Origin of the sequence: Pseudomonas petroselini, from assembly GCF_045037875.1 — a bacterium.
Classification (GTDB): domain Bacteria; phylum Pseudomonadota; class Gammaproteobacteria; order Pseudomonadales; family Pseudomonadaceae; genus Aquipseudomonas; species Aquipseudomonas petroselini.
The window spans coordinates 1-57671 of record NZ_CP173614.1; the positions used below are offsets into that span (position 1 = coordinate 1).

The 57671-nt window shown below is 59.4% G+C and carries 49 protein-coding genes, 2 tRNA genes and 3 rRNA genes; 25 read left to right on the forward strand and 29 right to left on the reverse strand.

Going from position 1 to position 57671, the window contains the following annotated elements; genetic code table 11:
• Nucleotides 1-60: 60 nt before the first annotated feature.
• The 6 genes from rrf to tyrS form a co-directional block, all read right to left on the reverse strand.
• A 5S ribosomal RNA gene (gene rrf, locus ACI512_RS00090) occupies nucleotides 61-176 on the reverse strand.
• Nucleotides 177-333: 157 nt separating this feature from the next.
• Nucleotides 334-3226, reverse strand: a 23S ribosomal RNA gene (locus tag ACI512_RS00095).
• 248 nt (nucleotides 3227-3474) lie between these two features.
• Nucleotides 3475-3550, reverse strand: a tRNA-Ala gene (locus tag ACI512_RS00100).
• Between the two features lie 30 nt (nucleotides 3551-3580).
• Nucleotides 3581-3657 (reverse strand) — tRNA-Ile (locus ACI512_RS00105).
• 82 nt (nucleotides 3658-3739) lie between these two features.
• A 16S ribosomal RNA gene (locus ACI512_RS00110) occupies nucleotides 3740-5276 on the reverse strand.
• The 16S, 23S and 5S rRNA genes sit together here with 2 tRNA genes alongside, the layout of an rRNA operon.
• 553 nt (nucleotides 5277-5829) lie before the next feature.
• Nucleotides 5830-7029, reverse strand: coding sequence for a tyrosine--tRNA ligase (gene tyrS, locus ACI512_RS00115; protein ID WP_064052025.1), 1200 nt, complete (start codon nucleotides 7027-7029; stop codon nucleotides 5830-5832).
• A 208-nt stretch (nucleotides 7030-7237) separates the two neighbouring features.
• On the opposite strand from tyrS, the gene ACI512_RS00120 reads away from it, so the two are divergent.
• On the forward strand, nucleotides 7238-8656 hold the full coding sequence (locus ACI512_RS00120) for a peptidoglycan DD-metalloendopeptidase family protein (protein WP_046035026.1): 1419 nt from the start codon (nucleotides 7238-7240) through the stop codon (nucleotides 8654-8656).
• Nucleotides 8657-8659: 3 nt separating this feature from the next.
• Nucleotides 8660-9751, forward strand: coding sequence for an anhydro-N-acetylmuramic acid kinase (locus ACI512_RS00125; protein ID WP_015886145.1), 1092 nt, complete (start codon nucleotides 8660-8662; stop codon nucleotides 9749-9751).
• Between the two features lie 77 nt (nucleotides 9752-9828).
• Here the strand turns inward: ACI512_RS00125 and erpA are convergent, their stop codons facing one another.
• Both erpA and argC read right to left on the reverse strand, forming a co-directional pair.
• Nucleotides 9829-10179 carry an iron-sulfur cluster insertion protein ErpA gene (gene erpA / locus ACI512_RS00130; protein ID WP_003176443.1) on the reverse strand — a complete coding sequence of 117 codons (351 nt, stop codon included), beginning with the start codon at nucleotides 10177-10179 and terminating at the stop codon, nucleotides 9829-9831.
• 165 nt (nucleotides 10180-10344) lie between these two features.
• Entirely contained in the window at nucleotides 10345-11379 is a 1035-nt protein-coding gene (gene argC, locus ACI512_RS00135) for an N-acetyl-gamma-glutamyl-phosphate reductase (protein WP_046035025.1), read from the reverse strand.
• 136 nt (nucleotides 11380-11515) lie between these two features.
• Here argC and hemJ point away from each other — a divergent pair, with 136 nt between their 5' ends.
• The 6 genes from hemJ (at nucleotide 11516) to coq7 (ending at nucleotide 15964) form a co-directional block, all read left to right on the forward strand.
• The gene (hemJ, locus tag ACI512_RS00140; RefSeq protein ID WP_015886147.1) at nucleotides 11516-11944 is read left to right on the forward strand and encodes a protoporphyrinogen oxidase HemJ; all 429 of its coding nucleotides are present in this window, start codon (nucleotides 11516-11518) and stop codon (nucleotides 11942-11944) included.
• 24 nt (nucleotides 11945-11968) lie between these two features.
• Nucleotides 11969-12931: a nitronate monooxygenase family protein gene (locus ACI512_RS00145; protein WP_015886148.1), complete on the forward strand. Its 963-nt coding sequence runs from the start codon at nucleotides 11969-11971 to the stop codon at nucleotides 12929-12931.
• A gap of 68 nt (nucleotides 12932-12999) precedes the next feature.
• Complete coding sequence (locus tag ACI512_RS00150; protein ID WP_064052027.1) at nucleotides 13000-13962, forward strand: DUF805 domain-containing protein; 963 nt, start codon at nucleotides 13000-13002, stop codon at nucleotides 13960-13962.
• Between the two features lie 63 nt (nucleotides 13963-14025).
• Nucleotides 14026-14814, forward strand: coding sequence for an SDR family oxidoreductase (locus ACI512_RS00155; RefSeq protein ID WP_015886150.1), 789 nt, complete (start codon nucleotides 14026-14028; stop codon nucleotides 14812-14814).
• Between the two features lie 46 nt (nucleotides 14815-14860).
• A complete protein-coding gene (locus ACI512_RS00160; RefSeq protein ID WP_003194682.1) occupies nucleotides 14861-15199 on the forward strand; it encodes a histidine triad nucleotide-binding protein in 339 nt (112 codons plus the stop codon).
• A 117-nt stretch (nucleotides 15200-15316) separates the two neighbouring features.
• On the forward strand, nucleotides 15317-15964 hold the full coding sequence (coq7, locus tag ACI512_RS00165; protein WP_015886151.1) for a 2-polyprenyl-3-methyl-6-methoxy-1,4-benzoquinone monooxygenase: 648 nt from the start codon (nucleotides 15317-15319) through the stop codon (nucleotides 15962-15964).
• Nucleotides 15965-16036: 72 nt separating this feature from the next.
• On the opposite strand, the gene ACI512_RS00170 is transcribed toward coq7, so the two are convergent.
• Nucleotides 16037-16459, reverse strand: a complete 423-nt coding sequence (locus ACI512_RS00170) for an OsmC family protein (RefSeq protein ID WP_236379114.1) — start codon at nucleotides 16457-16459, stop codon at nucleotides 16037-16039.
• Nucleotides 16460-16705: 246 nt separating this feature from the next.
• On the opposite strand from ACI512_RS00170, the gene crp reads away from it, so the two are divergent.
• Nucleotides 16706-17350 carry a cAMP-activated global transcriptional regulator CRP gene (gene crp, locus ACI512_RS00175; RefSeq protein ID WP_015886153.1) on the forward strand — a complete coding sequence of 215 codons (645 nt, stop codon included), beginning with the start codon at nucleotides 16706-16708 and terminating at the stop codon, nucleotides 17348-17350.
• On the opposite strand, the gene ACI512_RS00180 is transcribed toward crp, so the two are convergent.
• From ACI512_RS00180 to ACI512_RS00245, 14 genes are all read right to left on the reverse strand, one after another.
• Nucleotides 17347-18042: a lipoyl protein ligase domain-containing protein gene (locus tag ACI512_RS00180; protein ID WP_236379113.1), complete on the reverse strand. Its 696-nt coding sequence runs from the start codon at nucleotides 18040-18042 to the stop codon at nucleotides 17347-17349. The two genes, crp and ACI512_RS00180, sit on opposite strands and share 4 nt — an antisense overlap.
• 161 nt (nucleotides 18043-18203) lie before the next feature.
• A complete protein-coding gene (gene trpC / locus ACI512_RS00185; RefSeq protein WP_015886155.1) occupies nucleotides 18204-19040 on the reverse strand; it encodes an indole-3-glycerol phosphate synthase TrpC in 837 nt (278 codons plus the stop codon).
• Nucleotides 19037-20086, reverse strand: a complete 1050-nt coding sequence (gene trpD / locus ACI512_RS00190) for an anthranilate phosphoribosyltransferase (protein ID WP_015886156.1) — start codon at nucleotides 20084-20086, stop codon at nucleotides 19037-19039. The genes trpC and trpD overlap by 4 nt, the downstream gene beginning before the upstream one ends.
• A 9-nt stretch (nucleotides 20087-20095) precedes the next feature.
• Nucleotides 20096-20689 carry an aminodeoxychorismate/anthranilate synthase component II gene (locus ACI512_RS00195; RefSeq protein WP_015886157.1) on the reverse strand — a complete coding sequence of 198 codons (594 nt, stop codon included), beginning with the start codon at nucleotides 20687-20689 and terminating at the stop codon, nucleotides 20096-20098.
• Between the two features lie 10 nt (nucleotides 20690-20699).
• Nucleotides 20700-22181 (reverse strand): anthranilate synthase component I, encoded by a 1482-nt coding sequence (gene trpE, locus ACI512_RS00200; protein ID WP_015886158.1) that lies wholly within the window; start codon nucleotides 22179-22181, stop codon nucleotides 20700-20702.
• Nucleotides 22182-22251: 70 nt separating this feature from the next.
• The gene (locus tag ACI512_RS00205; protein WP_064054218.1) at nucleotides 22252-23070 is read right to left on the reverse strand and encodes a phosphoglycolate phosphatase; all 819 of its coding nucleotides are present in this window, start codon (nucleotides 23068-23070) and stop codon (nucleotides 22252-22254) included.
• Nucleotides 23067-23741 carry a ribulose-phosphate 3-epimerase gene (rpe, locus tag ACI512_RS00210; RefSeq protein WP_236379111.1) on the reverse strand — a complete coding sequence of 225 codons (675 nt, stop codon included), beginning with the start codon at nucleotides 23739-23741 and terminating at the stop codon, nucleotides 23067-23069. The genes ACI512_RS00205 and rpe overlap by 4 nt, the downstream gene beginning before the upstream one ends.
• A gap of 84 nt (nucleotides 23742-23825) precedes the next feature.
• Nucleotides 23826-24974 (reverse strand): iron-containing alcohol dehydrogenase, encoded by a 1149-nt coding sequence (locus ACI512_RS00215; RefSeq protein WP_046035019.1) that lies wholly within the window; start codon nucleotides 24972-24974, stop codon nucleotides 23826-23828.
• A 155-nt stretch (nucleotides 24975-25129) separates the two neighbouring features.
• Complete coding sequence (locus tag ACI512_RS00220; protein ID WP_015886162.1) at nucleotides 25130-25954, reverse strand: ABC transporter permease; 825 nt, start codon at nucleotides 25952-25954, stop codon at nucleotides 25130-25132.
• Between the two features lie 12 nt (nucleotides 25955-25966).
• A complete protein-coding gene (locus tag ACI512_RS00225) occupies nucleotides 25967-27214 on the reverse strand; it encodes an ABC transporter permease (RefSeq protein WP_236379101.1) in 1248 nt (415 codons plus the stop codon).
• A 131-nt stretch (nucleotides 27215-27345) separates the two neighbouring features.
• Entirely contained in the window at nucleotides 27346-28386 is a 1041-nt protein-coding gene (locus tag ACI512_RS00230) for an ABC transporter substrate-binding protein (RefSeq protein ID WP_015886164.1), read from the reverse strand.
• 43 nt (nucleotides 28387-28429) lie between these two features.
• The gene (locus ACI512_RS00235) at nucleotides 28430-29542 is read right to left on the reverse strand and encodes an ABC transporter ATP-binding protein (protein ID WP_015886165.1); all 1113 of its coding nucleotides are present in this window, start codon (nucleotides 29540-29542) and stop codon (nucleotides 28430-28432) included.
• A gap of 214 nt (nucleotides 29543-29756) precedes the next feature.
• Nucleotides 29757-30386 (reverse strand): response regulator, encoded by a 630-nt coding sequence (locus tag ACI512_RS00240; protein ID WP_405121571.1) that lies wholly within the window; start codon nucleotides 30384-30386, stop codon nucleotides 29757-29759.
• Nucleotides 30387-30404: 18 nt separating this feature from the next.
• A complete protein-coding gene (locus tag ACI512_RS00245; protein WP_236379097.1) occupies nucleotides 30405-32399 on the reverse strand; it encodes a histidine kinase in 1995 nt (664 codons plus the stop codon).
• 77 nt (nucleotides 32400-32476) lie between these two features.
• Here ACI512_RS00245 and ACI512_RS00250 point away from each other — a divergent pair, with 77 nt between their 5' ends.
• Nucleotides 32477-33451 carry an alpha/beta hydrolase family protein gene (locus tag ACI512_RS00250; protein WP_231809019.1) on the forward strand — a complete coding sequence of 325 codons (975 nt, stop codon included), beginning with the start codon at nucleotides 32477-32479 and terminating at the stop codon, nucleotides 33449-33451.
• Between the two features lie 82 nt (nucleotides 33452-33533).
• Here the strand turns inward: ACI512_RS00250 and ACI512_RS00255 are convergent, their stop codons facing one another.
• From ACI512_RS00255 to ACI512_RS00265, 3 genes are read right to left on the reverse strand one after another with little or no spacing between them, the layout of a single operon-like run.
• Entirely contained in the window at nucleotides 33534-34301 is a 768-nt protein-coding gene (locus tag ACI512_RS00255; RefSeq protein ID WP_064054222.1) for a TerB family tellurite resistance protein, read from the reverse strand.
• Nucleotide 34302: 1 nt separating this feature from the next.
• A complete protein-coding gene (gene murU, locus ACI512_RS00260; protein ID WP_064054223.1) occupies nucleotides 34303-34977 on the reverse strand; it encodes an N-acetylmuramate alpha-1-phosphate uridylyltransferase MurU in 675 nt (224 codons plus the stop codon).
• Nucleotides 34974-35999 (reverse strand): aminoglycoside phosphotransferase family protein, encoded by a 1026-nt coding sequence (locus tag ACI512_RS00265; protein WP_015886171.1) that lies wholly within the window; start codon nucleotides 35997-35999, stop codon nucleotides 34974-34976. Before ACI512_RS00265 ends, murU begins: the two co-directional genes overlap by 4 nt.
• Before the next feature lie 130 nt (nucleotides 36000-36129).
• On the opposite strand from ACI512_RS00265, the gene ACI512_RS00270 reads away from it, so the two are divergent.
• The 11 genes from ACI512_RS00270 to ACI512_RS00320 all read left to right on the forward strand — a co-directional run bounded on the left by ACI512_RS00270 (nucleotide 36130) and on the right by ACI512_RS00320 (nucleotide 50174).
• On the forward strand, nucleotides 36130-38940 hold the full coding sequence (locus ACI512_RS00270; RefSeq protein WP_015886172.1) for an LPS-assembly protein LptD: 2811 nt from the start codon (nucleotides 36130-36132) through the stop codon (nucleotides 38938-38940).
• Complete coding sequence (locus ACI512_RS00275) at nucleotides 38915-40255, forward strand: peptidylprolyl isomerase (protein ID WP_043205983.1); 1341 nt, start codon at nucleotides 38915-38917, stop codon at nucleotides 40253-40255. Before ACI512_RS00270 ends, ACI512_RS00275 begins: the two co-directional genes overlap by 26 nt.
• Entirely contained in the window at nucleotides 40252-41241 is a 990-nt protein-coding gene (gene pdxA / locus ACI512_RS00280; protein ID WP_046035017.1) for a 4-hydroxythreonine-4-phosphate dehydrogenase PdxA, read from the forward strand. The genes ACI512_RS00275 and pdxA overlap by 4 nt, the downstream gene beginning before the upstream one ends.
• Entirely contained in the window at nucleotides 41238-42050 is an 813-nt protein-coding gene (gene rsmA, locus ACI512_RS00285) for a 16S rRNA (adenine(1518)-N(6)/adenine(1519)-N(6))-dimethyltransferase RsmA (protein ID WP_015886175.1), read from the forward strand. Before pdxA ends, rsmA begins: the two co-directional genes overlap by 4 nt.
• A gap of 106 nt (nucleotides 42051-42156) precedes the next feature.
• Nucleotides 42157-42537 carry a Co2+/Mg2+ efflux protein ApaG gene (apaG, locus tag ACI512_RS00290; RefSeq protein ID WP_015886176.1) on the forward strand — a complete coding sequence of 127 codons (381 nt, stop codon included), beginning with the start codon at nucleotides 42157-42159 and terminating at the stop codon, nucleotides 42535-42537.
• Nucleotides 42537-43388, forward strand: coding sequence for a symmetrical bis(5'-nucleosyl)-tetraphosphatase (locus ACI512_RS00295; protein ID WP_236379096.1), 852 nt, complete (start codon nucleotides 42537-42539; stop codon nucleotides 43386-43388). The genes apaG and ACI512_RS00295 overlap by 1 nt, the downstream gene beginning before the upstream one ends.
• A gap of 9 nt (nucleotides 43389-43397) precedes the next feature.
• Entirely contained in the window at nucleotides 43398-43727 is a 330-nt protein-coding gene (glpE, locus tag ACI512_RS00300) for a thiosulfate sulfurtransferase GlpE (RefSeq protein WP_015886178.1), read from the forward strand.
• Between the two features lie 284 nt (nucleotides 43728-44011).
• Nucleotides 44012-45934, forward strand: a complete 1923-nt coding sequence (locus ACI512_RS00305; protein ID WP_003194732.1) for a PrkA family serine protein kinase — start codon at nucleotides 44012-44014, stop codon at nucleotides 45932-45934.
• Between the two features lie 113 nt (nucleotides 45935-46047).
• Nucleotides 46048-47319 carry a YeaH/YhbH family protein gene (locus tag ACI512_RS00310; RefSeq protein WP_015886179.1) on the forward strand — a complete coding sequence of 424 codons (1272 nt, stop codon included), beginning with the start codon at nucleotides 46048-46050 and terminating at the stop codon, nucleotides 47317-47319.
• Nucleotides 47316-48881: a SpoVR family protein gene (locus tag ACI512_RS00315; RefSeq protein ID WP_015886180.1), complete on the forward strand. Its 1566-nt coding sequence runs from the start codon at nucleotides 47316-47318 to the stop codon at nucleotides 48879-48881. The genes ACI512_RS00310 and ACI512_RS00315 overlap by 4 nt, the downstream gene beginning before the upstream one ends.
• A gap of 63 nt (nucleotides 48882-48944) precedes the next feature.
• Entirely contained in the window at nucleotides 48945-50174 is a 1230-nt protein-coding gene (locus tag ACI512_RS00320) for a multifunctional CCA addition/repair protein (RefSeq protein WP_046035014.1), read from the forward strand.
• 156 nt (nucleotides 50175-50330) lie between these two features.
• Here ACI512_RS00320 and folK read toward each other — a convergent pair whose 3' ends face one another.
• Complete coding sequence (gene folK / locus ACI512_RS00325; RefSeq protein WP_064054226.1) at nucleotides 50331-50849, reverse strand: 2-amino-4-hydroxy-6-hydroxymethyldihydropteridine diphosphokinase; 519 nt, start codon at nucleotides 50847-50849, stop codon at nucleotides 50331-50333.
• Nucleotides 50840-51193 (reverse strand): dihydroneopterin aldolase, encoded by a 354-nt coding sequence (folB, locus tag ACI512_RS00330; protein ID WP_015886183.1) that lies wholly within the window; start codon nucleotides 51191-51193, stop codon nucleotides 50840-50842. Before folB ends, folK begins: the two co-directional genes overlap by 10 nt.
• 74 nt (nucleotides 51194-51267) lie before the next feature.
• Between folB and plsY the strand changes: the two genes are divergently transcribed.
• The gene (plsY, locus tag ACI512_RS00335; RefSeq protein ID WP_015886184.1) at nucleotides 51268-51837 is read left to right on the forward strand and encodes a glycerol-3-phosphate 1-O-acyltransferase PlsY; all 570 of its coding nucleotides are present in this window, start codon (nucleotides 51268-51270) and stop codon (nucleotides 51835-51837) included.
• 33 nt (nucleotides 51838-51870) lie between these two features.
• Here plsY and tsaD read toward each other — a convergent pair whose 3' ends face one another.
• Nucleotides 51871-52896, reverse strand: coding sequence for a tRNA (adenosine(37)-N6)-threonylcarbamoyltransferase complex transferase subunit TsaD (gene tsaD / locus ACI512_RS00340; protein WP_015886185.1), 1026 nt, complete (start codon nucleotides 52894-52896; stop codon nucleotides 51871-51873).
• A gap of 202 nt (nucleotides 52897-53098) precedes the next feature.
• On the opposite strand from tsaD, the gene rpsU reads away from it, so the two are divergent.
• The 3 genes from rpsU to rpoD all read left to right on the forward strand — a co-directional run bounded on the left by rpsU (nucleotide 53099) and on the right by rpoD (nucleotide 57644).
• A complete protein-coding gene (rpsU, locus tag ACI512_RS00345) occupies nucleotides 53099-53314 on the forward strand; it encodes a 30S ribosomal protein S21 (RefSeq protein ID WP_002551877.1) in 216 nt (71 codons plus the stop codon).
• Between the two features lie 441 nt (nucleotides 53315-53755).
• Nucleotides 53756-55726 (forward strand): DNA primase, encoded by a 1971-nt coding sequence (gene dnaG, locus ACI512_RS00350; protein WP_236379094.1) that lies wholly within the window; start codon nucleotides 53756-53758, stop codon nucleotides 55724-55726.
• 67 nt (nucleotides 55727-55793) lie between these two features.
• Nucleotides 55794-57644 carry an RNA polymerase sigma factor RpoD gene (rpoD, locus tag ACI512_RS00355; RefSeq protein WP_250947512.1) on the forward strand — a complete coding sequence of 617 codons (1851 nt, stop codon included), beginning with the start codon at nucleotides 55794-55796 and terminating at the stop codon, nucleotides 57642-57644.
• The last annotated feature ends 27 nt before the right edge of the window (nucleotides 57645-57671 follow it).

A 57671-nucleotide genomic window follows, 5' to 3' on the forward strand; every position in this document is an offset into this window, starting at 1 on the left:
ATTTTCGACCGCCCAAAACAAAACCCCATCTGCTTTCGCAAATGGGGTTTCGGAATTTAATCTTGACGATGACCTACTCTCACATGGGGAAACCCCACACTACCATCGGCGATGCATCGTTTCACTACTGAGTTCGGGATGGGATCAGGTGGTTCCAATGCTCTATGGTCGTCAAGAAATTCGGGTACTGAGTCGCGGCCAGCTGGCCTCGCTTCAGCAAATTGGGTATGTGATAGCTTTCGGTGCTTTGTGAGCGTCGAACTTTCGGTTCATTTCGTCTTCACACACCGCAATCTGATGCTCGTTAGAGTAGTCAAATTGCTTGGGTGTTATATGGTCAAGCCTCACGGGCAATTAGTATTGGTTAGCTCAACGCCTCACAGCGCTTACACACCCAACCTATCAACGTCGTAGTCTTCGACGGCCCTTCAGGGAACTCAAGGTTCCAGTGAGATCTCATCTTGAGGCTAGTTTCCCGCTTAGATGCTTTCAGCGGTTATCTATTCCGAACATAGCTACCCGGCAATGCCACTGGCGTGACAACCGGAACACCAGAGGTTCGTCCACTCCGGTCCTCTCGTACTAGGAGCAGCCCCTCTCAAATCTCAAACGTCCACGGCAGATAGGGACCGAACTGTCTCACGACGTTCTAAACCCAGCTCGCGTACCACTTTAAATGGCGAACAGCCATACCCTTGGGACCGGCTTCAGCCCCAGGATGTGATGAGCCGACATCGAGGTGCCAAACACCGCCGTCGATATGAACTCTTGGGCGGTATCAGCCTGTTATCCCCGGAGTACCTTTTATCCGTTGAGCGATGGCCCTTCCATACAGAACCACCGGATCACTAAGACCTACTTTCGTACCTGCTCGACGTGTCTGTCTCGCAGTCAAGCGCGCTTTTGCCTTTATACTCTACGACCGATTTCCGACCGGTCTGAGCGCACCTTCGTACTCCTCCGTTACTCTTTAGGAGGAGACCGCCCCAGTCAAACTACCCACCATACACTGTCCTCGATCCGGATAACGGACCTGAGTTAGAACCTCAAAGTTGCCAGGGTGGTATTTCAAGGTTGGCTCCACGCAGACTGGCGTCCACGCTTCAAAGCCTCCCACCTATCCTACACAAGCAAATTCAAAGTCCAGTGCAAAGCTATAGTAAAGGTTCACGGGGTCTTTCCGTCTAGCCGCGGATACACTGCATCTTCACAGCGATTTCAATTTCACTGAGTCTCGGGTGGAGACAGCGCCGCCATCGTTACGCCATTCGTGCAGGTCGGAACTTACCCGACAAGGAATTTCGCTACCTTAGGACCGTTATAGTTACGGCCGCCGTTTACCGGGGCTTCGATCAAGAGCTTCGCGTTAGCTAACCCCATCAATTAACCTTCCGGCACCGGGCAGGCGTCACACCCTATACGTCCACTTTCGTGTTTGCAGAGTGCTGTGTTTTTAATAAACAGTCGCAGCGGCCTGGTATCTTCGACCGGCATGAGCTTACGGAGCAAGTCCTTCACCCTCACCGGCGCACCTTCTCCCGAAGTTACGGTGCCATTTTGCCTAGTTCCTTCACCCGAGTTCTCTCAAGCGCCTTGGTATTCTCTACCCAACCACCTGTGTCGGTTTGGGGTACGGTTCCTGGTTACCTGAAGCTTAGAAGCTTTTCTTGGAAGCATGGCATCAACCACTTCGTTACCTAAAAGGTAACTCGTCATCAGCTCTCGGCCTTAAGATCCCGGATTTACCTAAGATCTCAGCCTACCACCTTAAACTTGGACAACCAACGCCAAGCTGGCCTAGCCTTCTCCGTCCCTCCTTCGCAATAACCAGAAGTACAGGAATATTAACCTGTTTTCCATCGACTACGCTTTTCAGCCTCGCCTTAGGGACCGACTAACCCTGCGTCGATTAACGTTGCGCAGGAAACCTTGGTCTTTCGGCGTGGGTGTTTTTCACACCCATTGTCGTTACTCATGTCAGCATTCGCACTTCTGATACCTCCAGCAAGCTTCTCAACTCACCTTCGACAGGCTTACAGAACGCTCCTCTACCGCATCACTTACGTGATACCCGTAGCTTCGGTGTATGGTTTGAGCCCCGTTACATCTTCCGCGCAGGCCGACTCGACTAGTGAGCTATTACGCTTTCTTTAAAGGGTGGCTGCTTCTAAGCCAACCTCCTAGCTGTCTAAGCCTTCCCACATCGTTTCCCACTTAACCATAACTTTGGGACCTTAGCTGACGGTCTGGGTTGTTTCCCTTTTCACGACGGACGTTAGCACCCGCCGTGTGTCTCCCATGCTCGGCACTTGTAGGTATTCGGAGTTTGCATCGGTTTGGTAAGTCGGGATGACCCCCTAGCCGAAACAGTGCTCTACCCCCTACAGTGATACATGAGGCGCTACCTAAATAGCTTTCGAGGAGAACCAGCTATCTCCGAGCTTGATTAGCCTTTCACTCCGATCCACAGGTCATCCGCTAACTTTTCAACGGTAGTCGGTTCGGTCCTCCAGTTAGTGTTACCCAACCTTCAACCTGCCCATGGATAGATCGCCCGGTTTCGGGTCTATTCCCAGCGACTAGACGCCCTATTAAGACTCGCTTTCGCTACGCCTCCCCTATTCGGTTAAGCTCGCCACTGAAAATAAGTCGCTGACCCATTATACAAAAGGTACGCAGTCACCCAACAAAGTGGGCTCCCACTGCTTGTACGCATACGGTTTCAGGATCTATTTCACTCCCCTCTCCGGGGTTCTTTTCGCCTTTCCCTCACGGTACTAGTTCACTATCGGTCAGTCAGTAGTATTTAGCCTTGGAGGATGGTCCCCCCATATTCAGACAAAGTTTCTCGTGCTCCGTCCTACTCGATTTCATGACTAAGAGATTTTCGCGTACAGGGCTATCACCCACTATGGCCGCACTTTCCAGAGCGTTCCGCTAATCTCAAAGCCACTTAAGGGCTAGTCCCCGTTCGCTCGCCACTACTAAGGGAATCTCGGTTGATTTCTTTTCCTCAGGGTACTTAGATGTTTCAGTTCCCCTGGTTCGCCTCTTAAGCCTATGTATTCAGCTTAAGATAACCATCTTATGATGGCTGGGTTCCCCCATTCAGACATCTCCGGATCAAAGTCTGTTTGCCGACTCCCCGAAGCTTTTCGCAGGCTACCACGTCTTTCATCGCCTCTGACTGCCAAGGCATCCACCGTATGCGCTTCTTCACTTGACCATATAACCCCAAGCAATCTGGTTATACTGTGAAGACAACATTCGCCGAAAATTTGAATTTCTCAACTAAGAGAACTCACAAATTTTACCTTAGCCTGAGCCGTTACCAGTGAAAGTAACGTTCAGTCTATCTTTCTATCACATACCCAAATTTTTAAAGAACGATCTAATCAAAGACTAGAAATCAACATTCATCACCGTCTGGGTGGAATGCTCATTTCTAAGCTTTCAAAACTTCAGAAGCAGTAGTGGTGGAGCCAAACGGGATCGAACCGTTGACCTCCTGCGTGCAAGGCAGGCGCTCTCCCAGCTGAGCTATGGCCCCGTATTTCTACAGGCGTTTCCCACACAAAATTGGTGGGTCTGGGCAGATTCGAACTGCCGACCTCACCCTTATCAGGGGTGCGCTCTAACCAACTGAGCTACAGACCCAATTTCGGGCTGCTTCTTATCGTCTTCTTCAATGAATCAAGCAATTCGTGTGGGAACTTATGGAGCAGCTGATGTCGTCGATTAAGGAGGTGATCCAGCCGCAGGTTCCCCTACGGCTACCTTGTTACGACTTCACCCCAGTCATGAATCACACCGTGGTAACCGTCCTCCCGAAGGTTAGACTAGCTACTTCTGGTGCAACCCACTCCCATGGTGTGACGGGCGGTGTGTACAAGGCCCGGGAACGTATTCACCGCGACATTCTGATTCGCGATTACTAGCGATTCCGACTTCACGCAGTCGAGTTGCAGACTGCGATCCGGACTACGATCGGTTTTGTGGGATTAGCTCCACCTCGCGGCTTGGCAACCCTCTGTACCGACCATTGTAGCACGTGTGTAGCCCAGGCCGTAAGGGCCATGATGACTTGACGTCATCCCCACCTTCCTCCGGTTTGTCACCGGCAGTCTCCTTAGAGTGCCCACCATTACGTGCTGGTAACTAAGGACAAGGGTTGCGCTCGTTACGGGACTTAACCCAACATCTCACGACACGAGCTGACGACAGCCATGCAGCACCTGTCTCAATGTTCCCGAAGGCACCAATCTATCTCTAGAAAGTTCATTGGATGTCAAGGCCTGGTAAGGTTCTTCGCGTTGCTTCGAATTAAACCACATGCTCCACCGCTTGTGCGGGCCCCCGTCAATTCATTTGAGTTTTAACCTTGCGGCCGTACTCCCCAGGCGGTCAACTTAATGCGTTAGCTGCGCCACTAAGAGCTCAAGGCTCCCAACGGCTAGTTGACATCGTTTACGGCGTGGACTACCAGGGTATCTAATCCTGTTTGCTCCCCACGCTTTCGCACCTCAGTGTCAGTATCAGTCCAGGTGGTCGCCTTCGCCACTGGTGTTCCTTCCTATATCTACGCATTTCACCGCTACACAGGAAATTCCACCACCCTCTACCATACTCTAGTCAGTCAGTTTTGAATGCAGTTCCCAGGTTGAGCCCGGGGATTTCACATCCAACTTAACAAACCACCTACGCGCGCTTTACGCCCAGTAATTCCGATTAACGCTTGCACCCTCTGTATTACCGCGGCTGCTGGCACAGAGTTAGCCGGTGCTTATTCTGTCGGTAACGTCAAAACAATCACGTATTAGGTAACTGCCCTTCCTCCCAACTTAAAGTGCTTTACAATCCGAAGACCTTCTTCACACACGCGGCATGGCTGGATCAGGCTTTCGCCCATTGTCCAATATTCCCCACTGCTGCCTCCCGTAGGAGTCTGGACCGTGTCTCAGTTCCAGTGTGACTGATCATCCTCTCAGACCAGTTACGGATCGTCGCCTTGGTGAGCCATTACCTCACCAACTAGCTAATCCGACCTAGGCTCATCTGATAGCGCAAGGCCCGAAGGTCCCCTGCTTTCTCCCGTAGGACGTATGCGGTATTAGCGTCCGTTTCCGAACGTTATCCCCCACTACCAGGCAGATTCCTAGGCATTACTCACCCGTCCGCCGCTCTCAAGAGAAGCAAGCTTCTCTCTACCGCTCGACTTGCATGTGTTAGGCCTGCCGCCAGCGTTCAATCTGAGCCATGATCAAACTCTTCAGTTCAAACATCTTTGGGTTTTTAAGAAACCCTAAACTTGGCTCAGCAATCGTTGGTTACATCTTTGATTTCTCGCGGAGTAACTTGTGATGCTGATAATCTTGCTGACTATCAGTCTGACTCCACAAGCACCCACACGAATTGCTTGATTCAGTTGTTAAAGAGCGGTTGGTTAAGATCTTTCGTCTCAACCGAGGCGCGCATTCTACAGCAACCTCATTTGCTGTCAAGTGATTATTTTCAGAAGTTTTCGAAGATTTCTTAAACAACTTCAACCACTTGCGCTTCCGATCTCTCGTTAGCGGGAGGCGAATTCTACAGCGTTACACGCTGCTGTCAACACCTCTTTTTCTCCGCTTTCGACCGAGAGGATCGAAACGTTAATAGAGCCAAACAACACCGCTCTACCAACTCCTTCTGGGCTTCGGTGAACTGAAGCAACTCGCTGTCGAATCCTGTTTAACTCTTTGTTTACCAAGGAGTTTTCCGTTTCGACTGCGCCGGAAGTGGGGCGAATTATAGACAGATATAATTCGCCGTCAACACTTAATTTCAGGTTTATTCGGATTTGAGCGTAATACGCGCAAATGCCTTCTTCCCCGCCTGGTATACGTGGGTGCTACCCAGCTCGCATATAAAGGTACGATCTACGACCTCACCATCTACACGCACACCACCCGAACCCAACAGGTCACGCGCTACCGCCGAGTTTTTCACCAAACCTGCTTTATTAAGGACGGCAGCGATTGGCATCGCTTCGGCAGCAGACAGCTCGATCTCCGGCAGATCATCCGGCAGCTCGCCGTCCTTCATGCGATTGCCCGCAGCACGGTGAGCATTAGCCGCTGCTTCTTCACCATGGAAGCGCGCAACAATCTCTTCCGCCAGCTTGATCTTCACGTCACGCGGATTGGCGCCTGCCTCTACATCAGCACGCAGCGCATTGATCTCATCCATCGAGCGGAAGCTCAGCAACTCGAAGTAACGCCACATCAGCGCATCAGGAATCGAAACCAGCTTGCCGTACATGACGCCCGGGGCTTCCTGGATACCAACATAGTTACCCAGAGACTTGGACATCTTCTTGACGCCATCCAACCCCTCCAGCAATGGCATAGTCAGAATGCACTGGGCCTCCTGTCCATACGCACGCTGCAGCTCACGCCCCATCAGCAGGTTGAACTTCTGATCGGTGCCGCCGAGCTCAACATCCGCACGCAACGCCACCGAGTCGTAACCCTGAACCAGCGGATAGAGGAACTCATGAATGGCGATCGGCTGATTGGTGGAGTAGCGCTTGTCGAAGTCATCACGCTCAAGCATGCGTGCGACGGTGTACTGGGAGGTCAGGCGAATGAAATCCGCCGGCCCCATCTGATCCATCCAAGTGGAGTTGAACGCCACCTCGGTCTTGGCCGGATCAAGGATCTTGAATACCTGCGTCTTGTAGGTCTCGGCGTTATCGAGAACCTGCTCGCGAGTCAGCGGAGGGCGCGTGGCACTCTTGCCGCTCGGATCGCCGATCATCCCGGTGAAATCACCTATAAGGAAGATGACCTGATGCCCCAGCTCCTGGAACTGGCGCAGCTTATTAATAAGCACGGTATGGCCCAGGTGCAAATCCGGCGCAGTCGGATCAAAGCCAGCCTTAATACGCAGGGGTTGGCCACGCTTGAGCTTTTCGATCAGCTCGGCCTCGACCAACAGTTCTTCCGCACCACGTTTTATCAGCGCTAGCTGCTCTTCAACCGACTTCATAACAGACCTGCAAGGCTCAGATTCAAAAGGGAACCAACCATACAAGATCAGGGACTAATTACAAGTTTTGCCCTGCGAACGGACACCGTTCAGCAAGCCCAGCGTTCGCGAGCTTGCGCCACAGATGATTTGGTTATATTTTATACAGTTATTTCATCTTCATCATGTCATTCATCTTTTCCATTTCATCTTCAAAGTCAAATTACCTATGACCACTGAACCGTCTAAAGCGCCGCCGCTTTACCCGAAGACCCACCTGCTCGCCGCAAGTGGTATCGCCGCCCTTCTCAGCCTGGCACTCCTGGTATTCCCTTCCAGTGACGTAGAAGCCAAACGAACATCCCTGAGCCTTGACTTGGAAAGTCCGGTTGAACAACTGACACAAGATCAAGACGCTTCCGACGCACAACAAGCCACAAATGCTCCAGTTGACTCACCGTTCGCCCAGATAGAAAACAGCCCGGAAGACACACAGCAAGCCGCTCAGACCAAGGCCGCGCCGACTGTAGACACAGCCAAGAATCCCCAGCACCGCGAAGTCATCGTTGGCAAGGGCGATACGCTCTCGACGCTATTCGAGAAAGTCGGTATCCCCGCAGCCACCGTCAACGAAGTACTCGCCAGCGACAAACAAGCCAAGCAGTTCACCCAGCTCAAACGCGGTCAAAAGCTGGAATTCGAACTGACACCCGACGGACAGCTCAACAACCTGCACAGCAATGTCAGCGACCTCGAAAGCATCACCCTGACTAAAGGCGCCAAAGGCTTTGCCTTCAACCGCGTCACCACCAAGCCGGTGATGCGCTCCGCCTACGTACACGGTGTAATCAACAGCTCGCTGTCGCAATCCGCGGCCCGCGCCGGCCTGTCCCACAGCATGACCATGGACATGGCCAGCGTGTTCGGCTACGACATCGACTTCGCCCAGGACATCCGCCAAGGCGACGAATTCGATGTGATCTATGAGCAGAAAGTCGCGAATGGCAAAGTGGTCGGCACCGGCAATATTCTCTCCGCACGCTTTACCAACCGTGGCAAGACCTACACCGCCGTGCGCTACACCAACAAACAAGGCAACAGCAGCTACTACACCGCCGACGGCAATAGCATGCGCAAAGCCTTCATCCGCACGCCGGTAGACTTCGCTCGCATTAGCTCGCGTTTCTCCATGGGTCGCAAGCATCCAATTCTGAACAAAATCCGCGCCCACAAAGGCGTCGACTACGCTGCCCCGCGCGGTACACCAATCAAGGCGGCCGGCGACGGTAAAGTGCTATTGGCCGGACGCCGTGGTGGTTACGGTAATACCGTGATCATCCAGCACGGGAACACCTACCGCACCCTGTATGGCCACATGCAAGGCTTCGCCAAGGGCGTGCAAACCGGCGGCACCGTCAAGCAAGGCCAGGTGATCGGCTACATCGGCACTACCGGCCTGTCCACCGGCCCGCACTTGCACTACGAGTTCCAGGTTAATGGTGTGCACGTCGACCCGCTGGGCCAAAAACTGCCAATGGCCGATCCGATCGCCAAGGCCGAGCGCGCTCGATTCATGCAACAGAGCCAGCCGTTGATGGCGCGCATGGACCAAGAGCGCTCCACCCTGCTGGCTTCGGCGAAGCGTTAAGGTATGTCGCTCTATATAGGCGTGATGTCCGGGACCAGTCTCGATGGCCTGGACATCGCTTTGATCGAACAGGCCCCGGCGATCAAACTGATCGCCACGCACTACCTCCCCATGCCGGATACCCTGCGCACAGAGCTGCTCGCCCTGTGCGCCAGCGGCCCGGATGAGATCGCCCGCTCAGCAATCGCCCAACAGAAATGGGTGAACCTGGCAGCACAGGGCATTCACGCATTACTCGTTCAGCAACACCTCAAGCCCCAGGACATCCGCGCGATCGGCAGCCATGGCCAGACCATCCGCCATGAACCCGCCCGGGGCTTTACCGTGCAGATCGGCAACCCGGCCTTGCTCACCGAGCTGACCAACATCACCGTGGTCAGCGACTTCCGCAGCCGCGATGTCGCCGCCGGCGGCCAGGGCGCCCCGCTGGTCCCAGCATTCCATGAAGCACTGTTTGGTGAACGCACCGGCAACCGTGCCGTATTGAATGTGGGCGGTTTCAGCAATCTCAGCCTGATCGAGACCGGTAAACCTGTAGCCGGATTCGATTGCGGCCCAGGCAATGTGCTGTTGGATGCCTGGATTCACCAACAACGCAGCGAGCACTTTGATCGCGATGGTCAGTGGGCTGCCAGCGGCAAGGTTGAGCCCCAACTGCTCAATGCCCTGCTCAGCGATCCATTCTTCGTGGCCAAGGGCCCCAAGAGCACTGGGCGCGAAGTGTTCAACCTGGAATGGCTGCATCAACACCTTGGCCGTCTCCCCGCATTCGAACCTCAAGATGTGCAGGCCACGCTGCTGGAGCTGACCGCGCTCACCATCGTCGAGTCGTTGCAGTCCGCCCAACCCCAGACAGAAACACTGCTGGTGTGTGGCGGTGGCGCTCACAACGCCACGCTGATGAATCGCCTGGCAGCCCTGCTACCGTCAACCCACGTCAGCAGCACCGCCACCTATGGCGTAGACCCCGACTGGGTCGAGGCAATGGCCTTCGCATGGCTGGCCCATTGCTGCCTCGAAGGCATCGCGGCCAACCGCCCGAGCGTCACCGGCTCACGCGGGCTTCGGGTGCTGGGCGCGATATATCCCGCCTGACCGCCCCCATAATCCGTAGACAGCAAAACGCCGCTTGGCCTATCAAAGCCAAGCGGCGTTTCTGTATCCGCTATAGATCAGATCGAGAACGAAGAACCACAACCACAGGTGGTCGTAGCATTAGGGTTCTTGATCACGAAACGTGAACCCTCCAGACCTTCCTGATAATCCACCTCGGCACCTGCCAAGTACTGGAAACTCATGGGGTCCACGACCAGGCTTACGCCCTCGCGCTCAACGATGGTGTCATCATCGGCCACATCTTCATCGAAGGTAAAACCGTACTGAAACCCTGAACAACCGCCGCCCGTAACGAATACGCGCAGCTTCAAGCGATCATTACCCTCTTCATCGACCAGGCTCTTCACCTTGTGCGCAGCACCGTGGGTGAATTGCAAAGCCGTGGGGGTGAAGGATTCAACGCTCATGCTGATAATCTCCCGGCGTAGCGCCGCCATATGCGTAATGACGGGCATTATCCGCTTCTCCTAGAAAAGCGGTCAACTATTGTTACGGTATATCAATCTGCCTAGCCGCCATCAAAAACACAAAAGGCCCGATCATCGGGCCTTTTGCGCAACCACCTGAAAATCTTAAGGCAGCATGCCCGCGTGGGACAGGCCCAGCTTCTCGTCCAGGCCAAACAGGATGTTCATGTTCTGCACCGCCTGGCCCGACGCGCCCTTGACCAAGTTATCAATCACCGACAACACCACGACCAAGTCGCCATCCTGTGGACGGTGCACCGCAATCCGGCACACGTTGGCGCCGCGCACGCTGCGGGTTTCCGGATGGCTGCCGGCAGGCATTACGTCGACGAACGGTTCGTTGGCATAACGCTTTTCGAACAGCGCCTGCAGGTCTACCGAGCGATCAACCACTGTGGCGTACAACGTGGAATGAATGCCACGGATCATAGGCGTCAGGTGCGGCACGAACGTCAGGCCCACGTCCTGACCGGCGGCACGCCGCAGCCCCTGGCGGATTTCCGGCAAGTGGCGATGCCCTTTTACCGCATAGGCTTTCATGCTTTCCGACGTCTCGGAGTACAGCGAACCCACCGCCGCACCACGACCGGCGCCGCTCACACCGGACTTGCAGTCCGCGATCAAGCGCGAGGCATCTGCCAACCCGGCTTCGAGCAACGGCAGGAAGCCCAGCTGTGTGGCCGTTGGATAGCAACCCGGCACCGCGATCAGGCGCGCCTGCTTGATCTGCTCACGATTGACCTCCGGCAGGCCGTACACCGCTTCTTCCAACAGCTCTGGCGCACCGTGAGGCTGGCCATACCACTTGGCCCACTCATCAGCATCCTGCAAACGGAAATCCGCCGACAGGTCGATCACCTTGGTACCAGCAGCCAGCAGTTCACCGGCCAATGCATGGGCCACACCATGAGGCGTGGCAAAGAACACCACGTCGCATGCACCCAGGGTGCTGATGTCAGGGACACTGAACGCCAGGCCGTCGTAATGGCCTCGCAGGTTCGGGTACATGTCGGCCACGGCCAGGCCGGCCTCGGATCGGGAGGTGATGACCACCACCTCAGCTTGCGGATGCTGAGCCAACAGACGCAGCAATTCGACACCGGTGTAACCCGTGCCGCCGACGATACCGACCTTGACCATAAACCTGCCCTCAACGAACCCACTGGAAAGCCGTCGATAATAGGGGCCGCATCGTCCTGCGACAACCGTCAACGTGACGTACGGGCGCATGAGCCACTACTATCTTCAGTTACCGTGAACCTGGGAATAACTAAAAATGCTTTATCTATGGGTCAAAGCCTTCCACATCGTCAGCATCGTCTGCTGGTTTGCCGGGCTGTTCTACCTGCCGCGCCTGTTCGTTTACCACGCCCAGAGCGAGGACGCCGTCAGCAAGGAGCGTTTCAGTGTCATGGAGCGCAAGCTGTACCGCGGCATCATGGGCCCGGCGATGCTGGCTTCGCTGGTATTCGGTATCTGGCTGATCGCGCTCAACCCCGGCATCTTTCAATCGGGCGCCTGGATCCACGCCAAGTTGACCCTGGTGGTGTTCCTGATCGGCTACCACCATATGTGTGGCGCACAGGTAAAACGTTTTGCCCGTGGCGAAAACACCCGCAGCCATGTCTTTTATCGCTGGTTCAATGAAGTGCCCGTTCTGATATTGCTGGCTATCGTAATTTTGGTCGTGGTCAAACCGTTCTAACTTCAATGACTCGGGGTACCTCCAATGTCGCTGCCCGCTCTGCTTGAACACCGTCTGCGCCTGCCCGTCGTGGCTGCGCCGATGTTCCTTATCTCCAACCCGCAATTGGTCCTGGCGTGCTGCCGCAACGGGGTGGTCGGGAGTTTCCCGGCGCTTAACCAACGCGAAAGCAGCGGGTTCAAGGCCTGGCTGGAAGAAATCGAAGCGGGGCTGGCACAACTGGATAACCCCGCGCCCTACGCCGTCAACCTGATCGTGCACAACAGCAACCCGCGCCTGGAGGCAGACCTGGCGATTTGCGTCGAACACAAAGTGCCGATCGTTATTACCAGTCTGGGCGCCGTGAAGGAGTTGGTGGACGCCGTGCACAGCTACGGTGGCCTGGTGTTCCACGACGTCACCACCCGCCGCCACGCCGAGAAGGCCGCCGAAGCCGGTGTGGATGGCCTGATCGCCGTTGCGGCCGGCGCCGGTGGCCACGCCGGCACCTGGAGCCCTTTCTCGCTGATTGCCGAGATCCGCCAATTCTTCGACAAAACCCTGCTGCTGGCCGGCTGCCTCAACCATGGGCACGAGATTCTCGCCGCCCAGTTGCTCGGCGCAGACTTGGCCTATTTCGGCACGCGGTTCATCGGCACCACCGAAAGCCACGCCCCGGATGCGTATAAAGAGATGCTGCTCACATCGCGCGCCGCCGACATCGTGCACACTCCTGCTGTCTCCGGCGTGCCCGCGAGCTTTATGCGCCAGAGCCTGGAAAACGCCGGTTTCGATCTCGCCGCCCTGCAAGGCAAGGGCGAGGTCAACTTTGGCTCCAAGCTCAAGCCGTTGAGCGACGAGGCCAAGGCGTGGAAGACTGTATGGTCAGCCGGCCAAGGTGTCGGTGAGATTGATGATTTACCCAGCGTCGATGAACTGGTTGCTCGCCTGGATGCCGAATACCGCAAGGCACGCGAACAAGCCGCTCAACTGCGCTGGCCACGCTGACCCAACCGCAAGGCCTGCCAATTACACAGGCCTGCCCTCCTCCCTGAATAAGTGACAAGGAAGCCCGCATGAGCGACAACCGTTTCAAGATTGTGTTTGATGGAGCCTTGCTCCCGGGTGTCGAAAGCACCACGGCCAAACTGAACCTGGCCGAGCTGTTCAAGAGCGAAGTCGAAGCCATCGAGAAGCTCTTCACCGGCCGCACGGTCGCGCTCAAACGCGACCTGTCCCGACCGGACGCCGAAACCTACCTCACTGCGCTGAAAAACGCCGGGGTCGATGCACGTATCGAAGCCGAACAGCCCGTGGCCTTCAGCCTCGCCGAAACCCATGAAACGGATTCCGGCGCTTCCGACTTCTCCCGCCCGGCCGCCTCCCCCTACGCACCGCCGCGTGCCGCGGTAGGTGAGCACCTGCCGGAATACGCCACCCTCAAGGTTTTCACTATCCACGGACGTATTGGTCGTCTGCGTTACCTGGCCTGGACCCTGGTGTTGACCCTGGCGATGCTGGTTGCGGGTGGCATCATCAGCACCGTGAGCTTTGCCGTGGCCACCGCATCGCCGACGGCAGGCACTATCCTCGGGGTACTGCTGGGTCTCGCGCTGTTTGTGGCGCTTGTCTGGGTCAGCGTACAGATCGGTGTGCAGCGCCTGCACGACCTGGGCTGGTCCGGCTGGCTGTACTTCCTCAACCTCGTCCCACTGGTGAACAGCGTTTTCCCGATCCTGTTGCTGGTATTGCCGGGGAACGCGGGCGCCAACCAATATGGCGCACCACCACCCCGCAACTCCACGGCGGTAAAAGTCCTGGCCACGCTGTGGCTGGCGTTTATTCCGGTCATGCTGGCCATCGTGGTCACCCTGGGCATGAACGGTTACCTGAACCAACTCGAAGCCAACATGGACAGCGGCTACGAAAGCAGCTCCATCACCTCCGATGAAGACGCTGACCAAAGCGCGACCGTAGAAGAAGACGAAGCGCAGAGTGCTGACGAAGCGGGCGAACCTGTAGACTCTCCAGAACAGTAAAGAAACACCACCGGCCTGCGATGCCTCTGTCGCAGGCTCGGCGGTGTTGCGATGGAGAAAGGCATGACACGTTACGCTCTGATCACCGGCGCCTCCAGCGGCATCGGCCTGGCCTTGGCCGAAGCACTGGCCCGTCGCGGCCGCAGCTTGATTCTGGTGGCCCGCCAGCGTGATCAGTTGGAAAGCATTGCTATCGAATTGACCCAACGGTTTGGCGTCGAGGTGCTGTTCCGGGCCTGCGACCTGGGCGAGCCGCTGCGCTTGTCCGGGTTCCTGCTGGAGCTTGAAGAAGGTGAGCGGCAGATCGACCTGCTGGTCAACTGTGCCGGCATCGGTACCAGCGGGCCGTTCCTGGCCCAGGACTGGATGACCGAACAAGACCTCATGGAGGTCAACATCCTCGCTCTGACCCGCATGTGCCACGCACTTGGCAACACCATGGCGCTGCACGGTGGGGGGCAGATTCTCAATGTGGCGTCCATCGCGGCGTTTCAGCCCGGCCCGTGGATGAGCACCTACTACGCCAGCAAGGCCTACGTACTGCACTTTTCCGAAGGCCTGCGCGAAGAGTTGAAAACCTGCGGCATCAAGGTCTCGGTCCTTTGCCCCGGCCCGACCCGCACCGCGTTCTTCGGCACCGCGCAAATGGACACCGCCAAGCTCGACCGCAGCCAACAACTGATGAGCCCCGAAGAAGTGGCGCTCTACACCGTGCGCGCCTTGGAAAAGAACAAAGCCATCATCATTCCCGGCCGACGCAACCGCTGGATAGCCTTCAGCCCGCGCTTCAGCCCTCGCTGGCTGACTCGCAAGATCGCCGGCGCCATCAACAAGGCCTATTGCCCACGCTGACCGGCTGGGTACACTCACCCCGCATACTCATAATGGAGAAACAGCTGTGGATACTCTGTTCACCAAGATCATCAACAGAGAAATACCCGCGAAGATTATCTACGAAGACGACCAGGTTCTGGCCTTCCACGATATCGCGCCGCAGGCCCCCGTGCATTTCCTGGTCATTCCGAAGAAACCGATCCGGACCTTGAATGACCTGACGGAAGACGACAAAGCCCTTGCCGGCCATATCCTGTTCACCGCCCAGCGCTTGGCCGTTGAACAAGGCTGTGAAAAAGGGTTTCGTGTGGTGATGAACTGCAATGAAGACGGCGGGCAAACCGTTTATCACATCCATATGCATGTGCTGGGTCAGCGCCAGATGAACTGGCCGCCGGGCTGATCCGCCTCGGAACAAGGGTCACGGCCTCGGGCTGCGACCCCATGCCCCTGACTCAGCGCAAACGCTTTCCCCTCTCTTGCGGTAAACTGGCCGCCGAGATTCTTCCCGGAGGTCAGCATGACTACCCAACGTCACTACTCGCCGATTGACCGTCTGTTGCTGCAAGCCGACATGGCCATGCGCACGCTGCTGCCCTTCAGCGGCCAACCGTATCGCCCGTCGCCCGCCATCGTGCAGCCCGACGCACAGATGAGCGAGACCGAGACCCGCCATGTCGCCGGCCTGATGCGCATCAACCATACCGGCGAAGTCTGTGCCCAGGCGTTGTATCAAGGCCAGGCCCTGACCGCCAAGCTGCCGCAGGTTCGCGCAGCCATGGAGCATGCCGCCGAGGAAGAAATTGATCACCTGGCCTGGTGCGAGCAACGCATTCGCCAACTCGGCAGCCACCCGAGCGTGCTGAACCCGCTGTTTTATGGCCTGTCGTTTGGGATCGGTGCCGCTGCCGGCCTGATCAGTGACAAAGTCAGCCTCGGCTTTGTCGCAGCCACCGAACATCAAGTGTGCAAGCACCTGGATGAGCATCTGGAACAACTGCCCGCCGAAGACGAAAAGTCCCGGGCGATTCTTGAGCAGATGCGCATCGATGAAGAACATCACGCCGAAAGCGCGCTGGATGCTGGCGGTTTCCGCTTCCCCGCGCCGGTCAGGTTTGGCATGAGCTTATTGGCCAAGGTCATGACCAAGAGCACCTACCGCATCTAAACGCATCAAATCCGAGCCATAAAAAAGGGCGTCTCCAAAGCGCCCTTTCTTTTTTGCCCGCCGATTGAGCGATCAACCGACCTCGATGATTTCGTAATCATGGGTGATGGCCACACCGGCCGCGCCGAGCATGATGGACGCCGAGCAGTACTTCTCAGCGGACAACTCGATGGCACGCTTGACCTGGGCTTCTTTCAGCGCCCGGCCCTTCACCACGAAATGCATGTGGATCTTGGTAAACACCTTGGGATCTTCAGTGGCACGCTCGGCTTCCAGGAAGACTTCGCAGCTCTCCACGGCCTGGCGGGATTTTTTCAGGATGCTGACCACGTCGAAATTGCTGCAACCGCCCACGCCAAGCAGGAGCATTTCCATCGGGCGTACGCCCAGGTTACGGCCACCGGCTTCCGGCGGGCCATCCATGACCACCACATGGCCACTGCCCGACTCACCGAGGAACATGGCTTCGCCCGCCCATTGGATGCGTGCCTTCATCGCCCAGACTCCACTGCTAAAAAAGGTCGCCAGCTTAGCACAGCGCTCGCTGGCGTCAGCGCTTGCGACAAAAGTGATCAATTGCAGGGGCTACGCGGAAAAATTGCCTAATCGAGACAGAATGTGTCTGTTAAGCTGGCGCCAAATCGATGGCGTATTGCCACCCTTTATACAGCGTGTATCAATGCCGATACCGATGAATACAACAACTCCAACTACCTCGCGCAGTCTTTTCGGGATACAACCATGGTTGCTCTTACTCCCATACCCAAGATCAAGAATCTCGACAAACTGCTGATGCATTGCCAGCGCCGTCGCCACCCGGCCAAGCACAACATCATCTGCGCCGGCGAACGTTCCGATACGCTGTACTTCATTATCAAAGGCTCGGTCACCATCCTGATTGAGGATGAAGACGGCCGTGAAATGATCATCGCCTACCTGAACACCGGGGACTTCTTTGGGGAACTGGGTCTGTTCGAACAAGCCGGCAAGGAACAGGAACGCAGCGCCTGGGTGCGGGCCAAGGTCGAGTGCGAAGTGGCCGAGATCAGCTATGCCAAATTCCGCGAGCTGGCCCAGCAGGATCCCGACATCCTCTACGCCCTCAGCGGCCAGATTGCCCAGCGGCTGCGCGACACCACGCGCAAGGTCGGCGACCTGGCATTCTTTGACGTCACAGGCCGCGTCGCCCGCTGCCTCTTGGACTTGTGCAAGCAACCTGACGCCATGACCCACCCCGATGGCATGCAGATCAAAGTCACACGCCAGGAAATCGGGCGTATTGTCGGCTGTTCACGGGAGATGGTCGGCCGCGTGCTCAAAGACTTGGAAGAACGCAACCTGGTGCACGTCAAAGGCAAGACGATGGTGGTGTTCGGTACCCGTTAAACCGGCAGGAAGCTGGCCAACATTTGACGGTACAAGGTATCCAGCCGGCTGATCGCATCCGGCGCCGGGAAGGCTTCGTGCAGGGCGATATGGCTGTCGGCACGCACCCGCTGGTCGAGACCGCAGGCTTCATTGAAGCGGTTGACCGCCGCAATCAGCGCTTCGCGATCGTTATCCAACAACAAAGCCCCGTGCACCAGCCCCACCGGGCGGCCACCACTTTGTCGCCAACGTTGAGCCGTACCGACCATTTTGCGGCCATTGAGGTTGACGTTGTAGCGACCGTCGCAAAACGCGCCATCGATTTCGCCGACGGAGGCATCGCCCCCCAGCTCGATCAAAAAATCGCAGATGGGCTGACACAGCCGCTGGTAACCGGTTTCGATGCGCCCCTGATCGCCTTCGCTGCGCGGCGGGGCGTAGACCAGGGCGATGTTGACCGTGGCACTCGATTGCGGCACTGGCTCACCGCCGGTTTCACGCAGCAACACCGGCCAGCCGGCGTCGGATGATACCTGGCTGGCGGTTTCGAACGCCGGTAGCCGACTCAGACGACGCGGCATCACCAACGCTTGATCGCTGGGTTGCCAGAACAGCAGGCCGAATTCCTGCTCGCCGGCGCACACAGCCGCCAGCAGCGCCTGCTCGGCAGCCAGGCCCGCTTCAACCGTCATCGACACCGGCTTGACCATCAAACACTTACCTATCTGAATAAACACAAAACCCAATGTGGAGGGGGCTTGCCCCCGATAGCTTTAGATCAGTCAGTACAGGTATTGACTGACACCCCGCTATCGGGAGCAAGCCCCCTCTCACATGCTCGATTGCATTTCAAATCTTGACCGTGTTCAAGTCAGTCTAATGTCGAACCACTGACCGCCACCCCACGCTCCGGGAAGAACAGGCGCTGCAGCTCCGCCCCCGGGTTTTCAGCGCGCATGAAGGTCTCGCCCACCAGGAACGAATACACGCCGCTGATTTCCATCAGTTCCACATCGGCACGGTTGACGATGCCACTCTCGGTAATCACCAGACGGTCACGCGGAATACGCGGCAGCAGGTCGAGGGTGTTTTCCAGGCTGACTTCGAAGGTGTGCAGGTTACGGTTGTTGACCCCCACCAGCGGTGTGTCGAGGGTTTTCAGGGCGCGTTCCAGCTCATCGCCATCGTGCACCTCCACCAGTACGTCCAGGCCGACGCTTTTGGCGACGGCAGCCAGTTCGGCCATCTTCACGTCATCCAACGCGGAAACGATCAACAGCACGCAGTCGGCGCCCAGGGCACGGGCTTCGACGATCTGGTACGGGTCAACCATGAAATCCTTGCGGATCACCGGCAACTTGCACGCAGCGCGGGCTTGCTGCAGGAACAGGTCGGAACCCTGGAAGTAGTCGATATCGGTCAGCACCGAGAGGCAGGTCGCCCCGCCCTTCTCATAGCTCTTGGCAATGTCTTCTGGAATGAAGATCTCGCGAATCACACCCTTGCTCGGCGAAGCTTTCTTGACCTCGGCAATGACCGCAGGCTGCTTGAGCTTGGCCTGGGCGATCAAGGCATTGGCAAAGCCACGCGGTGCATCAGCGACCTTCGCCTGGGCTTCAAGCTCGGCCAGGCTGACACGAGCGCGACGCTCGGCGACTTCTTCAGCTTTGCGGGCCAGGATTTTTTCCAGAACGGTCGGCACACTCATCCTTCATTCTCCATCTTGAATACTGCGGTGAATGCCCCGAGTTCTTCGAGCTTCTCGCGAGCCAGACCGGTGTGCAGTGCATCGTGGGCCAAGGCGACACCTTCCTTAAGACTATAGGCATGGTCCGCCGCATAAAGTGCCGCGCCAGCATTCAGAACAATCATCTCAGCAGCTTTTTGGCCGTTCTCGGTCTTGCGACGCCCCAACGCATCGCGAATCAACTCCAGGGACGCCGCCGGGCTTTCCACTGCCAAGCCATGCAAGCTCTGGCTCTTCATACCCAAATCTTCCGGTTCGACCCAGTATTCGGTGATTTGGTCGTTCTTCAGTTCCGCCACGAACGTCGGTGCCGCCAGGCTGAACTCGTCCAGGCCGTCTTTGGAATGCACCACCAGCACATGCTTGCTGCCCATACGCTGCAGCACTTCGGCCAAAGGCCGGCACAGCGCCTGGCTGAACACGCCTACCACCTGGTGCTTCACACCGGCCGGATTCGTAAGCGGGCCGAGCATGTTGAACAGGGTGCGCAGGCCGAGGTCCTTGCGTGGGCCGGCGGCATGCTTCATTGCACCATGATGGGATTGGGCAAACATGAAGCCGATGCCGACGTTATCAATGCAACGCGCCACTTGAACCGGGGTCAGGTTCAGGTAGATGCCCGCCGCTTCGAGCAAATCGGCACTGCCGCTCTTGCCAGACACCGCACGGTTACCGTGCTTGGCCACGGTGCAACCCGCCGCCGCAACAACAAAAGACGACGCCGTCGAGACGTTGAAGATGTTCGCACCGTCACCGCCGGTGCCGACCACGTCGACCACGCCGTCGAGGGTCTTGAGCTCAACCTTGTCCGCCAGCTCGCGCATGACCGATACCGCGCCGACGATCTCGTCGATGCTCTCGCTCTTCATGCGCATCGCCATCATGAACGCGCCGATCTGCGCATCGGTGCACTGACCGGTCATGATTTCGCGCATCACATCGCTCATTTCAGCGGTGCTCAGGTCCAGATGGCCGACGATACGGCTCAGGGCAGTCTTGATATCCATGGAAAGTCCTTAGCGCGTGCCGCCGCTCTGCTTGAGAAAGTTGGCGAACAGCTCGTAGCCCTGCTCGGTCAGGATCGACTCAGGGTGAAATTGCACCCCTTCGATATTCAGTGTCTTGTGGCGCAGGCCCATGATCTCATCGACCGAGCCGTCTTCCAGCTGGGTCCAAGCGGTGAGTTCCAGGCATTCCGGCAAGGTTTCGCGCTTGACCACCAGCGAGTGGTAGCGGGTCACCGTCACCGGCAGGTTGAGGCCATGAAACACGCCTAGATCATGATGGAACACCGGGCTGGTCTTGCCGTGCATCACCTGGCGCGCCCGCACCACGTCGCCGCCAAAGGCCTGGCCGATGGACTGGTGGCCCAGGCATACGCCCAGGATCGGCAGCTTGCCGGCGAAATACTTGATCGCCTCCAGCGAGACACCCGCCTCGGTCGGCGTGCACGGGCCTGGCGAAACCACGATGCGCTCCGGGTTCAGGGCAGCGATCTCGGCCACGGTCAGTTCATCGTTGCGCACCACCTTGACCTCGGCACCCAGCTCGCCCAGGTACTGCACAACGTTGTAAGTAAAGGAATCGTAGTTATCAATCATCAGCAACATGGGGGAAACCTCAAGAATTGGGGGTCTGTTCAGCCAGCGCAACGGCGCGGAACATCGCGCGGCGCTTGTTCAGGGTTTCTTCCCATTCGAGGGCCGGCACCGAGTCGGCGACAATCCCGCCACCGGCCTGCACATGCAGCTCCCCGTCCTTGATCACGGCCGTGCGGATCGCAATGGCCGTGTCCATGTTGCCGTTCCAGGCGAAATAGCCCACGGCACCGCCGTAGACACCGCGCTTGACCGGCTCCAGCTCGTCGATGATTTCCATCGCACGGATCTTCGGCGCACCCGACAAGGTGCCCGCCGGCAGAATCGCGCGCAGCGCGTCCATCGCCGTCAAGCCGGCTTTCAGCTCGCCGGTGACGTTGGACACAATGTGCATCACGTTGGAATACCGCTCGATCACCATCTTTTCGGTGAGCTTCACCGAACCGATTTCCGAGACTCGCCCGGTATCGTTACGACCCAGGTCGATGAGCATCAGGTGCTCGGCGATTTCCTTGTCGTCGCTCAGCAGGTCCTTTTCCAGCGCTAGGTCAGCCTCTTCGGTCGCACCCCGTGGGCGAGTACCGGCGATCGGGCGCACGGTGATCAGGTTGTCTTCGACGCGCACCAGCACTTCCGGCGAACTGCCCACCACGTGGAAGTCACCAAAGTTGAAGAAGTACATGTAGGGCGTCGGGTTGAAGCAGCGCAATGCGCGATACAGATCGATCGGCGCGGCCTTGAAGTCGATGGACATGCGTTGCGACGGCACCACCTGCATGCAGTCACCGGCGAGGATGTATTCCTTGATGGTGTCGACCGCACGCTCGTAGTCATCCTGGGTAAAGCTGGAGCGGAACACCGGGTCGGCCGCCGGCGGACGGCTGAGGTCCAGGCCGCGACGCGGGGTGATCGGCTGGCGCAGTTTTTCCATGAGGGCTTCGAGGCTGGCCAGGCCTTGCTCGAACGCGTCGACCTGGGACGGGTCAGCGAGCACAATCGCGTGCATCTTGCCGGCGAGGTTGTCGAACACCACCACCGCATCGGAGACCATCAACAGAATGTCCGGCACCCCCAGCGGATCCGGGTTCGGGCATTTGCCCAGGCGTTTTTCCACGTAGCGCACGCAGTCGTAGCCGAAGTAACCCACCAGGCCGCCGTTGAAGCGTGGCAGCCCAGCAATGGTCGGCACGTTGTAGCGCGCCTTGAACGCCTCGACGAACGCCAACGGGTCTTCGACATCGTGGCTTTCGATCTCGACGCCATCATGGCTAATGCTCACATGATGGTCGTGTACCCGCAGCACCGTGCGGCACGGCAGGCCGATGATCGAGTAACGGCCCCACTTCTCGCCGCCCTGGACCGACTCGAGCAGGTAGGAGTTGGGCTCGTCGGCCAGTTTCAGGTAGATCGACAACGGCGTGTCGAAGTCGGCCAGGGTTTCGCAGGCCAAGGGGATACGGTTATAGCCGGCAGCGGCCAAACGCAGGAATTCTTCGCGGGTCATGATATGCCTCGTGGCTTGAGGATCTAACAGTCAGGTATGCAAACGTGCCGCAGAGCGCGGCCAGGATCAGTCAGGCGCGCCAACGCCAGCGGGCCAGGGCCTTGATAACTTTCATCCAGAGTTTGCGAGTGACCACCACGATGGAATTTCCAGAAGGGGACGGATCGGTGTCGGGCAACGTTATCTCAGCGCCAGCTCCCAAGCAACCGGGGATTAGCAGGCGCAGGTCATCAATGACCATTGCCGGCGACTCTTCGGCAATCGGCCGGCCATGGTTATAGCCGTAACTGAGGGCTACACACTGCACACCCGCGGCCTTTGCCGCCTGCACATCACTGCGCGAATCGCCGACAAACAACGACTGCGAGGCCGGAATATTGGCCATTTTCATCACGAAAAAAAGCGCCGCCGGGTCCGGCTTTTTCTGCGGCAGGGTATCGCCACCGATGATCCAGCGGAAATAACGGCCGATTTTCATCTGATCCAACAGCGGTGCGACGAAGCGTTCCGGCTTGTTGGTGATCAGGGCCATTTCCACGCCTTGCTTGCTCAGCCACTTGAGGGTGTCGCGCACGCCCGGGTAGACCACGGTCAGTTCGTGGCCGTCTTCGTAGGCCGCGTTGAACAGTTCCAGGGCGTGCTCAGCCTCCACCTCATCCACGCCTTCGGCATCGATGTGATCGGCCAAGGCGCGGCGCACCAGCATCTGCACGCCGTTGCCAACCCATTCGCGCACCGACTCGACCCCGGCCGGCTTGCGCCCCAGCTTGAGCAGCATCTCGTCCACCGCCGCCGCCAGGTCGGGCACCGAGTCGATCAAGGTACCGTCAAGATCGAACATCACCAGCCGTGGCAATTTGCCGGGGAACAGCTGCTCAAAGCCGCTCATGGACGCGCCAGCGCCAGTTCGGCGCGCATCTTGTCGATGACCTCTTGGTAGTCCGGCGCATTGAAGATCGCCGAGCCGGCCACGAAAGTGTCGGCGCCCGCCGCGGCGATTTCGCGGATGTTGTTGACGTTGACCCCGCCGTCGATTTCCAGGCGGATGTCACGGCCCGAGGCGTCGATCAGCGCGCGGGCTTCGCGCAGCTTGTTCAGCGTACCAGGGATGAACTTCTGCCCGCCGAAGCCCGGGTTAACGCTCATCAGCAGGATCATGTCGACCTTGTCCATCACGTACTCAAGCACGCTCAGTGGAGTGGCCGGGTTGAACACCAGACCCGCCTTGCAGCCGCCTTCGCGGATCAGTTGCAGGGTGCGGTCGACGTGCAGCGAGGCTTCCGGGTGGAAGGTGATGTAGGTCGCGCCGGCGTCAACGAAGTCGCCGATGATGCGATCCACCGGGCTGACCATCAGGTGCGCATCGATCGGCGCAGTGATGCCGTACTTGCGCAACGCGGCGCATACCATCGGGCCGATGGTCAGGTTGGGTACGTAGTGGTTGTCCATGACATCGAAGTGCACGAAGTCGGCACCGGCGGCCAACACCTTGTCCACTTCATCACCCAGGCGGGCGAAGTCGGCGGAGAGAATCGATGGAGCAATGACGAAGGGCTGCATGACGCACCTTTTTTGAGCTAAATCACGATGGCGCGCATTGTATACCTCATGCTTTGCCGCGCGCACCGTGACCTGGCTCAATGGCTAGTACGCAGCCCGATAGATTTTCTCGATATCCGCCGCGCTGAGCTTGCGCGGATTGTTGCGCATCAACCGTTCAATGCCCGCCGCCTCCACGGCCATGGCGGGGATCGCGTCCTCGGGCACACCGAAACTGCGCAGGCCCGCCGGGATCTCCACTGCGGCACACAGTCGCGTCATCGCCTCGACAGCTTGGTCGGCGGCATCATTGACGCTCAAGCCGGCGACATTCACGCCCATGGCCTGCGCAATGTCCTGCATACGCTCCACACAGGCCAGCTTGTTCCAGTGCATCACATAGGGCAGCAACAGCGCGTTGCTCACGCCATGGGCAATATTGAAACGCCCACCCAGCGGGTACGCCAACGCATGCACCGCGCCCACCCCGGCATTCCCGAACGCCATACCGGCCATCAGGCTGGCGGTGGCCATATCGTCTCGCGCCTGCAGGTTCGCGGGGTTCGCGTAGGCCTTGGGCAACGCCTTGGCGATCAGCTTGATGGCGCCGATGGCCAGCGCGTCGGTGATCGGCGAAGCATTCAGCGACAGGTAGGATTCGATGGCATGCACCAGCGCATCCACGCCGCTGGCGGCGGTGACGCTGCGCGGGCAGGTCAGGGTCATTTGCGGGCTGATCAGCGCGACGTCTGGCAGCAGGTAGTCGCTGACAATGCCTTTTTTCAGCTGCGCGGCCTTATCGGAGAGGATCGCCACATTGGTCACTTCCGAGCCGGTGCCCGCCGTGGTCGGGATGGCAATCAGCGGCGGGCCCTTGCGCGGCACCTGGTCGACGCCGAACAAGTCCGCCAGCGCGCCGTGGTATCCGGCATAGGCGGCAACGCTTTTGGCGATATCGATGGCGCTGCCGCCGCCCAGGCCGATCAAGCCGTCATGCCCACCCTCGCGGTAGACACGCATGCAGTCCTCGACAATGGCGATTTCCGGGTCGGGCAGGACGCGGTCGAAAATCTCGTAGCTGCGTTCGCCCAAGTGCTCGAGTGCCAGCGCCACGGTGCCGGACTTGACCAGCGCGGCGTCGGTGACGATCAGCGGGTTGTCCACATCCAGGCGGGTGAGCTCAAAGGCCAGTTGTTCGATGGCGCCAGCGCCGGTGAGCAGTTTGTGGGCGATCTTGAATGAGGAGGTACTCATGTGCGCGGCCTCTTATCAGGGATGGGCTGGCACAAGAGTAGCTCGGAAAATGGGGTTGCCCAGCATTCACAGCCTGAATGGTTATTTCCAGGACAACACAACACCAATGTGGGAGGGGGCTTGCCCCCTCCCACACTTGAATCTCCAGCAGGCCGTTAGACCGCCGCAGTACGCAGCTTCTCACTGCGGCCACGCAACCATTCCAGGGTCAGCAACAACAGCACCGAGAAAGCAATCAACAAGGTCGCCGCCGCCGCAATCGTCGGGCTGAGGTTTTCGCGGATGCCGCTGAACATCTGGCGCGGCAGGGTCGCTTGCTCCGGGCCGGCGAGGAACAGCGTCACCACCACTTCATCGAACGACGTGGCGAAGGCAAACAACGCCCCGGAAATCACGCCTGGCGCAATCAACGGCAAGGTCACCCGGCGAAATGCAGTCAACGGCGATGCGCCAAGACTGGCCGCCGCCCGCACCAGATTGTGGTTGAAGCCCTGCAAGGTCGCCGACACGGTGATGATCACAAACGGCACGCCCAGCACCGCATGCACCACGATCAACGAGAAAAAGCTGTTGCCCAGGCCCAGCGGTGCAAAGAACAGGTAACTGGCCACGCCAATGATCACCACCGGCACCACCATCGGCGAAATCACCAGCGCCATGACCAACGCCTTGCCGGGGAAATTACCGCGCGTCAGGCCGATCGCCGCCAGGGTGCCGAACACCATGGCCAGCACCGTGGCCGCCGGGGCGACGATGATGCTGTTCTTCAGCGCACGCATCCATTCGGCGGAGGCGAAGAAGTCCTGGTACCAGTGCAGCGAAAAACCTTGCAGCGGGTACACCAGGAAACTGCCGCTGTTGAACGACAGCGGAATGATCACCAGCACGGGCAATATCAGGAACAACAGGATCAAGCCGCAGAGGATCCGCAAGCTGTAGAACCACACCCGCTCAACGGGCGACATATAAGGGCTCAGCATCGCAGGGTCTCCTTAGCTCAGGCGCAGGCGGCTGGCGCCCACCAGCCGGTTGTAGATCAGGTACAGCACCACGGTCGCCAGCAGCAGCAAGCCGCCCAACGCCGTCGCCATGCCCCAGTTGATACTGGTGTTGGTGTAGAACGCCACGAAGTAGCTGACCATCTGGTCGTTCGGGCTGCCCAGCAGGGCCGGGGTGATGTAGTAACCAATTGCCAGGATGAACACCAGCAGGCAACCGGCGCCCACTCCGGCGTAGGTCTGCGGGAAATACACGCGCCAGAAGCTGGCGAACGGGTGACAACCCAGGGAAATCGCGGCGCGCATGTAGGTCGGCGAGATGCCTTTCATCACGCTGTAGATCGGCAGAATCATGAACGGCAGCAGGATGTGCACCATGGAGATGTAGACACCGGTACGGTTGAACACCAGTTCCACCGGTTTGTCGATCAGTCCCAAGCTCATCATTGCGCTGTTGATCAGGCCGCCGGACTGCAGCAACACAATCCACGCGGCTACCCGCACCAGGATCGAGGTCCAGAACGGCAGCAACACGAGAATCATCAACAGATTGCTTTTGCGCGCCGGCAGGTTGGCCAGCAGGTACGCCAGGGGATAGGCCAGCAGCAGGCAGATAGCCGTGATCACCAGGCCCATCCAGAAAGTGCGGGCAAAAATGTCCAGGTAGATCGCCTGGTCTGGCGTGGCCGGCGCTACTTCGCCGAGGTCGTCGATGCGGTGATCGACAGCCGCCAGCAGGTAGAACGGTGTCAGGCTGCTGGTATTGCGCCGGATCGCCTGCCAGTAGGCCGGGTCGCCCCAGCGTTCGTCGAGGTTTTCCAACGCTTCCTTATAAGAGGCAGGCGCTTCACTGAACGGCAGCGTCCGCGCGGTTTTGGTCAGCAGGCTGCGGTAGCCGGCCAGTTCCATGTTCAGGCGTTTGGACAGATCGCCCAGGGTCTGGTTTTTACGCGCTTCGCCCAGGTCTTCACTGAGGGCCTGGTACACCGGCTCGCCCGGCAAGCCACGACCGTCCCAGGCCGTCACCGCCACCACGGTGCGCGGCAGACCGCCCACCACTTCCGGGTTGCCCACGCTTTTGTAGAGCAGCGCAACGATCGGCACCAGGAACACCAGCAGCAAAAACAGCACCAGCGGCGCAATCAATGCCTGGGCCTTCCAGCGATTAAGCCGCTCGGCGCGCGCCAGGCGCTGCTTGAGGGTGGGGCTGTTGACCTCGTTCGAGGGAACGGCGATGGCCATGGCTGACTCCGGATCTTAAAGATAAATACAGATCCCCTGTGGGAGGGGGCTTGCCCCCGATGGCGGTGTATCAGTTGATAAATAGGCTGACTGACACTCCGCTATCGGGGGCAAGCCCCCTCCCACATGGGTTACTTGGCAGCCCAGGAATTGAAGCGCTGCTCCAGCTGCTCACCGTTGTCCGCCCAGAAGCTCACATCGATCTGCACCTGGTTGGCGATGTTTTCCGGGGTGGTCGGCATGTCCTTGAGGATGTCCTTGGCCAGCAACGGGACGGCTTGGGTATTGGCTGGGCCGTAGGCGATGTTTTCCGAGTAGGTCTTCTGCTGCTGCGGCTGCACCGAGAAGGCGATGAATTTCTTCGCCGCTTCCGCACGATCCTTGGCCAGGCCTTTAGGAATGGCCCACGCGTCGAAGTCGTAGATACCGCCGTTCCATACCACTTTCAGGTTGCTTTCTTTCTGCACGGCGGCAATGCGGCCGTTGTAGGCCGAGCTCATCACCACGTCACCCGAGGCCAGGTACTGCGGCGGTTGTGCGCCGGCTTCCCACCACTGGATCGACGGCTTGAGTTCATCGAGTTTCTTGAATGCGCGGTCCTGGCCATCTTTGCCGGCCAGCACTTTGTATACGTCCTTCGGCGCTACGCCGTCGGCCATCAAGGCGAATTCCAGGGTGTACTTGGCGCCTTTGCGCAAACCGCGCTTGCCCGGGAATTTCTTGGTGTCCCAGAAATCCGCCCAACTGGTCGGCGCGGACGCCAACTTATCGGCGTTGTAGGCCAGCACCGTCGACCATACGAAGAAGCCCACGCCGCACGGCTGGATCGCGCCCTTCACGTAATCGGCAGCGTTGCCGAACAGTTTCGGGTCCAGCGGCTCGAACATGTCTTCGTCGCAGCCACGGGACAGTTCCGGCGACTCCACCTCCACCAGGTCCCAGGACACGCTCTTGGTGTCGACCATTGCTTTCACCTTGGCCATTTCGCCGTTGTACTCGCCGGCGACGATCTTGCCGTTGCCCGCGCTTTCCCACGGTGCGTAGAAGGCTTTGACCTGAGCCGCCTTGTTCGCGCCACCGAAGGACACGACGGTCAGGTCCGGGCCGGCCATGGCCTGTGTCGCGCCCATCAAACTCAATGCCAGGACGGAATACTTCAAGGAACTCAACATTGTTGTTCTCTCCACGTGCAGGGTTGGTGAAGCCATGGGGCGATCAATTCGCCTCTAGAAGTGGGTCGAGTGCGCGAACGTGCTCGACTTGCCAGCCAATCGGTACCACGTCGCCGACCGCCAGGGCTGGGTCCAGCTCGGCAATCGGTTGTTTCACAAAAAAATCGGCCTTGCCGCAGACTTCCAGGCGCACGCGCACGTGGTCGCCCAGGTAGATGAATTCCGCCACCCGCCCGGAGAAGCGGTTGACGCAGCTTTCGCTGGAGCCATTGAGGCTCACACGTTCCGGACGCACCGAAAGCGTTACCGGGCCACCGACCTGGCCGACGTTCACGGCCAGCGCCTCGACTTTCTCGCCGCGCGCCAGCTCGACGACACAGCGGTCGCCGGTGTGGCTGTGCAGGCGGCCATTGAGACGGTTGTTTTCACCGATGAAGTTGGCGACGAAGGTGTTCTTGGGTTCTTCGTACAACGTGCGCGGTGCGGCGATCTGTTGGATCTCGCCCTGGTGGAACACTGCCACCCGGTCGGACATGGTCAGCGCTTCGCCCTGGTCGTGGGTCACATACACCACGGTTACGCCGAGGCGCTGATGCAGGTGCTTGATCTCCATCTGCATGTGTTCGCGCAGTTGCTTGTCGAGGGCGCCGAGGGGTTCGTCCATCAGCACCAGCTGCGGTTCGAACACCAACGCTCGGGCCAGCGCCACACGCTGTTGCTGGCCGCCGGACAGTTGCGCCGGGTAGCGTTGGGCGAACGCGTCGAGCTGGACCATGCTCAGCACGCGTTTGACCCGCTCGCTGATATCGGTCTTGCTCAGGCCACGCACAGAGAGGGGAAACCCCAGGTTTTCGGCCACGGTCATGTGCGGGAACAGCGCGTAGTTCTGGAACACCATGCCGATGTCGCGCTTGTGCGGCGGTACGTTGTTGATGGAGCGCCCGGCCAGCTGGATTTCACCGGCGGTCGGCGTTTCAAAGCCGGCGAGCATCATCAGGCTGGTGGTCTTGCCCGAACCGGAAGGCCCGAGCAGGGTAAGGAACTCGCCCTTGCGAATCTCCAGGTTGAGGTCTTTGACGATCAGGTTCTCGCCGTCGTAGCTCTTCTGCACGCCACGAAAGCTGACCAGCACATCATTTGTATCCACCTCGCTCATACCCGCACCTTTGTATTTTGGACTGCTGTGGAACAAGCGTAGTCCAGGCACGAGCCCCCGGAAATCGGGGGCCAGGAGAGAATGGCATCAGCCGGATGGAAGGTTCGGGGTAGGGATCGCCCTACACGGATGGCGGGGATAGAACAGTGCCGCAGCGCCCTGCGCCAGCCATCAGCTCAGCGCCGCTCAAAGGGCGTCGTAAACAGGCATGTGGTTAAAGCAGCTTGTGCTCCATCGCGTACTTCACCAGTTCAGCCAGGGAGGTGATATTGAGCTTTTGCATCAACCGCGCCTTGTGCGTGCTGATGGTCTTGCTGCTCAGCGCCAGTTGCTGGGCGATATCGTTGACGTTGGCGCCCTGGGCCAGACGCTCGAACACCGAGAACTCGCGCTCCGAGAGCAATGAATGCAGCGGCCGGGTATCGGTAAGGCCGACTTCGAAGACCATGCGGTCGGCCAGGTCCGGGTCGATGTAACGCCCGCCGGCCGCGACCTTGTGGATCGCCGTGAGCAACAGCGCCGGGTCGCTGTCCTTCGTCGCATAACCCGCCGCCCCCACTTTCAAGGCTCGGGCGGCCATTTGCGCTTCATCGTGCATCGACAGCACCAGGATCGCCGGCGGATTGTGCAACGCACGAATGCGCGCAATCGCTTCCAGGCCATTGACGCCGGGCATCGAGATGTCCAGCAACACCACCTCGCACGGCACATGGCGCAAGGTCTCCAGCAGTTGCTCGCCATTGCTCGCTTCTCCAACCACCAGCAGGTCTTTGGCCAGGCCGATCAATTGCTTGATACCTTCACGAACAATGGTGTGGTCTTCGGCTACCAGTACGCGGATCACAGGGACTTCCTCTTGGTGTTATGCATCCAACGGCACCGTCACACTCAGGGTGGTGCCCTCCCCCCGTTCGCTGTCCAGGCGCAGTTGCCCGCCCATGATCAGCACCCGCTCACGCATGCCCACCAGGCCGAATGATACCGGTCGGCCCTGGGCCTGGATGAAACCGACGCCATCGTCGCTGATGGTCAGCCGTAAATCCGTCCCCTCCACCGCCAGGGTCAGCTCGACAGTATGCGCCTGGGCATGGCGCATCACATTGGTCAGCGCTTCCTGCAGGATGCGAAACAGGCCGATCGCCTTGGCATCGCTCAGCGCCGGCAGGTTATCCGGCACCTGCACCAGGCAAGGAATGTGTGTGCGCGCTTCAAAGCGTCGCGCCTGCCATTCGATGGCCGAGGCAATGCCGGCATCCAGAATCGGCGGGCGCAGTGCCGTCGCCACATCCCGCACCAGTTGGAACAGCTGGGCGATCAGGCGTTTCATGCTGTTCAAACGCTCGTGCAAACCGGGGTCGAGTTGCGCATAGGCCAGCTCGCACATGGAAGTTTCGAGCTTGAGCACGGTGAGCATTTGCCCGAGTTCGTCGTGCACCTCACGGGCGATACGGGCCTTTTCTTCTTCGCGCACGGTTTCCAGGTGGGCGGACAGCTCGCGCAGTTGCGCTTCACTTTGCAGCAAGGCCGCCAGCGTTCGGCGCAACTCGGTGACGTCGTTGAGGTAGACCACCAAGTATTCGGCCTCCGCAAAGCGCAGAAAGCTCAAGGACACATTGGTCGGCAGGATGCTGCCATCTGCACGCCGGCAATCAGTGGCAAAGTTCTGTGGGCCCTCTTCGCTGGCCCGCGCGCGCTTCCACAGGTTGAGCCAGCGGTCCATATCCAAGGTGGGGTCGAGGTCAATCAGCGGCCGCTCGATCAACGCACCGGGGCCGTAGCCAAGCATGTTTTCGGCCGCACGGTTGGCGTAGCGCACATGGCTGTCCCAGTTGACCCAAAGGATACCGACCGTGCTTTGATCGATGGAGAATTGCGTCAGCCGCAGTGCTTCGGCGCCGGCTGCGCGGGCCTCGCTCTCTTCGCGGGCAGCCAGTAAGCCGTGCTCCAATACGCGCTGCTGGCGGCGCTGCCAGAACACCAGCGCCAGGCTGGCAAGCAGGAGCAGGCCCAGCAACAGGCTGACGTTTTGCCACAGGCCCGGTGATTCCGTCAGCCGTGGGTACTTGGGCTGCAGCCAGCGGCTGTGCAGTTGGTCCAGGTCGCGGGCGGGGATGGCGCGCAAGGCGCTTTCCATGATGCCGGCCAGCTCCGGCCATTCCCGACGTGTAGCCACCCGCAGCAATTGCGGCAGGCCGATATCGCCCACGACCGCCAGCCCGGCGAACTCCGCCTCGCCGGACAAACGGCTAAGTTGCGCCTCATCCACCACGGCGTAGCGCGCTTGCTGGCTGACCAGCAATTGCAGGGCCTGGCGCTCCATGGGCACGCCTTGCAGGTTCAGGCTCGGATAGGTACTGCGCAGGTAATCGGCCACGGCGCTGGGCATGCGCACGGCGACGCGGGATTGGTCATCGAGTTTTTCCAACTCCACCGCGCCGCCGCCCTCCCGGATGCCGACGATGTGCTGCGGCACACGCATGTAGGGATCGGAGAACAACCACAGGCGCAAACCGGCCGGGGTTTGCTGCAGGCCAGGAGCTATGTCCACTTCGCCCTCGCGTACGGCCGCTTCCAGTTGCTCCTGGCTGGGGAAGTTGCGCCAGGTCAGCTCGATGCCCAGCGCCTTGGCCAGCCACTGCATCAACTCGACATTCGCCCCGGACAACCGCTGCAAACGCCGATCGTATTGCGCGTATGGCGCCTGCAACACCAGGCCCACCCTCAGCTCCGGGTGCTGGGCCAGCCATTCGCGTTGTTGCACAGTGAGCTGCGCCTGGGGTGCGGCGGGCGCAGGGGCGGCATTTGCCATCAAGGCAAGGCACAAACAGCCGATAACCAGCAGACAGCGAAAACCCATGATCCACGTCTCACATCACTGACAAATACTGACCAACCCATTAGGCTGCTGGAATCACTTCTGGCCGGGAATTAACGATGCCCTTTCTCCACCGTTCGGCACTGCCAGCATTGTGCCTGTCGCTGCTTATTACCAGTGCCTTTTCTGTACAGGCCGCTGACGCGCCTGAGCCTGCCACCGAAAAACCCGTCGAACGCCAGCCCTTGCCCGAGCGCAGCAAGGAAGAGGCCAGCGCCCTGGAACGTAAAATCCCGCAACAGGAACAGCAACAATTGCAGGCCGGCAGCGATACCTTTCTCGCGCTGTGGAAACCGGCCAACAGCGCCGAGCCCGAAGGCGTGGTGATTATCGTACCCGGCGCCGGCGAAAATGCTGACTGGCCGCAAGCAATCAGCCCGTTGCGGCATAAATTGCCGGATGCCAATTGGGGCAGTCTCAGCCTGTCATTGCCGGACGTGAGCGTAGATACCCTGCCGCCGCGCGTGATGGAAGCGCCCAAGGCCACCGTCGACACCAGCAGTAAAGAAGCGAGCACCGCCGACAAACCCATCGAGCAGGCCGCCAGCGCCGAGGCCGAAGGCACCGACCCTGCGGTGGTGCCTGGCGCAGACGAGCAAGACAAGACTGACGCCTCGCGCATCTTCGACCGCATCGACGCCGCCGTGGCCTTCGCCCAGACCCAGAGCGCACGCAGCGTCGTGCTGCTCGGCCACGGCACCGGCGCGTGGTGGGCCGCACGTTATGTGAGCGAGAAGCAACCGTCCCAGGTGCAGAGGCTCGTCATGGTCGCGGCGCAGACGCCCACTGGGCGCCATCCGGATGTGCAGCAACTGGCGCCCGGCCTGAAACTGCCGACCGCCGATGTCTTCTATCAAGACGACGCCCAATCACGCAAAAACGCCCTGGCACGTGCCCAGGCGGCCAAGCGCTTGAAGAATGAGGGTTATAAACAGGTGTCGCTGAAGACCCTGCCCGGCAACAGTGCTGCAGAGCAGGAACAGTTGTATCGCAGGGTTCGTGGCTGGTTGAGCCCGCAGGCGACTTCAGACTGATCACCGGTTTCAACACCACCCTAGATCCAATGTGGGAGGAGGCTTGCTCCCACATGTGGATTGGATTGCCACTTCCCGATCGTTAACGGAAATCCCGGCGCTCGCGGATCAACGTGTAGGCATTGTGCAATTCCCGAGTGCGCTCCGTGGCCTCACGCACTTGCGCAGGACTCGCACCGGTGCCGGCAATCTTGTCCGGATGATGGCGGCTGAGCAGTCGGCGATAGGCACGCTTGATCGCCGACGGTTCGGTGGTCGCCGTCACACCCAGCAAGCGCAACGCATCCTGATAGGTGCCGCCCCGACTCACCAACGGTTTGCGCTCCGGCGTGTAGTCACCCGCCAATGCCTGGAGTTGTTGCGGCGTCCAGCCCAGCCACTTGCCCCATTGATCAATCAGGTCACGCTCGGCGTCACCGGCCTTGCCGTCCGCCCAGGCCATGCGCCAGCACGCACGCAATACCCCTTCTGCCGCATGGGGTTGAGCCTTGAGCACACGCAGATAGCTGCGCACCCGGTCGGCGCCGGACTTGCCGCGATTAAACGCCGCAATCGCACGGCGTTGCGCTGAGTCGCTCATGTCCAGCCCACGCATTTCCTGGCGCGCCTGCTGGATATGTCCATCCACCACTCGCCCATTGCTCTTGGCCAGACGCCCCAGCAACACAAACAACAACTCGTCATTGCGCAACACCGGGCGCCCGCCCAGGCGCTCGCGCAACTGCGCCCAGCTGTGCAGTTGCAGACGGCGGTCCAGCGCCTGCCCCAACAGCGCACCCAACAAAGCCCCCGGAATACTGGCAATCGCAAAGCCAGCCCCGGCGCCGATCAGCGTCCCTGGCCACAGCATGTTACTGCCCCGCTGCCAGCAGGGTTTCGACTTGCGCCAGGCGCTCCAGCGTGCCGACATCAATCCAGCGTCCTGCCATGTGTTCCCCCGTTACCAGACCTTTGGCCATGGCTGCCCGCAAAAGCGGCGCCAGCTTGAAGGCACCCGCGCTGCAACCCGCGAACAGCTTGGGGTCGAGTACGGAAATGCCACTGAAGGTCAGGTTATCGGCACCGGGCGCGGCATCATGAAGCAAACCCTGATCAAGGTAGAAATCACCGCCCGAGGGGTGATGCGCCGGGTTATCGACCATCACCAGGTGAGCCAGGCCCTTGAGCGGTTGCTTGAGCCGGGTGAAGTTGTAATCAGTCCAGATATCGCCATTAACCACCAGGAACGGCTCATCCCCCAGTAACGGCAGTGCCTGGAAAATCCCGCCGCCGGTTTCCAGCGGCTCGCCCTCAGGCGAATAACGGATGCGCAAGCCAAACTGCGCGCCGTCCCCCAGATAGCTTTCGATCTGCTGGCCGAGCCAGGCATGGTTGATCACGATCTCGGTGAAGCCGGCCTTGGCCAGCGCCTCCAGGTGATACTCGATCAGGCGCTTGCCGCCGGCCTGCACCAGCGGCTTGGGCGTGTGCAAGGTCAGCGGACGCATCCGCTCGCCTTTGCCGGCGGCCAGGATCATGGCCTTCATACGCTCGCCTCGGCGGGTTGACGCAGGCTGGCCAGCAGTTCACCCAGTTCGCTCAGTTCCGGGCGGTCCGCCAGTACCGCTTCTATATAAGCAAAGAAGCGCGGTACGTCGGCCAAGTAGCGTGGCTTGCCGTCGCGATGACAGATGCGCGCAAAAATGCCGATGACCTTGAGGTGACGCTGCACGCCCATCAAGTCGCTGGCACGCAGGAATTCTTCGACATCCGCCTGCACCGGAATGCCCAATTGCCCGGCACGCTGCCAGTAACCGCGCTGCCAATCCCGCACGCGGGCCTTGGGCCAACTGAGGAAGGCATCTTTGAACAGGCAAGTGATGTCATAGGTGACAGGCCCGTAGACCGCATCCTGGAAGTCCAGCACGCCAGGGTTAGGCTCGCTGATCATCAGGTTGCGCGGCATGTAGTCGCGGTGTACCAGCACCTTTGGCTGGGCCAGGGCGCTGTCGATCAGGTGATCGCTGACACGCTGCCAAAGCGCTTGCTGCTGCGTATCGAGTTCGATACCCAGGTGCCGGCGCACGTACCACTCGGGAAACAATTCGAGCTCGCGGCGCAGCAAGGCTACGTCATAGCTGGGCAGTGGCGCGTCCATCGGCAATTGCTGAAAAGCCAGCAAGGCGTCGATGGCATCGGCAAACAATTGATCGGCATTCTGCTCGTCAATCACGTCCAAATAGGTTTTTGTGCCCAGGTCATTGAGCAAAAGAAAGCCTCGCGGCAAATCTTCTGCATAAATTTTTGGCACATTTATTCCCGACTTCGCTAACAAATGCGCGATATCGACGAAAGGTTTGCAGTTTTCCTGGGGGGGTGGGGCGTCCATCACCACGAATGTCCGGCCACCGCCTTCCCAACGGAAATAGCGCCTGAAACTCGCGTCGCTGCTGGCCGCGGTCAATGTGGCCGGGGGTACGGCACCCCAGCCTTGAGCGTTGAAAAGGATCGGCAACTGCTCATCCAGCCAGACTTCCAGCTGTTGTAAACGTAGATCGTGCTCGGGCATTACAAGGGTCTCCGACGGCGCTAGCCGTCAAGCGGGGCATGCTTTATTATCACGCATCTTTTTCAGACCATCGAGAGGCGTGCGGCCCAAACCGCGGGCAGATGGCACGCAGGAAGCCCGGACTAATAAGATGGCATTGAAATCCCCCGCGTTTCGTAGAAAATTTCCGTTGCTGGTAACCGGCAGTCTGCTGGCCCTGCAACCCTTCGCCACCTCATTCGTGGTCGCCGCGGAACAGTATGACTGCTCAGTCTCTGCTTCGGGTGCCTGGGATTGCGCGCCGAAAACCGCCGCAGCCCCGTTGCCACCACGCCCGGTGCATGATGGCGCAGCCATCAGCTCCGCCAACAGCACGGCGCAAGCCGATGCCGGCGGCAAAGCCGAGGCCGTGCCGCAGACCGCACTGGTCACCGAATCCAAGGGCCGTGGCCTGCGCTCGCGCAGCGCCGACTACAGCCACCTGGACTGGGTACCGCGCGACAAGCTGACCGCAGCGCAACTGGCCGAAACCGGCCCTTACTGCGGCGGTGCGTACATCGAGCCGACTCGTCCTGGCATGAACGACAAGACGAACAAGAGCGATGCGCCCACCTTCATCGGCGCCAAGGCCTCGCGTTACGAGCAGGAACAACAGGTCGCGACCCTGGCCGGTGACGTCGTCATGCGCCAGGGCAGCATGCAGCTGGAATCGGAAGAAGCCAGCCTGTACCAGGCCGAGAACCGTGGCGAGCTGAACGGCAAAGTCCGTCTGCGCGACAACGGCGCACTGATCGTGGGCGACCACGCCGAAGTGCAACTTGATACCGGCGCGGCCCAGATCGACAACGCCGAATACGTGCTGCACAAGTCGCGTATCCGCGGTAACGCGCTGTACGCCAAGCGTGCCGAGAACGCGATCATCCGTCTCAAGGACGGTACGTACACAACGTGCGAGCCAGACAGCAACGCCTGGCAGCTCAAGGGCAACAACATCACGTTGAACCCGGCCACCGGTTTCGGTACGGCCACCAACGCGACGTTGCGGATCAAGAATATCCCGATCCTCTATACCCCTTACATCTACTTCCCGATCGACGACCGTCGTCAATCCGGCTTCCTGCCGCCAAGCTTCAGCACCGGCAGCGAAACTGGCTTCACCCTGGTTACGCCGTACTACTTCAACCTGGCGCCAAACTACGACGCCACGTTGTACCCGCAATACATGACCAAGCGCGGTTTGTTGATGGAAGGCGAATTCCGCTACCTCACCAAGTCCAGCGAAGGCCAGTTCGGCGGCGCGTACCTGAACGACGACAACGACGAGCGCAGCAAGCAGACCGATTACGAAAAAACCCGCTACATGCTCAACTGGCAACACAAGGGTGGGCTGGATTCGCGTGTACTGACCCAGGTCGACTACACCCGGATCAGCGATCCTTACTACTTCCAGGATCTGAAGTCGTTCCAGGAAGGCGTTGAAAGCCGGGATGCCCTTAATCAACAGGGTTCCGTGACCTACCGGGGCGACTCTTACCAGGCGCGCCTGAACGTCCAGGCTTATCAGTTGGCGACGATCTCCCAGATCACGCCGTATGACCGGTTGCCGCAAATCACCTTCAATGGTGCGCTCCCGTATCATCCGGGCGGGCTGGACTTTACCTACGAGACTGAAGCTGTTCGCTTTGAGCGCAGTCTGGAGAACGGTACCTTTACCGATCAGGACGGCCTCGTGTCGCCTCGCCTGGACACCTACGTCAGAGGCCTGACCCGTGCAAACGGTACTCGCCTCAACGTAGCTCCAGCTGTTGAATATCCGATGAACTGGACCTATGGCTTTGTGACGCCGAAGCTCAAGTACGTCTACACCAAGTACGACCTGGACCTGGACAGCACCGGCAAGAACCAGATTATTGCTGACCAAGCTGCAGCAACCGCCGCCAACCCTTACGCGGGTGGCACGTTCAAGAGCTCCCAGGACCGTGCGGTTCCGGTGGCGAGTGTCGACAGCGGCCTGTACTTTGATCGCAACACCAACTGGTTCGGCAAAGATTATCGCCAGACCCTTGAGCCGCGTGCGTTCTACCTCTACGTACCGAACAAGGACCAGGCTGATATCCCGGTCTTCGACACCAGCGAATACTCGTTCAGCTACGCCTCGCTGTTCCGCGACAACCGCTTCAGCGGCGCTGACCGGATCGGTGACGAGAACAAGCTGTCCCTGGGCTTGACCAGCCGCTGGATCGAAGACAACGGCTTCGAGCGTCAGCGCGTCTCCGTGGGCCAGGCGCTGTACTTCAAGGATCGTGAAGTCCAACTGCCGGGCATCCTGGCTTCCGACCGTGCCGATGCAAACTCGGATGTATCACCAGTCGCCCTGGACTACGAGTTCCGCTTCAACCGCGACTGGCGCGCCACCGCTGATTACAACTGGGACACCGAGGAACACAGTCCTCGTTCCGGCAGCGCGATGCTTCACTACCAGCCGGAAGACAACCCGAACAAGATCATCAACGTCGGTTACCGTTATCGTAACGACCAGGTGGTCTACAACCAGCTGACCGGCAAATGGCAGTTCGGTGGTGACTACGGGCAGCCAGGCGATCCGAACTTCGTGAAGGATTACTACAAAATCCAACAACACGACTTCTCGATGATGTGGCCGATCATTCCTCAGTGGAACCTGATCACCCGCTGGCAGTATGACTACGCCCGCAACCGTACCCTGGAAGCCTTCGGTGGTTTCGAGTACGACAACTGCTGCTGGAAACTGCGCGTCATCAACCGTTACTGGGTTTCCAACGACGAATACAGCCAGATCGCCCCGCTTAACGAAAAGGGTGACCACGGGCTCTTCTTCCAGATCGTCCTCAAAGGACTCGGCGGCCTGACCGGCGCCAAGGTAGAGAGCTTCCTCGACAAAGGCATTGAAGGTTATCGTGAACGTGAAGACCAAGCTTTCTGATTGTCTGCGCCCGCTAGTGCTGGGCGCACTGCTCCTGGGGACCGCATCGGCTCACGCTGCGGTTCAACAACTGGACAAGGTCGTGGCCATCGTCGATAACGACGTGATCATGCAGAGCCAACTGGACCAACGCGTCAAGGAAGTCCAGCAAACCATCGCCAAGCGTGGCGGTGGCGTGCCACCTACCAGCGTCCTGGACCAACAGGTACTGGAACGCCTGATCGTCGAAAACCTGCAACTGCAGATCGGTGATCGTTCCGGCATCCGTATTTCGGACGAAGAACTGAACCAGGCCGTGGGCACTATTGCCCAGCGCAACAACATGAGCATTGACCAGTTCCGTGCAGCCCTGGCCCACGACGGTTTGTCCTATGAGGACGCCCGTGACCAGATCCGCCGTGAAATGATCATCAGCCGTGTGCGTCAGCGCCGTGTCGCCGAGCGGGTTCAGGTGTCCGAGCAGGAAGTGAAGAACTTCCTGGCGTCCGACTTGGGCAAGATGCAGCTTTCCGAAGAACTGCACTTGGCCAATATCCTGATCCCAACCCCGGACAGCGCCAACTCCGAGCAGCTCAATGCAGCCGCCGCCAAGACCCAGGCTATCTATGATCGCCTCAAGGCTGGTGCTGATTTTGCCCAGATGGCCATTGCCCAGTCCGGCAGCGACAACGCCCTCGAAGGCGGTGACATGGGCTGGCGTAAAGCCGCTCAACTGCCACCTCCGTTCGACCGTGAACTGAGCGCCATGGAAGTGGGTGGTATCACCCAGCCTGCGCGTACGCCGGGTGGCTTCATCATCCTCAAGCTCCTGGAAAAACGCGGCGGTGAAACCTCGCTCAAGGATGAGGTGCATGTTCGCCACATCCTGGTCAAACCGAGTGAAATCCGTACCGAAGCCCAAACCAAGGAACTGGCCCAGAAGATCTATGACCGCATCGAAAGCGGTGAAGACTTCGCCACCTTGGCCAAAAGCTTCTCGGAAGACCCAGGTTCCGCCCTCAACGGCGGCGATTTGAACTGGATCGACCCGAAGGCCCTGGTGCCTGAGTTCCAGCAGGTGATGGCCGATACTCCGCAAGGCGTACTGTCCAAGCCGTTCAAGACCCAATATGGCTGGCATGTGCTGGAAGTCCTTGGCCGTCGCGCCACCGACAACACCAACCAAGCCCGCGAGCAACAAGCGTTGAACGTACTGCGTAACCGCAAGTACGACGAAGAGCTGCAAACCTGGCTGCGTCAGATCCGTGACGAAGCCTACGTGGAAAACAAGCTGCCAGGCGCCCCGCAAACAGGCACCGACCAGGCCGCTCAGTGAAACCCCAGCGTTTCGCGGTGACACCCGGCGAGCCGGCCGGCATTGGTCCTGACCTGTGCCTGCTGCTCGCCTCGCAACCTCAGCCACATCCCCTGATTGCTATTACCAGCCGCGACCTGCTCCTTGAGCGGGCCGCGCAGTTGGGTGTGGCTGTCACTTTGCTGGACGTGGCGCCCGGCAACTGGCCCGACTTGCCCGCCCCCGCCGGTAGCTTGTATGTGTGGGACACCCCGCTGCAGGCCAAGGTGGTTGCCGGGCAACTGGACAAGGCTAATGCGGCGTTCGTGCTGGAAACCCTGACGCGCGCAGGGCAAGGCTGCATCGACGGCGATTTCGCCGGCATGATCACGGCCCCGGTGCACAAGGGCGTGATCAACGAATCCGGCATCGCCTTTTCCGGTCACACCGAATTCCTTGCCGAACTGACCCACACCGCTCAAGTCGTGATGATGCTGGCCACACGCGGCCTGCGGGTCGCCCTGGTGACCACGCACCTGCCGCTGCGTGAGATTGCCGATGCCATCACCGTCGAGCGACTGGAGCGCGTGACACGCATCCTGCACGCCGACCTGCAACAGAAATTCGGCATCGCCCAACCGCGCATCCTGGTCTGTGGGCTTAACCCACACGCGGGTGAAGGCGGCCATCTGGGCCATGAAGAAATCGACATCATCGAACCCACCCTGGAGCGTCTGCGCCAAGAAGGCATGGACCTGCGCGGCCCACTGCCAGCGGACACTCTGTTTACCCCCAAATATCTGGAGCACTGCGACGCAGTGCTGGCGATGTACCACGACCAGGGGCTGCCGGTGCTTAAATACAAAGGCTTCGGCGCCGCCGTCAACGTGACACTGGGCCTGCCGATCATCCGTACCTCCGTCGACCATGGCACTGCCCTGGACCTGGCGGGCAGCGGCAAGATCGATACCGGCAGCCTGCACGTGGCCCTGGAAACCGCCTATCAGATGGCCGAGACCCGTATATGACTGAGCATTACCAACACCGGGCGCGTAAGCGCTTCGGGCAAAACTTCCTGCACGACGCCGGCGTGATCGACCGCATCCTGCGCTCGATCCATGCCAAGCCCGAAGACCGTCTGCTGGAAATCGGCCCGGGCCAGGGCGCATTGACCCAGGGCCTGCTGGCCAGCGGCGGCCAACTGGACGTGGTGGAACTGGACAAGGACCTGATCCCGATCCTCAACCAGCAGTTCGCCGGCATGCCCAACTTCAACCTGCATCAAGGCGATGCACTGAAGTTTGACTTCAATACCCTCAACGCAGCGCCCAACAGCCTGCGGGTGGTAGGTAACCTGCCGTACAACATCTCCACGCCGCTGATTTTCCACCTGCTGAACAACGCCGGGATCATCCGCGACATGCACTTCATGCTGCAAAAGGAAGTGGTGGAACGCCTGGCTGCCGGGCCGGGGGGTGGTGATTGGGGTCGGCTGTCGATCATGGTCCAGTACCACTGCCGCGTCGAACACCTGTTCAACGTCGGCCCCGGTGCGTTCAACCCGCCGCCGAAGGTCGACTCGGCCATCGTGCGCCTGGTGCCACACGCCGTGCTGCCGCATCCGGCCAAGGATCACAAATTGCTTGAGCGCGTGGTGCGTGAAGCCTTCAACCAGCGCCGCAAAACTCTGCGCAACACGCTCAAGGCGCTGTTGAGCCAGGCCGAAATCGAAGCTGCCGGCGTCGATGGCAGCCTGCGGCCCGAGCAGTTGGACCTGGCCGCATTCGTGCGCTTGGCCGACCAGCTTGCCATCCAGCCTGCGCCTACTGCGGACTGAAGCCTGTAGTGCCTGGGCCGGACAGCATGTCTGGCCTAGTGCCCGCTTCTTGGCCTAGACTGACCCGCATCTGCTGTCCTCCGCTTTTGCTTTTAAGGCCTCTTGCATGTCCGATCCTCGCTACCAGATCGACGTCAGCGTCGTCACCCGCTTCCTCGCGGACCAATCGCAACCTGAACAGAACCGCTTCGCCTTTGCCTACACCATCACGGTGAAAAACAACGGGCTGGTGCCGGCCAAGTTGCTGTCACGCCATTGGGTCATCACCGACGGTGACGGCCAGGTCGAAGAAGTGCGCGGCGCGGGCGTGGTAGGCCAGCAGCCGCTGATCGACATAGGCGCCAGCCACACCTACAGCAGCGGCACGGTGATGACCTCCAAGGTCGGCACCATGCAGGGTTCGTATCAGATGAAAGCCACTGACGGTAAATTGTTCGACGCCATCATTGCGCCCTTCCGCCTCGCGGTGCCGGGAGCCCTGCACTGATGGCGACCTATGCGGTCGGCGACCTGCAAGGTTGTCTGGAGCCCCTCAAGTGCCTGCTTGATCGCGTAGCCTTCGACCCGGCAAAGGATCGACTGTGGCTGGTGGGTGATGTGGTCAACCGGGGCCCTGAGTCCCTGGAGACCCTGCGCTACTTATATAGCCTGCGTGACTCCCTGGTGTGCGTGCTGGGCAACCACGACCTGCACCTGCTGGCGGCCGGCAACACGATCGAGCGCCTGAAAAAGGGCGACACCCTGCGGGAAATCCTCGAAGCGCCGGATCGCGCCGAGCTGCTCGACTGGCTGCGCCGGCAAAAAATCATGCATTACGACGAAGGCCGCAACATGGCCCTGGTCCATGCTGGCATCCCGCCCCAGTGGACACTGAAGAAAGCCCTCAAGTGTGCTGCTGAAGTCGAAAGCGCACTGGCCGATGACAACCTGTATACCGCCTATCTCGACGGCATGTACGGCAATGATCCCGTCAAGTGGGACAACGACCTGACCGGCGTCGCCCGCCTACGAGTGATCACCAACTATTTCACCCGCATGCGCTTCTGCACCGCTGAAGGCAAACTGGACCTCAAGAGCAAAGAAGGCGCCGACACCGCGCTGCCGGGTTACAAACCGTGGTTTGCTCACAAAGAGCGCAAGACCCGTGACACCAAGATCGTTTTTGGTCATTGGGCAGCGCTTGAAGGCAAGTGCGATGAGCCCGGCGTCTTCGCCCTCGACACCGGTTGCGTGTGGGGCGGGGCCATGACCCTGATGAATATCGACACCGGCGAGCGTTATAGGTGCCAGTGCGAATCTCCCCTTCCCGTTACACTGCCGGCTACGGCCAAGCCATAGGAGCCCGCCATGAGCGAATTCAAACGTATCCCTCCCGAACACGCCCAAGCCCTGCGCGAGCAAGGTGCCGTGGTGGTCGACATCCGTGATCAGCCGACGTATGCGGCCGGCCACATCACCGGTGCCCAGCACGTGGACAACGTCAACATCGCCGACTTCATCCGCGCCGCCGACCTTGACGCACCCGTGATCGTGGCGTGCTACCACGGCAATTCCAGTCAGAGCGCGGCAGCCTACCTGGTCAGCCAGGGTTTCTCCGATGTCTATAGCCTGGACGGTGGCTTTGAGCTTTGGCGTACGACTTATCCTGCGGAAATTTCTTCAGGCAATTCGCAATAATTTTTTTCACACCCCGCTACCCCGCGTGACGCTTGGGCTAGCGCCGTTTCTGACGAACGGCGCAGCCAAACTAATTACGTATCGCGCCTTGACCTCTCCGATTCCGAACTATCCTTAAGCGCAGGCCATCCGAATCAGGGGAGAGCCGGTACACCGGCGTGCGGGTCATCGGTAGCGTTTCAGGGTGTTTGGGGGGAAAACGGCCATTGGTGTTCGCCAATGTCTGCCAGCATCGACTGATTGATCCGGCGTCGGCTCCACGTATCGAGCGAGGTGACGACGTCATGAGTATCTTTAGCCACTTCCAACAACGCTTCGCGTCCACACAGCAGGAAGAACTCACGCTGCAAGAGTATCTCGAGCTGTGCAAACAAGACCGTAGCACCTACGCATCTGCCGCCGAACGCCTGCTCTTGGCGATTGGCGAGCCGGAGCTGGTGGAAACCGCCAATAATTCGCGGCTGTCGCGAATATTCTCCAACAAGGTGATCCGCCGCTACCCGGCCTTTGAAGACTTCCACGGAATGGAAGAATGCATTGACCAGATCGTCTCCTACTTCCGCCATGCCGCCCAAGGCCTGGAAGAGAAGAAACAGATCCTCTACCTGCTCGGCCCCGTCGGCGGCGGTAAATCGTCCCTGGCCGAAAAACTCAAACAACTGATCGAGAAGGTGCCCTTCTACGCCATCAAGGGCTCACCGGTCTTCGAGTCGCCCCTGGGCTTGTTCAACGCCACGGAAGATGGCGCGATCCTCGAAGAAGACTTCGGCATCCCACGGCGCTACCTCAACACCATCATGTCGCCCTGGGCCACCAAGCGCCTGGCCGAGTTCGGCGGTGACATCAGCCAGTTCCGCGTGGTGAAACTCTACCCGTCGATCCTCAACCAGATCGGCGTGGCCAAGACCGAGCCGGGTGACGAGAACAACCAAGACATATCGGCGCTGGTGGGTAAGGTCGATATCCGCAAACTCGAGGAATTCCCGCAGAACGACGCCGATGCCTACAGCTACTCGGGCGCACTGTGCCGGGCCAACCAGGGCCTGATGGAGTTCGTGGAGATGTTCAAGGCACCGATCAAGGTGCTGCACCCCCTGCTCACCGCGACTCAGGAAGGCAACTACAACAGTACCGAAGGCCTGGGCGCGATTCCGTTCACCGGGATCCTGTTGGCACACTCCAACGAATCGGAATGGCACACCTTCCGCAACAACAAGAACAACGAAGCCTTCATCGACCGGATCTATATCGTCAAGGTGCCGTACTGCCTGCGGGTCAGCGATGAGATCAAGATTTACGACAAACTGCTGTTCAACAGCTCGCTGGCCAAGGCCCACTGCGCACCCGACACCCTGAAGATGCTCGCCCAGTTCACCGTGCTGTCACGCCTCAAGGAGCCGGAAAACTCGAACATCTACTCGAAGATGCGTGTGTACGACGGCGAAAACCTCAAGGACACCGACCCCAAGGCCAAGTCGATCCAGGAATACCGCGACACGGCGGGTGTGGATGAGGGCATGAACGGTCTGTCGACGCGCTTTGCGTTCAAGATCCTGTCCAAGGTCTTCAACTTCGACCCCCACGAGATCGCCGCCAACCCGGTACATCTGCTCTACGTGCTGGAACAGCAGATCGAACAGGAGCAATTCCAGGCAGAAACCCGCGAGCGCTACCTGCGCTTCCTCAAGGAATACCTGGCGCCGCGCTACATCGAGTTCATCGGCAAGGAAATCCAGACCGCGTACTTGGAGTCCTACAGCGAATACGGCCAGAACATCTTCGACCGCTACGTGCTATACGCCGACTTCTGGATCCAGGACCAGGAATACCGGGATCCGGAAACCGGTGAGATCCTCAATCGCGTGGCCCTCAACGAAGAACTGGAGAAAATCGAAAAACCAGCCGGCATCAGCAATCCGAAAGATTTCCGCAACGAAATTGTCAACTTCGTGCTGCGTGCACGGGCCAACAACAACGGCAAGAACCCGACCTGGCTCAGCTACGAGAAGCTGCGGGTGGTCATCGAGAAGAAAATGTTCTCCAACACCGAGGACCTGCTGCCGGTCATCAGCTTCAACGCCAAGGCCAGCAAGGAGGATCAGCAAAAGCACAACGACTTCGTCACACGAATGGTCGAGCGCGGCTACACCGACAAACAGGTACGGCTGCTCTCCGAGTGGTACCTGCGGGTTCGCAAATCGCAGTAAGGCAGCGACAGGCGTGTGCTGCCGGGCTTCTGGCCTGGCAGCCGACCGCTTGTCTCTAAGCTTCCAGCTCGCTGCTTGAAGCTTGTAACGTGAAGCTGCCCGGAGGGCTCCCCATGAGCTATGTGATCGACCGACGCCTCAATGGCAAGAACAAGAGCACGGTAAACCGCCAGCGTTTCCTGCGGCGTTACCGTGACCACATCAAAAAGGCCGTTGAAGAGGCCGTCAGCCGCCGCTCTATCACCGACATGGAGCATGGCGAACAAATCAGCATTCCTGGACGGGACATCGACGAACCGGTGCTGCACCACGGCCGGGGTGGTAAACAGACCGTCGTGCACCCCGGCAACAAGGAATTCACCACCGGCGAACATATCCAGCGCCCCCAAGGCGGTGGCGGCGGCAAGGGCCCCGGCAAGGCGGGCAATTCCGGCGAAGGCATGGATGAGTTCGTGTTCCAGATCACCCAGGAAGAATTCCTCGAGTTCATGTTCGAGGACCTGGAGTTGCCCAACCTGGTCAAGCGCAACCTGACCGGCACCGACACCTTCAAGACCGTCCGCGCCGGGATCAGCAACGAGGGCAACCCGTCACGCATCAACATCATCCGCACCCTGCGCTCGGCCCATGCCCGGCGTATCGCCCTGTCGGGCAGCAGCCGCGCCAAACTGAGGGATGCCAAGGAAGAGTTGGCGCGTTTGAAACGTGAAGAGCCGGACAACTTCGGCGATATTCAAGAAATAGAGGCGGAAATAGAGAAACTCAGCGCACGCATTCATCGTGTGCCATTTCTCGACACCTTTGACTTGAAATACAACCTGCTGGTCAAACAACCCAATCCCAGTTCCAAGGCGGTGATGTTCTGCCTGATGGACGTTTCCGGCTCCATGACCCAGGCCACCAAGGACATCGCCAAGCGCTTCTTTATCCTGCTGTACCTGTTTCTCAAGCGGAACTACGACAAGATCGATGTGGTGTTCATTCGCCACCACACCAGCGCCCGGGAAGTAGACGAAGAAGAGTTCTTCTACTCGCGGGAAACCGGCGGCACCATCGTCTCCAGCGCGTTGAAGTTGATGCAGGAGATCATGGCCGAGCGCTACCCGGCCAACGAGTGGAATATCTACGCCGCCCAAGCCTCGGACGGCGACAACTGGAACGACGACTCGCCTATCTGCCGCGACATCCTGATCAACCAGATCATGCCGTTCGTGCAGTACTACACTTACGTTGAAATCACCCCCCGTGAGCACCAGGCCCTGTGGTTCGAATATGAACGCATCGGCGAAGCCTTTGCCGACACCTTCGCCCAGCAGCAACTGGTCTCGGCCGGCGATATCTACCCGGTCTTCCGTGAACTCTTCCAGCGCAGGTTAGTGACATGACCGCCAAAAAAGAGCAAAAGCGCCAACCCATTTCCACGGGGTCTGAGTGGACCTTTGAACTGATCCAGGCCTATGACCGGGAAATCAGCCGCATTGCGGCGGGTTATGCCCTGGACACCTACCCCAACCAGATCGAAGTGATCACCGCCGAACAGATGATGGATGCCTATGCCTCCGTCGGCATGCCCCTGGGTTATCACCATTGGTCCTACGGCAAACACTTCCTCAGCACCGAAAAGTCCTACAGTCGTGGCCAGATGGGTTTGGCCTACGAGATCGTGATCAACTCCGACCCCTGCATCGCCTACCTGATGGAAGAGAACACCATCTGCATGCAAGCGCTGGTGGTGGCCCACGCATGCTACGGGCACAACAGCTTCTTCAAGGGTAATTACCTGTTCCGCACATGGACCGATGCCAGTTCGATCATCGATTACCTGGTGTTTGCCAAGCAGTACATCATGCAATGCGAGGAGCGCCACGGCATCGATGCGGTGGAAGACCTGCTCGACTCCTGCCATGCCCTGATGAACTACGGAGTCGACCGTTACAAACGCCCCTACCCGATTTCCGCCGAGGAAGAACGTCTGCGCCAGAAAGAGCGCGAAGAGCACCTGCAGAAACAGATCAACGACTTGTGGCGCACCATTCCCAAACGCGCCGGCAAGAACAGCGACAAGGACAATGCGCGTTTCCCCTCCGAACCTCAGGAAAACATCCTCTATTTCCTGGAAAAGCACGCACCGTTGCTGGAACCGTGGCAGCGCGAAATCGTGCGCATTGTGCGCAAGATCGCCCAGTACTTTTATCCACAGCGTCAGACCCAGGTGATGAACGAAGGATGGGCGACGTTCTGGCACTACACCTTGATGAACGACCTGTACGACGAAGGCCTGGTCACTGACGGTTTCATGATGGAGTTTCTCACCTCCCATACCAGCGTGGTGTTCCAGCCAGGCTTCGACAGCCCTTACTACAACGGCATCAACCCTTACGCGCTGGGCTTCGCCATGTACCGCGATATCCGACGCATGTGCGAACACCCAACCGAGGAGGACCGCCGCTGGTTCCCCGAAATCGCCGGCAGCGACTGGCTGTCTACCATCAAGTTCGCCATGAGCAGCTTCAAGGATGAGAGTTTTATCCTGCAGTACCTGTCACCCCAAGTGATTCGTGACCTGAAGCTGTTCAGCATCCTCGATGACGACCTCAAGGATGACCTGCTGGTACCGGCCATCCATGATGAACCCGGCTACCGCACCATCCGCGAAACCTTGGCGGCGCAGTACAACCTGGGCAATCGCGAGCCTAATGTGCAGATCTACAGCATCGATGTGCGTGGCGACCGCTCGTTGACCCTGCGCCATCAGCAACACGACCGCAAACCTCTCGGCGAATCCACCGAGGAAGTGCTCAAGCACCTGCATCGGCTGTGGGGGTTCGACATCCACCTGGAAACCCTGCAAGGCGATCAGGTGATGAAAACCCATCACGTGCCACCGCGCAGCGATCATAACGACAACGACTACGGGCGCCTGGACCTCGCCGTCGTTCATCTCTGAAACAGCAAAGCCTCCATTGGCCAGGCACAGGCGGTATCCTGTGACGCTAATGGAGGCTTTTTCATGAAAATCTACAAAGTCGGCGGTGCCGTACGCGACCGCTTGCTGGGCATCAAGGTCACCGACATCGACCGTGTCGTCGTGGGTGCAACCACAGAAGAGATGCTGGCCAAAGGCTTCAAACCTGTGGGTGCAGACTTCCCGGTATTCCTGGACCCAAAAAATGGCGATGAATACGCGCTGGCCCGCACCGAACGCAAGAGCGGTCGGGGTTACGGCGGCTTTGTGTTTCATGCCAGCCCAGAGGTTACGCTGGAAGAAGACCTGATCCGTCGCGACCTGACCATCAACGCGATGGCGGAAGACGATGACGGCAACTTGACTGACCCCTATCACGGCCTGCGCGACCTTGAAGCGCGCATTTTGCGCCATGTTTCCCCGGCATTCGCCGAAGATCCTCTACGTGTACTGCGAGTCGCGCGCTTTGCTGCGCGTTACGCGCACCTGGGTTTTACCGTCGCGCCCGAAACCCTGGAACTGATGCGTCAACTCAGCGAGTCTGGTGAACTGGAAGCCCTGACACCGGAGCGCAGCTGGAAAGAAATCTCTCGGGCATTGATGGAAGACCAGCCGCAGGTATTTATCCAGGTACTGCGCGACTGCGCTGCGTTGAAAACGTTGATGCCTGAGGTCGATGCACTGTTCGGCGTACCGCAGCCCGAAGCCCACCACCCGGAAATCGACACCGGCGTGCACACCTTGAGCGTGTTGGAACAGGCGGCCTTGCACAAACAGCCACTGACTGTGCGCTGGGCTTGCCTGCTCCACGACCTGGGCAAGGGCACGACGCCTGTGGATAAGTTGCCGCAGCATATTGCCCATGAACATCGGGGCTTGAAGCTGATCAAGGCCGTCAATGAACGCTTCAAAGTGCCAAGGGATTGTCAGGAACTGGCGTTGCTGGTGGGCCAATACCACACTCACGGCCATCGGGCGCTTGAGCTGAAAGCCTCGACATTGCTGGAGTTGCTACAGAGTTTTGACGTGTACCGTCGGCCGCAGCGCTTTGAAGAGTTTGTGATCGCCTGCGAGATGGACGCCCGCGGCCGCAAGGGCCTGGAGCAACGCATTTATCCACAGGCGGATTATTTGCGTGGGGCTGCGAAGGCAGCCCGCGAAGTGGCCGTCGCGCCCTTGCTGGAGAAGGGCTACAAAGGCCCGGAACTGGGTGAGGCGCTGAAGCGCGAACGGCTTAAGGCGTTGAAGGCCTACAAAGAACAGCCCATTCTCTAGACGCTGCCCACCCGTGGCGAGGGAGCTTGCTCCCGTTGGGCTGCGCAGCAGCCCTAAACCCGGCTGTTGAGTCTTGGCAGGGAGACTGTGGTGTTCTTATTGGGCCGCTTCGCAGTCCAACGGGAGCAAGCTCCCTCGCCACAGGACGCTCGGCGCCTACAAGAGCGTGCCTGGCGTGAGTTGCTGGCCCCGCCATTCAAACCCGACAGGGGCCAACACCTGGTCAATCTGCGCATCGCGCCACAGTTCGGCCAGGGTCTTGCCCACCTCAGGGTGCACGCGATCGGGCGCCATCAACGACAGCGGCCACAGCACAAAGGCGTTCTTCAGGATCTCTGCACGGGGCAGGACCAGGCCCTCGAAATTACCCACCAGCTCGCCATACAGCAGCACGTCGATATCCAGCGGCAAGCCCTTACGGTCCGGCGCATAGCGACCATTATCGGCTTCGATGAATTTCAACCGGCGATCCAGCTCCATCAACGGCAGGTCGGTATAGGCCGACACCACCAAGTTGAAGAAAGGCCCGCTCTTGATGCCCACCGGCTGGCTTTCGAACACCGCCGAGCAGCGCATATCGGTCAAAAAAACCGCCAGCGCATCAAGGCCGGCGCGTAGATGGGACTCGCGCTCGATATTACTGCCTAGGCCAAGATAAACCTGAGTTAGCGACATCCGCGCTCGATCTCCACACCCACGCCCTTGGCAGCCGGCACGGCCCCCGGCTTGGTCAACTTGAGGTGCAACCAGGGAATCTGGAATTCACTCATGAGCACCTCGGCCAGGCGTTCAGCAAAGGTCTCCACCAATTGGTACTGGGACTGCTCGGCAAACGCCTGGATACGCGCGGATACACTGGCGTAATCCAGCGCCAGGGTCAGGTCGTCACCGGCAGCGGCCGGGCGGTTATCCCAGGCGAAGCTCAGGTCCAGGCGCAGGCATTGGCGGATTCCGCGCTCCCAGTCGTAGGCCCCGATGACGGTGTCGACTTCCAGGCCTTCGATAAACACTCTGTCCAAGCACTCTTCTCCGCTGCACGACAAGGGCGCGATGCCCCGTTAGAATCAGGGCGTCCTCGCCCGGAATAGTTAGCATGTTTTGGTTACTGGCGATTCTCGCCTACCTGCTCGGCTCGCTGTCCTTCGCCATTTTGCTCAGCCGCCTGACGGGAAATCCCGACCCGCGAATGAGTGGCTCAGGCAATGCCGGCGCCACCAACATGTTGCGCCTGGCCGGTAAGAAGCTCGCCGTACTGACCCTGCTGGGCGACATGTGCAAGGGCTTGTTGCCCGTGCTGATCGCCAGCCTCGCCGGCCTTACCCTGCAACAACAGGCCTGGATCGGTGTATGTGCCGTCCTGGGCCATTTGTTTCCACTGTACTTCCGCTTTCGCGGTGGCAAAGGCGTCGCCACGGCAGCCGGCATGTTACTGGGGATCTACCCACCAGCGGCGTTGCTGGCCGTGCTCGCCTGGCTGCTGGCGTTCTACCTGACCCGCACCAGTTCACTTGCCGCGCTGATCGCCACCCCGCTCACCCTGCCGCTATTGGCCTGGCAGGAACCGGCGGCGCTGGTGCCGATGAGCGTGCTGACACTGCTGATCGTCTGGCGCCACCGAGGCAATTTACGCGACCTGTTTGCCGGGCGCGAACGGCATTTTTAAATACGTTCGCTGAGCCCGGCTCACGTTATGGCGTTACAACGGCGACAACTGCTCCATCGGCCAGCGCGCCTGCACGCTGATCGCCAGGCTTTCATGCTGCCCGGCCTGCAGGCGCTGGCAACCGGCATAGGCGATCATCGCGCCATTGTCGGTGCAGAACTCCGGTCGTGCGTAGAACACATCGCCTTTCATGTCGCCGAGCATTTTTTCCAGCGAGGTGCGCAAGGCCTTGTTGGCGCTGACGCCGCCTGCGATCACCAGGCGCTTCATGCCCGCCTGTTTCAAGGCACGCTTGCACTTGATGGTCAAAGTCTCCACCACGGCCTGCTGGAACGCCAGGGCGATGTCGCAACGGGCTTGCTCGCTGTCGTCCCCAGCGCTGACGCTTTGCTGCCAGGTGTTCAGCGCGGAGGTTTTCAGACCGCTGAAGCTGAACATCAGGCCTGGTCGATCACACATCGGACGCGGGAAGGTGTAGCGGCCGGCAACACCTTTTTCGGCGAGGCGGGCGATTTCCGGACCACCGGGATAATTGAGGCCCATCATCTTCGCGGTCTTGTCGAAAGCTTCGCCGGCGGCGTCATCCAGCGACTCACCCAAAAGGGTGTATTGGCCGATGCCATCCACCTGAACCAACTGCGTATGGCCGCCCGAAACCAACAAAGCGACGAACGGGAACTGCGGCGGTGTTTTTTCCAGCATGGGCGCCAATAAATGGCCTTCCATATGGTGCACGCCGAGCGCCGGAATGCCCCAGGCGAACGCCAGCGCCTGGGCGCAAGAGGCCCCAACCAGCAGGGCTCCGACTAATCCGGGGCCCGCGGTGTAGGCAATGGCGTCGATCTCGGTCGGCACGCAGCCGGCTTCATCCAGCACCTGACGAATCAGGGGCAGCATGCGTTTGACGTGATCACGGCTGGCCAGCTCCGGTACCACGCCGCCATAGGCGCGGTGCAGGTCGATCTGACTGAACAGCGCATCGGCCAAGAGCCCGCGTTCACTGTCGTAAAGTGCGACACCGGTTTCGTCGCAGGAGGTTTCAAGTCCCAGTACTAGCATGGGTTTGCGCCTTGTAGAGGCTGAATTCGAAGGCGCGCATAATAGTCGCCACTCCCCCTCCCGACTAGCGGTTTTCGATCAGAGGCTTTGCATTCCGGGCAATGAGGGGTTAACATCCGCAACCCTTAAAAACCGACGACCTCAGCCGCGAATTTTTTGCGACGAGAACGTTGATCCCGGTAATGAAAGAAGGTAGCTCTGGATGCCAGCCGTCAAAGTTAAAGAGAACGAACCCTTCGACGTAGCTCTGCGTCGTTTCAAGCGCTCCTGCGAAAAAGCCGGTGTACTGGCTGAAGTTCGTAGCCGCGAATTTTACGAGAAGCCTACTTCTGAGCGTAAGCGTAAAGCAGCAGCCGCTGTTAAGCGTCACGCCAAGAAAGTTCAGCGCGAACAGCGCCGCGCCGTTCGTCTGTACTAATACACAGACGTTCGTAGCAAGCTTCTGCCAAGCCCGGCCCTCAGCCGGGCTATTGGCATTTGCGGATATCGCTTGATGCTTCACTGTCGACGCCGCACATGCGACCGAGACAACCGCTTCACACGTCAGGACTGGCTCTTTTGCCAGCGGTGCACGTCTCTTCTGACGAGCCTAACAAGGCTACTGACGAGCACACTCATTCTGTAAACAGGCGATCAAATCGGTCGACTGCGCCCATCGAGCTCCGAGGCCCGCCGTTGGCCAATACCGGATGCCCGGGTAACATTTCCATGCCAAAGACTGAATAGAAATTAACGTCAGTGAATGTTCGGCAGATACACTTCCATGCAGCCCAAGCAGACGATAATGGTCGAGCCACTCAACCTGTGCGCTTGAGCTCTTCACGGGCCCTCATTTACACGCAGTGACGACGAGAACGCCATGGCCGGGCTGATTCCCCAGAGCTTTATTGACGACCTCCTGAACCGCACCGACATCGTCGATGTTGTCAGCTCGCGCGTGCAACTGAAAAAAGCCGGCAAGAACTACACCGCCTGCTGCCCGTTCCACAAAGAAAAGACCCCGTCGTTCAGCGTCAGCCCCGACAAACAGTTCTACTACTGCTTCGGTTGCGGCGCGGGCGGTAATGCCCTCGGCTTTCTCATGGACCACGACAACCTGGACTTCCCCCAGGCGATCGAGGACCTGGCCAAAGCCGCCGGCATGGAGATCCCCCGCGAAGAAAGTGGTCGCCCACACAAACCGCGACAACCCACCGATTCGCCGCTGTACCCGCTGCTGACCGCCGCTGCCGACTTTTACCGTCAGGCGCTTAAAAGCCATCCGCAGCGCAAGGCCGCCGTCGACTATCTCAAGGGCCGCGGCCTCACCGGTGAAATCGCCCGCGACTTCGGCCTCGGTTTCGCCCCTCCCGGGTGGGACAACCTGTACAAACACCTGAGCAGCGACACCCTCCAGCAAAAGGCCATGATCGACGCAGGCCTGCTGGTGGAAAACGCCGAGACGGGCAAACGCTATGACCGCTTCCGCGATCGCGTGATGTTCCCGATCCGCGACAGCCGAGGCCGCATCATCGCCTTTGGTGGCCGGGTACTGGGAGACGACAAGCCCAAGTACCTGAACTCCCCGGAAACCCCGGTGTTCCACAAAGGCCAGGAACTCTACGGCCTGTTCGAAGCACGCAAAAACAACCGCAACCTCGATGAGATCATTGTGGTTGAAGGCTATATGGACGTGATCGCGCTCGCCCAACAGGGCCTGCGCAATGCCGTGGCCACCCTCGGCACGGCCACCAGCGAAGAACATTTGAAGCGTCTGTTTCGCGTAGTGCCCAGCGTGCTGTTCTGTTTCGACGGCGACCAGGCGGGCCGCAACGCCGCCTGGCGTGCACTTGAAGCAACGCTGTCGAGCTTGCAGGACGGGCGTCGCGCACGCTTTCTGTTCCTGCCCGAAGGCGAAGACCCGGACACCCTGGTGCGCTCCGAAGGCACCGATGCGTTCCGCGCGCGCATCAATCAACACGCACAGCCGCTGGCGGACTATTTCTTCCAGCAACTGACCGAAGAAGCCGACCCGCGCTCCCTCGAAGGCAAGGCCCACATGGCCACACTCGCCGCACCGCTGATCGACAAAGTACCGGGTGCCAACCTGCGTACGCTGATGCGCCAGCGCTTGCTGGAAATCACCGGATTGAGTGGCGAGGCCGTCAGCCAGCTGGTGCACAGTGCGCCGCAGGACGCCCCACCCGCCTACGACCCAGGCATGGATTATGACGCCATGCCGGACTACTCCGACTTCCACCAACCGCAGGAGGCCTACACGCCCCAGCAAGCGTGGACACCGAAAAAGCCCGGCGCCGGCGGCAAGAAATGGGACAAGAAACCCTGGAGCAAGAACGGCAAGCGCGGTGACAACGATGAAGCCTATGCCCCACGCACCCCGGTTGCCGTAGAAGCGCCGACGCTGATTGCCCTGCGCACGCTCATCCATCACCCGCAATTGGCACAAAAGGTTGAAAGCGCCGATCACTTTGCCAACGCGAGCAATACGTACGCCCAGGTCCTGATCGCCTTGATCGAGGCAGTCCAGAAAAATCCTAAGCTAAACTCAATTCAGTTGATGGCTCGCTGGCATGGCACCGAACAAGGCCGATTGTTGAAAGCACTCGCAGAAAAGGAGTGGCTAATTGACGGCGATAACCTTGAACAACAGTTTTTAGACACCATTACTAGGTTATCCGCGGGTCAGCACACGCAGACCCTCGATGAGCTCATAAAGCGAGCCAGGCAGCCGGATTTATCGGCTGAAGAGAAAATTCAGATAGCAAAACAGATGCGTGACCTCTTAAAACAGAATGTTTCCGCATCAAACCCGACCTCAGCTGGCGTGTGAGGTCATAGCTCGGGTATAATCCTCGGCTTGTTTTTTGCCCGCCAAGACCTTCAGTGGATAGGGTGTTATGTCCGGAAAAGCGCAACAGCAGTCTCGTATCAAAGAGTTGATCGTTCTCGGTCGTGAGCAGGGTTACCTGACTTACGCGGAGGTCAACGACCACCTGCCTGAGGATATTTCAGATCCAGAGCAGGTGGAAGACATCATCCGCATGATTAACGACATGGGGATCAACGTATTCGAAGCTGCGCCAGATAAGGATTCCCTTATGCTGGCGGACGCCGATACCGACGAGGCTGCCGCTGAAGAAGCTGCTGCCGCGCTGGCTGCTGTGGAGACCGATATCGGTCGTACCACCGACCCTGTGCGCATGTATATGCGTGAAATGGGTACCGTCGAGCTGCTGACACGCGAAGGCGAAATTGAAATCGCCAAGCGTATCGAAGAGGGTATCCGTGAAGTGATGGGCGCAATCGCGCACTTCCCCGGCACGGTTGACCACATTCTCTCCGAGTACACCCGCGTCACCACCGAAGGTGGCCGCCTGTCCGACGTGCTGAGTGGCTACATCGACCCGGACGACGGCATTGCGCCGCCTGCCGCCGAAGTGCCGCCGCCTGTGGATGCCAAGGCTGCGAAAGCCGACGACGACACCGAAGACGACGACGCTGAAGCCAGCGGCGACGATGAAGATGAAGTCGAAAGCGGTCCAGACCCGGTCATCGCTGCACAGCGTTTCGGTGCGGTTTCCGATCAAATGGAAATCACCCGCAAGGCCCTGAAAAAGCACGGTCGCTCCAATAAGCAGGCAATTGCCGAGCTGCTGGCGCTGGCTGAGCTGTTCATGCCAATCAAGCTGGTACCGAAGCAATTCGAAGGCCTGGTTGAGCGTGTTCGCAGTGCCCTGGAGCGTTTGCGTGCACAAGAGCGTGCGATCATGCAGCTCTGTGTCCGTGATGCGCGCATGCCGCGTACCGACTTCCTGCGCCAGTTCCCTGGCAACGAAGTAGACGAAAGCTGGACCGACGCACTGGCCAAGGGCAAGGCGAAATACGCCGAAGCCATTGGTCGCCTGCAGCCGGACATCATTCGCTGCCAGCAGAAGCTGACCGCGCTCCAGACCGAAACCGGTCTGACGATTGCCGAGATCAAGGACATCAACCGTCGCATGTCGATCGGTGAGGCCAAGGCCCGCCGCGCGAAGAAAGAGATGGTCGAAGCGAACTTGCGTCTGGTGATCTCCATTGCGAAGAAGTACACCAACCGCGGCCTGCAATTCCTCGATCTGATCCAGGAAGGCAACATCGGCTTGATGAAGGCTGTGGACAAGTTCGAATACCGTCGCGGGTACAAGTTCTCGACATATGCCACCTGGTGGATTCGTCAGGCGATCACTCGCTCGATCGCCGACCAGGCCCGCACCATCCGTATTCCGGTGCACATGATCGAGACGATCAACAAGCTCAACCGTATTTCCCGGCAGATGTTGCAGGAAATGGGTCGCGAACCGACCCCGGAAGAGCTGGGCGAACGCATGGAAATGCCAGAGGATAAGATCCGTAAGGTATTGAAGATCGCTAAAGAGCCGATCTCCATGGAAACCCCGATTGGTGATGACGAAGACTCCCACCTGGGTGACTTCATCGAAGACTCGACCATGCAGTCGCCAATCGATGTCGCCACCGTTGAGAGCCTTAAAGAAGCAACTCGCGACGTACTGTCCGGCCTCACTGCCCGTGAAGCCAAGGTACTGCGCATGCGTTTCGGCATCGACATGAATACCGACCACACCCTTGAGGAAGTCGGTAAGCAGTTTGACGTGACCCGTGAGCGGATCCGTCAGATCGAAGCCAAGGCGTTGCGCAAGTTGCGCCACCCGACGCGAAGCGAGCATCTGCGCTCCTTCCTCGACGAGTGATACCAGAACCCCCGGCCCAGGCCGGGG

Bases quoted from the DNA above. Each gene is read 5' to 3' on its own strand.
- tyrS (WP_064052025.1), bottom strand. From the start codon at position 7,029: ATGAAGTCGGTTGAAGAGCAGCTAGCGCTGATAAAACGTGGTGCGGAA.
- ACI512_RS00120 (WP_046035026.1), top strand. From the start codon at position 7,238: ATGACCACTGAACCGTCTAAAGCGCCGCCGCTTTACCCGAAGACCCAC.
- ACI512_RS00125 (WP_015886145.1), top strand. From the start codon at position 8,660: ATGTCGCTCTATATAGGCGTGATGTCCGGGACCAGTCTCGATGGCCTG.
- erpA (WP_003176443.1), bottom strand. From the start codon at position 10,179: ATGAGCGTTGAATCCTTCACCCCCACGGCTTTGCAATTCACCCACGGT.
- argC (WP_046035025.1), bottom strand. From the start codon at position 11,379: ATGGTCAAGGTCGGTATCGTCGGCGGCACGGGTTACACCGGTGTCGAA.
- hemJ (WP_015886147.1), top strand. From the start codon at position 11,516: ATGCTTTATCTATGGGTCAAAGCCTTCCACATCGTCAGCATCGTCTGC.
- ACI512_RS00145 (WP_015886148.1), top strand. From the start codon at position 11,969: ATGTCGCTGCCCGCTCTGCTTGAACACCGTCTGCGCCTGCCCGTCGTG.
- ACI512_RS00150 (WP_064052027.1), top strand. From the start codon at position 13,000: ATGAGCGACAACCGTTTCAAGATTGTGTTTGATGGAGCCTTGCTCCCG.
- ACI512_RS00155 (WP_015886150.1), top strand. From the start codon at position 14,026: ATGACACGTTACGCTCTGATCACCGGCGCCTCCAGCGGCATCGGCCTG.
- coq7 (WP_015886151.1), top strand. From the start codon at position 15,317: ATGACTACCCAACGTCACTACTCGCCGATTGACCGTCTGTTGCTGCAA.
- ACI512_RS00170 (WP_236379114.1), bottom strand. From the start codon at position 16,459: ATGAAGGCACGCATCCAATGGGCGGGCGAAGCCATGTTCCTCGGTGAG.
- crp (WP_015886153.1), top strand. From the start codon at position 16,706: ATGGTTGCTCTTACTCCCATACCCAAGATCAAGAATCTCGACAAACTG.
- ACI512_RS00180 (WP_236379113.1), bottom strand. From the start codon at position 18,042: ATGGTCAAGCCGGTGTCGATGACGGTTGAAGCGGGCCTGGCTGCCGAG.
- trpC (WP_015886155.1), bottom strand. From the start codon at position 19,040: ATGAGTGTGCCGACCGTTCTGGAAAAAATCCTGGCCCGCAAAGCTGAA.
- trpD (WP_015886156.1), bottom strand. From the start codon at position 20,086: ATGGATATCAAGACTGCCCTGAGCCGTATCGTCGGCCATCTGGACCTG.
- ACI512_RS00195 (WP_015886157.1), bottom strand. From the start codon at position 20,689: ATGTTGCTGATGATTGATAACTACGATTCCTTTACTTACAACGTTGTG.
- trpE (WP_015886158.1), bottom strand. From the start codon at position 22,181: ATGACCCGCGAAGAATTCCTGCGTTTGGCCGCTGCCGGCTATAACCGT.
- ACI512_RS00205 (WP_064054218.1), bottom strand. From the start codon at position 23,070: ATGAGCGGCTTTGAGCAGCTGTTCCCCGGCAAATTGCCACGGCTGGTG.
- rpe (WP_236379111.1), bottom strand. From the start codon at position 23,741: ATGCAGCCCTTCGTCATTGCTCCATCGATTCTCTCCGCCGACTTCGCC.
- ACI512_RS00215 (WP_046035019.1), bottom strand. From the start codon at position 24,974: ATGAGTACCTCCTCATTCAAGATCGCCCACAAACTGCTCACCGGCGCT.
- ACI512_RS00220 (WP_015886162.1), bottom strand. From the start codon at position 25,954: ATGCTGAGCCCTTATATGTCGCCCGTTGAGCGGGTGTGGTTCTACAGC.
- ACI512_RS00225 (WP_236379101.1), bottom strand. From the start codon at position 27,214: ATGGCCATCGCCGTTCCCTCGAACGAGGTCAACAGCCCCACCCTCAAG.
- ACI512_RS00230 (WP_015886164.1), bottom strand. From the start codon at position 28,386: ATGTTGAGTTCCTTGAAGTATTCCGTCCTGGCATTGAGTTTGATGGGC.
- ACI512_RS00235 (WP_015886165.1), bottom strand. From the start codon at position 29,542: ATGAGCGAGGTGGATACAAATGATGTGCTGGTCAGCTTTCGTGGCGTG.
- ACI512_RS00245 (WP_236379097.1), bottom strand. From the start codon at position 32,399: ATGGGTTTTCGCTGTCTGCTGGTTATCGGCTGTTTGTGCCTTGCCTTG.
- ACI512_RS00250 (WP_231809019.1), top strand. From the start codon at position 32,477: ATGCCCTTTCTCCACCGTTCGGCACTGCCAGCATTGTGCCTGTCGCTG.
- ACI512_RS00255 (WP_064054222.1), bottom strand. From the start codon at position 34,301: ATGCTGTGGCCAGGGACGCTGATCGGCGCCGGGGCTGGCTTTGCGATT.
- murU (WP_064054223.1), bottom strand. From the start codon at position 34,977: ATGAAGGCCATGATCCTGGCCGCCGGCAAAGGCGAGCGGATGCGTCCG.
- ACI512_RS00265 (WP_015886171.1), bottom strand. From the start codon at position 35,999: ATGCCCGAGCACGATCTACGTTTACAACAGCTGGAAGTCTGGCTGGAT.
- ACI512_RS00270 (WP_015886172.1), top strand. From the start codon at position 36,130: ATGGCATTGAAATCCCCCGCGTTTCGTAGAAAATTTCCGTTGCTGGTA.
- rsmA (WP_015886175.1), top strand. From the start codon at position 41,238: ATGACTGAGCATTACCAACACCGGGCGCGTAAGCGCTTCGGGCAAAAC.
- apaG (WP_015886176.1), top strand. From the start codon at position 42,157: ATGTCCGATCCTCGCTACCAGATCGACGTCAGCGTCGTCACCCGCTTC.
- ACI512_RS00295 (WP_236379096.1), top strand. From the start codon at position 42,537: ATGGCGACCTATGCGGTCGGCGACCTGCAAGGTTGTCTGGAGCCCCTC.
- glpE (WP_015886178.1), top strand. From the start codon at position 43,398: ATGAGCGAATTCAAACGTATCCCTCCCGAACACGCCCAAGCCCTGCGC.
- ACI512_RS00305 (WP_003194732.1), top strand. From the start codon at position 44,012: ATGAGTATCTTTAGCCACTTCCAACAACGCTTCGCGTCCACACAGCAG.
- ACI512_RS00310 (WP_015886179.1), top strand. From the start codon at position 46,048: ATGAGCTATGTGATCGACCGACGCCTCAATGGCAAGAACAAGAGCACG.
- ACI512_RS00315 (WP_015886180.1), top strand. From the start codon at position 47,316: ATGACCGCCAAAAAAGAGCAAAAGCGCCAACCCATTTCCACGGGGTCT.
- ACI512_RS00320 (WP_046035014.1), top strand. From the start codon at position 48,945: ATGAAAATCTACAAAGTCGGCGGTGCCGTACGCGACCGCTTGCTGGGC.
- folK (WP_064054226.1), bottom strand. From the start codon at position 50,849: ATGTCGCTAACTCAGGTTTATCTTGGCCTAGGCAGTAATATCGAGCGC.
- plsY (WP_015886184.1), top strand. From the start codon at position 51,268: ATGTTTTGGTTACTGGCGATTCTCGCCTACCTGCTCGGCTCGCTGTCC.
- tsaD (WP_015886185.1), bottom strand. From the start codon at position 52,896: ATGCTAGTACTGGGACTTGAAACCTCCTGCGACGAAACCGGTGTCGCA.
- rpsU (WP_002551877.1), top strand. From the start codon at position 53,099: ATGCCAGCCGTCAAAGTTAAAGAGAACGAACCCTTCGACGTAGCTCTG.
- dnaG (WP_236379094.1), top strand. From the start codon at position 53,756: ATGGCCGGGCTGATTCCCCAGAGCTTTATTGACGACCTCCTGAACCGC.
- rpoD (WP_250947512.1), top strand. From the start codon at position 55,794: ATGTCCGGAAAAGCGCAACAGCAGTCTCGTATCAAAGAGTTGATCGTT.